The organism is Halomonas sp. AOP13-D3-9, assembly GCF_052379125.1.
Classification (GTDB): domain Bacteria; phylum Pseudomonadota; class Gammaproteobacteria; order Pseudomonadales; family Halomonadaceae; genus Vreelandella.
The window spans coordinates 1-56,518 of sequence record NZ_JBQSYH010000021.1; the positions used below are offsets into that span (position 1 = coordinate 1).

Below are 56,518 nucleotides of genomic sequence, written 5' to 3' on the forward strand. Positions count from 1 at the left end.
CCCTGTTAGCGCACCCAGTAAGCGTATTGAGGCATTGATGGCGGACTATCAAAAACCACTGATGGGAAGCTTAGCGGCTTTGGAAGTTGGTTTGGACGTAATGCGTGAAAAATGCAGCCTGTTTGACGCCTGGTTGCAGCAACTGGAAGCGTTGGATGTAAATAAAAACACTGGGTGAGTAATCTTATTTTAAGGAAATGTATGCCTAACCAGAAATCACCCATAATCAAGATCCACGCCACGCTAGTGGAAAAGATCAACTTTGCCTGCCATCAAAGTGCGTTTGCGGTACTGCGGGAGTTGCAGATTGAGAACCTGAATGAAGAGCGGGCTCTCTCTGATCTTACCGTGACGTTGGCGGCGTCTCCTGGGTTTGTGAAGCAGAAGACCTGGACGGTGGATCGGTTGGCAGCGGGTGGGCTGCTCGCATTGAAAGATCGGGATCTTGAGTTAGACGGTGGTTTCCTGTTTGGGCTAACGGAATCTACGCCAGGGCGTATTGGAAGGGTTGGGCTGGACGCTGTTTAGAGTGTGGTCAACCGACTGGTGGATAAATCGGGCTAAGGCGCTAGAGCTGTTAGATGCAGCGTTAACGCAGCAGCTGGAAAAGGCGCTAGCAAACGACTAAGCATTAAAAGATGACCTAATAAGCGCCTCGCAGCGCATTCCAATCATTGTTGAGCTTATGCTAACTTAGCATTAACAACCTGTGAGGTAGCTTTCCATGTCTATTGAAATCTGGTTTGCCTTTGCCCTTGCGTCCATAGCTTTGCTCGCCATCCCTGGGCCAACGATTTTGACCGTGGTCAGCTACTCTATCGCCCAAGGTAGGCGCGCCAATATTCCGCTTATCGCTGCGGTGGCATTGGGTGATTCAACGGCGCTGCTCTTTTCACTGCTTGGCCTGGGAGCAGTGTTAGCCACCTCGGCATTTTGGTTCACCGTGATCAAATGGATCGGTGGTTTATACCTGCTCTATATGGGCATCAAGCTGTTACGTGCCGGTATATCGTCGGTGCAGCCGGTAACACCGGCGGTATCAGGTTCGCGCTGGAAGCTTTTCACCAATACCTATCTCGTTACTGCGCTTAACCCGAAGGGCATTATCTTCTTCGTCGCCTTTTTGCCGCAGTTCGTCAGCCCGACATCCGATGCGGGGCAGCAACTGTGGATACTTGCGATCACGTTTGTGGCGTTGGCAACGCTCAATGCCACTCTCTACGCCGTGTTTGCAACGTCGGTGCGCAAAATGCTTGCATCGCGCCGAGCGCAGCGCCGCTTTAACTTTGTTGGCGGAACGTTGCTCTCTTCAGCGGGTGTCTGGGCGCTGCTTGCTAAGCGGCCTGCGTAAGCAAAGGCCGGTAAGTTTGGTTATGGCAATGCTGTTCGTATCTGGAGACAAATGTGACTGAGACCCTTCAAAAGCTGCTAATGGAACTTGAGCATTTTGGTCAACAAAACGATGCTGCCATTTCTGAACGCCCAAGACGAATGCTGAATATCACCCGCGATACGGGGGAGTTCCTATCGGTACTAGTTCAAGCAACCAAAGCCCAACGAGTGCTGGAAATTGGCACCTCGAATGGGTACTCCACCTTGTGGCTGGCCCAGGCAGTGCAGAGGATTGGAGGGCATGTTACCACCGTTGAGCTTTCCGAATTCAAGCTGGAGATGGCCGCGAGAAATTTTGCGCGCTCAGGACTCTCTGAGGTCATTACTCAACATCGAGGGGAGGCGGGTGGGCTTCTTGAAAGCCTGGACGATGCCTGTTTCGATCTGCTCTTTTTAGACTCAAAACGCTCTGATTATGTGCAGTGGTGGCCGAGTATGCAGCGGGTGTTACGCAAGGGCGGACTGCTTGTGGTGGATAACGCCACTTCCCACGCAGATGAAATGGCTGATTTTATGGCGCTGGTATCGGCAAGCCCCGATTTCACCACGTGTACTGTAACTGTTGGCAATGGCGAGTTTCTGGCAACGCGGTGCGGGTAACGCTTGCTTAGCGTTAAAGGCGCCCTAGCTGATCCAGAAAGCGGAAGGCGATTTTTTAATCAGTGTACCTAAACCGTCAGAATATAAATGGAAAAAACCATGATTAGAGATGCCGTAAAGGGTGATGCGGAAGCCATAGCGCACATTTATAACCACTACATCGAAAATGCCGCTATTTCATTTGAAGAAAAGCCAGTATTGGGTTCAGACATCCAAGGCCGGATTGAAAACGTTCAGGGGGCAGGTTTGCCTTGGTTGGTGGCAGTAGAAGAGGGTGCTGTGGTGGGCTATGCCTACGCGACAAAATGGAAAGAGAGAAGCGCTTATCGCTTTTCAGTCGAAGTCAGCGTTTACCTTTCCAATCAGGCGCACGGTAGGGGCTTGGGTGCAAAACTGTACGAATCACTCTTTTCCACGCTCAAAGAGGGCGGGATTCATGCGGTGATGGGCGGCATCACGCTTCCCAACCCTGCCAGCGTTGCACTGCACGAAAAAATGGGCATGAAAAAAGTGGCCCATTTTGAAAAGGTAGGGTTTAAGTTCGATCAGTGGCACGACGTTGGCTACTGGCAGCTAAGCTTGAATACCTGATTGTGACTCGATACACAAAAATTAAGGCTGATGTGAGTGGGTAAAGCATGGACAGTACTTGCCGCTTCTAGGCGTGTAGTCATTGGGTAAAGCGCAAACTCGCACTGTTTATGACGAGCTTCGAGGCAAGTATGACAATCACTGAAATTAAACGCCCACAAGAGCTGTCGCGTTTGCGTCGCCTTGCTCTGGCTGCGCAAGGTTTGCTGCAGAATAAGCCTTATGGACGTGGCTTAGTCGGGGCTCGTGAAGCGATTAACCACCTGGGTTATGTTCAGATAGACACCATATCTGTGGTAGAGCGAGCCCATCATCATGTTATTCACTCCCGAGTACCTGGGTTTGAGCCACACATGTTGAACCAGCTGTTGATCAATAAAGACATTTTTGAGTATTGGTCGCACGCGGCTGCATTTTTACCCATTACCGATTTTCGCTTTTCATTGCCCTACAAAAACGCTATCAAAAGCGGGCAAACGCATTGGTTTAGATCACCTGATAAAAAGCTCATGGGAGAGTTGTTGGCTCGCATACGTTCAGATGGCCCGCTGCGGTCTCGAGATGTAGGGGCTAGCACCATAAAACGTGCAGGTTGGTGGGACTGGAAGCCAGCCAAAAAGGCACTTGAACAGCTGTATATGCAAGGCGATCTGATGGTCAGCGACCGCGATGGCTTTCAAAAGACATATGATCTAACCGAGCGGGTATTGCCCTCCCACGTAAATTTAAAGATGCCCTCCATGGAGGAGTTTGCAGCGCACCTTGTAGACCAACAATTGCGCTGCCATGGCTTTGCTTCACTCAAAGGGCTGACTTATCTGCGCCGAAATGCAGGGTTACGCAAAGTTGTGAATGCCCTGGTAAATGAAAGATTCGCGCAGGGCGATTTAGAGAGAGTGAAAGTGAGCAGTGGCGATGTATTTATATTGGAAAGGGGCGCGCTCGAACGCCCCCTTCCTCGTTTGAAAGAGCGCATGTTGATTCTTTCGCCCTTCGACAACAGTGTCATTCAGCGGGAGCGGCTCAGGGCGCTATTTCAATACGACTATCAGTTGGAATGTTATGTGCCCGAAGCCAAGCGTCAGTATGGTTACTTTTGCCTGCCGCTACTGTATCGCGATGCGTTTGTTGGCCGGATGGATTGTAAAGTCCATCGCAAAACCAGCCACTTAGAGATCAAGAATTTATATTTCGAACCACACTCGTTTGATGAACATAGAGTCGTTACTGCTTTTGTGGAAGCCATTGTTCAGTTTTGTCATTTTCAAAAATCTGACTCTGTCTCTTTGAATGCAGTCCAACCTGAACACCTGACGCAACGGTTGCGCAGCGCGTTAAAACCCCTGGGGTGAAAGGATCTAGGCTGGGGTGGGGTATCTAAGCTATGCGTTGCTATTGGAAAAATTTTCCTCGGAGCCATGGCTTCAGGTACATGAATGTGTTGAATGACCGTTTCTAGCCGAATCAAAAACTTTCCTCCATATTAACAACGGGGCAGATGACGGCCTGCTGACGTAGATACGTTAGCTACTATATTAGCGATAACGCTTAAGCGAGAGGATTGCACCAATGACAGGGACTAATAAGCCATCAATGACAGCATTGTTGAGCGATAACCGTGTAAAGGTGGTCTTAGCCATCGCCGTTATTGCGGTGGTCTGGGCCATTGTGGCGCACACCATTGCAGGGTCGCGGGAAGACAGTATGGAAGCGCTCGAAGCGCAGCTGGCTGAAACTGAGCGAGAGCATCAACAGATTCAGGCGGAGATGTCTGAGGTTGAAGCCGCGGAGCTGGACTTGGCAACACTGCAGCAGCGCATGAGCAACCTTGAAGTTGAACAAGCCGAGGCGGAAGCCGCGCTTGCATCGACAAGAGCCGAGATTGCCAACACTGAAGAGGATTTGACCGCTTTACGGGGTGAGCGTGAAACCCGCCAAGAAGAAGTGGCTACCCTTAACGAACAAATAGACGAAAGAGAGAGCATCCTTGAGGAGCTGAATAAGACATACGCTGAGGTAGAAAAAGAGAAACAAGAGGCCGAAGCTGCCCGCGATGCTGCTCAACAGTCTCGTCAAGAAGCAGAAGACTCCCGCAGCGATGTTGAAGCAGACCTTGAAGCGCTCAACACCGAGATTGAAGAGGCCAATGCTCAACTTGCCGCAGTGCGTGAACAGGTAAGTGACTTAGAAAACACGCGTGAAGCACTCACCGTTGAAATCACCTCGCTCAGAGCGATGCGCGCTGAAGCGCAAACGCCTGAGTGATTTGCAGCCTTAACGCATAACCCCTTGCAGCGCAGCTATCTAAACGTATCTTCCCGCTACTTAAACGGGGGGCGTCGACGGTATCTACTTTTTTCGTAGATGACGGTTCGACGCCTTCCCTAAAGCTCTAGTAAGCTGCGACTTACTTTCAGTAGTCGGGAGAATCAATCACCATGACGCACGCGACCATTCTGCAGCAAGGCACTATCCACTGTTTTCCCGCGGGGCTACGCGATGAACGCGGCAAACTTGTGAATGCCGAGGTGTCGGCTGTGCTTTACGACGGCCAGCGGCTGATTTTAGCCAGCGATAAACCGGTGCCGGGGGAGGAGCGCTCGGCGGTGTTTGCCATGCCAATGACCGAAGAAGGGCCGGACGATAGCCAGTTGGAGTACTTCACCACCCCGCTGATTAAACAGGCCGTTAAGTACGAAGATCTTTCCCTCACGGCGGATGGCCGCCACGTGCTGGCGACTACCGGCTTTGATCGTATTGATAACGAAAGCCATGACCTTAACGATTATAATCACCTGCTGATTTGGCCGCTGGGCCACCCTGAACAAGTGCAAGTCGTTGATCCCGACCCCCGGGATGGCGTTGAAGGTTCGCTAGAGCTTCGCACCAAGCTGGATCAAGCGATTGGTTTCCCGTACTACAAAATTGAGGGGCTGGCCGCCATTCCCGGTGAACGCGGCGATGGCCTGCTACTGTTTGGTATTCGTGAGCAGGGGCAGTCCCATGATGATTTCAGCTATGTCAGCCGGATTGTCGGCGCGCATTACGAGATCAGTGAAAGTGGCAACCTGGTATTCATTGATGCAATGCGCGAGCACTACGCTTTCGACCCCGGCAGTCACCCTGCGGTGCGTTACGACTGCGGCCTGTCTAGCCTGGAGTATGACCCCTACCATGGCCGTCTTTACCTGCTCAATAGTTTTGAAGTAGAAGAAGCCGGTGATGAGCGTATTGGCGGGTACCTGTGGGAAGTGAGCTTGGGCGGTTTTCGGGAAGGGCGCGAGCCAACGCTGGTGACCACCCCCGCAGGCTTGCCGCTGGAGTTTGAGCACAAAGCCGAAGGCCTTGCCGTGCTGGATCATGACCGGCTTTTCGTCGCCTATGATAACGACCGGCACCTCGGGCTGGGTAGCGTTGATGAACGCGACGAGCGTCACGCCTGTGAAGCACCTTACACTCTACTGCACGTTTCTTAATCCAGGCGATACCCTTCGATGCAGCGGCGATTTCTGTTACCTCTTTTCCTCTTGGGGCTGCTGATCTCTTTGGTTGGCTGCGGGGAGACGCCTACCGGGCGCTCCCAACTGGCGTTAGTGCCGAACTCGCTAATGGCTGACATGGGGGAAGACGCCTTTAATCAGCTACGCAATAGCCAGCCGATCAATCGCGATACGCAGGCGAATCAATTGGTGCAGTGCGTGGCCGAACAAGTGGTGGCTGGCGCTGAGGCAAGCTACCCAGACATCGCTTTCCCTGCGCGCTGGGAAGTGGTGGTGTTTGAGGATGCTTCCCCCAATGCGTTTGCGCTGCCGGGTGGGCGCATCGGTGTGAATAGCGGCCTACTACGGGTGGCTGAAACCCCCGCCCAACTAGCGGCGGTGATTGGGCATGAGATGGGCCATGTGCTGGCGGATCATGGCAATGAGCGGCTTACTCAGCAGCTTGGCATTAAAGCCGTGTTATTGGTGGTGGGGCTATTAGGAGAAGGGGAGTTTGGTAACCAGCAGCTGATGCAGGCATTGGGTATCGGGGCCCAGTTGGGCATTAGCCTGCCTTTCAGTCGCACCCATGAGGAGGAAGCCGATCTGATGGGCCTTGAGATTATGGCCCGTGCGGGGTTTGATCCGCAGCAGAGCGTGGCCCTGTGGCAAAACATGGCGACCGTAGGCAGCGGCCAACCGCCAGAGTTTCTTTCTACCCATCCCGCCCACGAATCTCGCATTCGGGCATTACAACAAGGGGTGGAAGAGGCCACGGCCAGTTATCGCACGGTTACACCGGCAGAATGTTGAGTTTCCTGAACACCCCTCCAACGCTTGCTGTCGAAGCATAATCAAGCCTCGCTAGTAGGTACGCTCTGTTATGCCTTCCACGCTATTACTCCTCCTCGCCGACGTCATACTCATTCTCCACGTGCTGTTTGTGGCCTTTGTGGTGCTTGGCTTATTCGCAGTGTACGCAGGCTATTTTCTAAACTGGCAGTGGGTGCGTAATCGCGTTTTTCGCATCGTGCACCTATGCGCCATTGGCTATGTGGTGGGACAAGCCTGGTTAGGCGCGGTGTGCCCGTTGACTACGTGGGAAATGGCGCTGAGGGCAGAGGCGGGTACTGCCATCTATTCAGGCTCTTTTATTCAGTACTGGCTGCACAGCCTGCTCTATTTCACTTTGCCGGAGTGGGTGTTTGTGGTGGTGTACACGCTATTTGGTAGTTTGGTGTTGGCCAGTTGGTTGGTGGTGAAGCCTCGTCAGCGCGCTTCCTAATGATGGGCGTATACTAAACTTTGTTCAGTAAGCATGATTGAGAGCCCTTCCATGAGACACCTATACCTGATGCGGCACGCCAAGGCCAAACAGCTCAGTGGCGATATGGCTGATCACCAACGGCCATTGCGGAAGCGGGGAGAACGTCAGGCTGCGGCTATGGCGCATGTGCTGCAGCGCTGGCAAGCGTTGGACGGAGAGGTTTACGTCAGTCCCGCGGCTCGCACGCGAGCAACCTTCGACAAGATCGCAGCGCAACTGCCTGACTGTACCTTGATCCATCAGGATCACTTCGATGAAGCCCTTTACACCTTCGATGGTGAAGCGCTGCTGGCATGGTTGCAAACGCTACCCAACGAAGCCGAGAGGGTGCTGATAATCGGCCACAATCCGGCTCTGGTTGATCTTGCTTGCTGGCTCGATAAGAGGGCGCCACCTTCGCTGCCTACTGGTAGCGTACTGCATTTCACCCTACCTGATACGCCCTGGGCTGCCATGGAGCAGGGCTGTGCGGAGTTGGTGGGTGGCCTGCGTCCAGAAGAGGCGAGTCATGCCCTTTTTCAGCGCCGCGCCCCCAAGCTGCCCGACGACCAAGGCGACATGGCTAGCCGACTCCGAGCCATGCTTGAGCACCAGTATCAACTGATCAGGGCTTTAGAGCCTGGGGTAATCGCGGGCATTGATCCTGAATTCCTGCATCAGTACCGGGTTAACCTGCGCCGCAGCCGAGCACTGGGCGAATCCTTGCGCTCTATTATCAAGGTGCCTGGCCTGAAGAAGCGCCTTAAGCGGCTTAAGCATCGTGCCCAGGCCACCAGTGACCTCCGCGACCTGGATGTGTTTCTAGTGGATCTCGGCACCACCTCACCACCCCTTTCTTCCGACACTCTGGGGGGCCTTCAGCAATGGCTACAGGACCGCCAGTGGGCCCAGCATCAAGCCCTATGCAAGCAGTTAAGTACAACTGAGTACGCTGAGCAGTTGCGGGGCTGGCAGAGTTTTATCGCTTCCGATGATGTTAAGAAGGCGCTCGCCAAGCTCACGCCAAAGCGCATCACTGCGGTACTGGACAAACGTATTGCCCGCCATGATACCGATCTGACAATGCTCTCGTTAGACGCCCCTGATGACGCCTTTCATGAATTGCGTAAAGGCGTTAAACGCATCCGTTATCTGGTTGACCTCAATTCAGACACACCCAAGCCGTTCCTGTCTGAACTGAAGCACCGCCAGCGTCTGCTCGGTGACTTTCAAGATATGTGCACTCGCCAATCCTGGCTGGATGCCTTCAGCGCATGCCCCGATAACGACCCGCAGCATAAGCAGGCGTGTACAAAGTGGCGCGCTTCGTTAGAGCGGCCGAAGCAGGCACTGCGCGAGCAGGTACTGGCGCTGCAGCCTCTGATTAACGTTGCCAGGTAGTCTTGCCGATAGAAGATAGCCAATATATGATCTGTATATGTTTTATATTCACTTCATATATTGGGTGGTGTGATGGGTATCGTTAAGATCAATGACCAGCTGCATGAAGATATTCGCAGGGCGAGTACCGTCATGGTGCGTTCAATCAATGCCCAGGCAGAGTACTGGATCAAAATAGGCATGCTGGCTGAGGCCAATCCAGGTATGACCTTCTCGGACATTATGCGTGAGCAAATGAAGCAAGCCGATGTGGACGTAAGGAAGGTGGTCGGTGGGTGAGGTAACGCTGAAAAGCGAAGAGGAGCTGAGCGTAATGCGCGAAGCCGGGCGGCTACTCGCCTTGGTTTTTAGCCATCTTGATAAGCAAATAGTGCCCGGTATATCTACCATGGCTATTAACGATTGGGCCGAGCGCTATATTGTGGATGATTTGCAGGCTCGCCCGGCCAGTAAGGGGCAATACGATTACCAGTACGTGTTGAATGCATCAGTCAATCATGTGGTGTGCCACGGTATTCCGTCGGCAACACAAATGCTCAAATCAGGCGATATCGTCAATGTCGACATTACCCTCGAGAAGGGCGGATTTATCGCTGATTCAAGCAAGATGTACCTGATCGGCGATGTCACCCCCTATGCCCAGCGGCTGGTCGATAAAACCTACGAGGCCCTATGGCAAGGGATACAAGCAGTTAAGCCGGGTGCCACGTTAGGTGATGTGGGTTACGCCATTCAGCACTATGCCGAAACGTACGGCTACTCTGTTGTGCGTGAGTATTGCGGCCATGGTATTGGTCGGGAAATGCATGAAGAACCCCAAGTGCTACATTACGGAAAGAAAGGCAGAGGCTTGGTTTTGCAAGAAGGGATGGTGTTTACCATCGAGCCCATGATTAATCAGGGTAGGGCCAAGATAAAAACTAAGCGGGATGGTTGGACGGTGGTGACCAGCGACAAGAAATTGTCGGCTCAGTGGGAGCATACGGTTGCCGTCACCTCCTCTGGATTTGAAGTGCTCACACTTCGCGATGACGAGTGTCCGCCTACTGAGATTAACCAATAACGACCATGCTCCATCCTCCTTCGTTTAAGCGCCCTGTATGTTTAAGGATCGTAGCCTGAAATCGATCTGGCGAAGCACATCAGGTGCGTTAAGCTGAAATGGTGGATGTGGCATAGCTAGCCATGCTTTCTCTTGCATGGTGTCTATGATTCATCTATTCCATATCGCTTACCAGCTAAATGAAAAGGATGTCTACGATGGCGAAAAAACCGACAGGTAAAGGTAGAGGCAATACGCCAGCGGGTGAGTCACTCGCCACTGTTTCATGCGGCACCGAAAAATTGCTATTGGCAGCCTTAGAGCGGGGCGGCAGTTGCCTTGAAACCGGGCGCTTTCTGATTAGCTATCGTGAGGGGCGGGTAGAAGAGGGCATTAATTCGCTAAAAGCCCAGAAATTTCGCATCGCTGATGCGCGGGATTTCACCGATCAAGCCGTTAGCCTGGAAGATGCCGGAGATGCTGAGGCAATGGTATTTCCGGAGCTTGGAGTAGCGCTGGTAGGCGGCGATGCCCTACAGCAGCATGGCATGAGTGCGCTGGGTAAGGTAGCCGCGGATAGTCCCATCGAAATTATTGAGCCAGAGTATTTCGCCTTTTCTGAAAATTCTGAATATCTACGTGGTTTTTTGCGGGCAGCCAGCACCATCGCTCGTGATCTTGGCGTTGAGCTGGAGTTGGAAGAAGGTGAAGAGAACCTTGAAGAGGATGCCCTTCGGCCAACTTGGGGGCTAAAACGCTGTAAGGTGCCGCAAAGTAACTGGAGTGGCGCGGGTATAAAAGTCGCCGTGCTGGATACCGGGATGGACCTAGGCCATCCGGATTTCGAGGGTAGGGAGTTCGTTACCCGCTCATTCGTTGGGGAGCCGGTGCAGGATATCAACGGGCACGGTACTCACTGTATCGGCACGGCCTGTGGCCCCCAGGCGCCCGGTGAAAACACACAGCGTTACGGGATCGCTTATGAGGCGCAGGTCTTCGTCGGTAAGGTGCTGACCAACTCGGGCAGCAGTACCGGGGCGGGCGTGCTCGCTGGCCTGAATTGGGCCATCGCCAACCGGTGCGAAGTGATCTCAATGTCGCTTGGCAGCCAGAGCCCGGTGCAGGCCGCCTACACCCATGCTGGTGAAGCGGCGCTGCGTAATGGGTGCCTCGTTATCGCTGCGGCGGGCAATTCAGCAACCAATACAGGGGCACCTGCCAACTCGCCTACTGTGATGTCGGTGGCGTCCCTGGATCCGAATCTGAAGCCTTCAAGTTTTTCCAATCATGGCAAGATTGAGATTGCCGCGCCTGGGCGCGATATTTTCTCCTCATGGCCCCGGCCCTCTCGCCATAAAACGATCAGTGGCACCAGCATGGCGGCGCCACACGTGGCAGGCTGCGCGGCCCTGTGGGCACAATCAGATGCCGCATTGAGGGGAAGGAAACTCTGGGAGCAACTGGTGGCTTCGGTGCAAGAGCTGCCATCACCGGAATCCGGCGTGGGAGCAGGGTTGGTGCAAGCGCCCTAATGTTAGACGATGCGCTGGGCAGGCGCTCCTTTATGGTCGCCCAGTGCTCTTGCTATGGAGATATGCCAGATGCCAACGGTAGCGTTATGGTTGATTACTATTTCCAGCGATCAACCGATAAATGAAATGGCCACGCGCCTCAGCGCTGAAGGATTAACCATCCAGGAGGTGCTGGAGGAGATCGGCTGTATTACCGGCTCGGCTGACGATGCCACGGCGGAACGGCTGAAAAAGATCAAAGGCGTAGTGGATATAGCGCCTGATATGCAGATCGATATGGGGCCACCGGGCTCTGAGGAGACTTGGTAAGTTCAGTCAATATTTCAGGTTATTCGTCATCTAATGTGAATTTAATATTAACCGGCACATTTTGTGCCTCACGATTCAGACAGAAACCATCAAGCACAACTGTCGGTTGTGGAAGGCCGATTCCAGCGAGCGAAGGGTACCGAAGGTACTCCGGTGTTGTCAGGCTGGCAGCCTAAACGGTCGCGAGCTAAAGCTACCTCCCACAGGTCAACTGTCAGACTGTCAGAAATCATTCTATATCGAATGACGAAGAGCCATATTTCAATTGGCTTGATATAAATGTGGAATCTCGGGGCAGATAACGCCTGCTGTACTCATGAACGCCATTACCGATCCTGACCCTGCCGTCACTAAGCGCGCATTCGACGCGATGATGCAGATGAAAAAAATCAACATTGCTGAGATCGAAGCAGCAATTCGCGGTTGAGGGCGGTGTACTAAATCTTCATTTAAGCAAGCGAAATTTCGCGCAGTATTTTAACTTGGCGACTATGTGCACTGAAAAGCGCTGTGTTACAGTATGTAACTTTCCATTAGCCACGCCAATAAAGCCTGCTTTTCCTCGTTTCTCCAAGTGGGTGGTGTAAAGCTATCCAATTTCGAAATAGGTGACGATGAGAAAGCATGTGCTAGTACCTGCCGAATGGCAGGCCGATTATCTGCGTAATCAATATTCGCTTTCGCGTCGACTCGGATATTTGTTGTCTGTTGTAGTGCTGGTGCTGTTACCCGTTTTCACTATTCTGGATGCGACCCTGGTCAGCTACTCTAACGGGGCTTCAGTATGGAAACATGTTCTCCTGCGCTTGCCCTCAGCTATCCTAGCGGTTGTCTTTTTGGTGCTCAATCATAAGAAAGCGCAAGACTACTGGGCCTATCCGCTGCTGCTGACGTTGAATGTTTCAATAGTGGGCATGGTGGGGGCTATGCTCGCATTGCACTATTCGGAGCAGGGCGGGCATCTTCTCTACATCACTCAGGGGCTCACCTTGGCCATCATTGCTGTGGCTACAGCGACCGTCTACGGTGTTAGAGATCTGGTTTTGATATACGGCTTGCCGCTTATGGCAGTAATCGCTTTTATTGTTTTTTCAGGCAGCCCGTTTCCAGATAACCCCATTCATTTGATCTTCATTCCCGCGGCCATGGGTATAGGGGCGGTCATTGCCTTTATGCGTCACCAGGAACACCGGCGCACTTTTCTTGTTAGCCAGCAACTTGAACATAACGCTTTGACCGACGCGCTGACCGGCTTGCCCAACCGGCGCTCAATGCAAACACACTTGCAGGCAGAATGGAGCCGAGCTAAACGCGACGAACAGTGCTTTGCTGTGTTGATGGCCGACTTGGATCGCTTCAAGGCAGTTAATGACCAGTATGGCCATGAAGTGGGTGATGAAGTGCTCACCATTCTTGCTACTCGGTTCATCACTTCGCTTCGCGGTAGCGATCGAGTTGCCCGCTGGGGCGGAGAGGAATTTTTGCTACTGATTCCAAGCGCCACCGTGGAGAGCGCGATGGCCGTCGCCGAAAAGGTACGTCGAGCAGTTGCTGAGCCGACTTTTGCCACCTCAGCAGGCAACTTGGCGGTTACATTGAGCCTGGGTGTTGCGCTTCACCGCCAGACCGAGAGCATTGATGAAGTGATCAGCCGCGCCGACAAGGCGCTTTACCGTGCCAAGCTAGAAGGGCGCAACCGCGCGGTACTGGCAGATCGTTGATGGCATACCAGGTTTTCCAGATACCGAGTCAGCATTGATATATTTTAACCATCCGCTTGCGGTTTTTTATTATCGCCGCGATGGTAAAGTATTTTTCACTGACTAAAGCCTACTTAAAGGAAGAACCATAGTGCTCACTATCATCATCATCGTGGCGATCATCACCGTTATTGCCTTTTACGTCATCGGTATCTACAACCGACTTGTGTCGTTGAAAAATCGCTTTGAGAACGCCTTTGCGCAAATCGAAGTGCAACTTAAACGGCGGCATGACCTGATTCCTAACCTCGTCGAAACTGCCAAAGGGTATCTGAGCCATGAGCGGGAGACGCTGCAGTCGGTCATCGAGGCGCGTAATACTGCGGCCGCTGGGCTAAAGGCGGCCGCGGCAAACCCGGGCAGTGCCAAAGCGATGGCGGACCTGGGTGGCGCTGAGGGCGCGCTGACACAGGCGATGGGGCGGCTTAACGTGGTGATGGAAGCCTACCCGGATTTAAAAGCCTCAGAAAATATGCAGCAGTTGTCAGAAGAGCTAACCAGTACTGAAAACAAAGTGGCCTTTGCGCGACAGTCCTTTAATGATGCGGTGATGCACTACAACACTTATCGGCAGAGCTTCCCGCTAGTAGCAGTGGCGGGCATGTTCGGCCATGGGCAGGATGCCTCGTTGTTAGAGTTTGAAGACAGCGCCCAGATTCAAGAGGCGCCGACGGTGTCGTTCTAAGCTCAGGGAAAACGCGACATGGATTTCTTTACCGCGCAGGATAACGCTCGTCGTAAAACAGGGCGTCTGGTTATTTTGATGGTACTGGCAGTACTCGCCCTGATTACGGTTACCACGCTGGCCATTGCCATCGCGCTGCATTTAATGGGGGAGCAATCCGCTACACAAACCAATCTTTCTGCTCAGGGAATGTGGTCGGCACTCTCGATTGAACTTGTCATTGGCGTTGCTATTGCAGTGTTGGCCGTCGTGGTGCTGGGCGGGCTATTCAAACGCAGTCAGCTAAGGCGTGGTGGCCGGGTAGTGGCCGAAGCCCTGGGGGGACGAGAGATTAATCTTAATACCCGCGATGCTGATGAGCGGCGCATCCTCAATGTGGTTGAAGAGATGGCGATTGCCTCTGGCACGCCCGTGCCCTCCGTTTATGTGTTGGAGGAGGAGAGCATCAATGCCTTCGCTGCCGGTTATCAAACCAATGATGCCGTGATCGGGATTACCCGTGGCACGATTCGTCACCTGACGCGGGATGAGCTGCAGGGCGTTGTAGCTCATGAGTTTAGCCATATTCTACATGGTGACATGCGGTTGAATATGCGGCTGATCAGTATCCTGCATGGCATTCTCATTATTGGCTTATTGGGCGGGACGCTGCTGCGCAGTATGCGCTTTCGGCGGGTGGGCGGTGGAAAGCGCGACAACTCAGGTGCCGTCGTCTTGGCGCTGGGGGCGGTGCTCATGCTGATCGGCTACGCGGGTACCTTTTTTGGCAATTTGATCAAATCGGCGGTCAGTCGGCAGCGTGAATACCTGGCGGATGCCTCTGCGGTGCAATTTACCCGCAACCCTCAGGGGATTGGTAACGCGCTGGTTAAAATCGGCTCGCATACCCAGGGCTCTTACCTGCAAGCGACACAGGCCGCGGAATTCAGTCATCTGTTCTTCGGTCAAGGCGTGCGGCAGGGGTTTAGTCAAATGATGGCCACCCATCCGCCACTTAAAGATCGCATTAAGCGGGTAATGCCGGATTGGAATGGCCGTTTCGAAGCCACTTTGCCCACCCAGCAAACTGAGAGTGACGCACCAGAACCAGAATACAACGATGAGCGGTCTGGCGCGGATCCTACGCCTGGGCCAGGAACCGGATCGGGAGCAATGGCGGCTGTGTTAACCGGAGCCTCTGCACAAGCGGCCATTAACACCATGGGCCAGCCTAGTCAGCGCCACCTTGCCCAGGCTAGAGCAACCCTAGAGGCGCTGCCTGAGCGGATTAAAACCGCCGCCCATGAGCCCTATGCTGCTCGTGCTTTGGTCTATTCGCTGCTGCTCAGCCAGGATAATACAATGCGTCATCATCAGCTCAAGGCGTTGCATCAAGTTGCACTGCCAGATGTTTACCGAGCGCTGATGGAGTATGGCCCGGAAATGCTGAGGCTGGATGTATCATTACGCTTGCCACTGATTGATTTGGTGCTGCCGGCGTTACGGTCGCTCTCGATGGAGCAGGCCCAGCACTTTCGTCTCTGTATGGAACGACTAATCGAGGCGGATGGCCAGGTGACTCTGTTTGAGTGGACGCTATTTCAGCTGTTGTTGAGTAACTTAGGTCAGCAAGGCAGTGGGCCCGCGAACCTCAAGTTAAACGATCTACAGCGGGAGTGTCAGCTGCTACTGACGGTGCTGGCCACCGCGGGTCAAGATGACCCGGTTGAGATAAGCGCCGCGCTTAACGCCGCTGAAAGGGAACTGCCGTTCTCATTGAGGGCCACTGACGATATAAGGGATATGCGAGCGCTCAGCCTGGCCGTTGAGCGTTTGCGGCGCTTAAAGCCTCTGCATAAGCCTGCCTTGTTGCAAGCGATGGCGCGCTGTATTGAGCATAGCGGACGCATTCTGCCTGCCGAAGCCGAGCTGTTCCGTGCCATGGCCGATATTCTCGATTGCCCAATGCCACCACTGTTATCAGATGAGGCATAGGCAACAATTCGCAATACAGGGAACCTCAAACATGGATGAAACGGAATCTTTAAATCGAGCCATCCATGAGGAGGTTGCGCTATTTCCCTATGATCCGACTTGGCCAACACTCTTTGAGAAGGAGCGAGACAGGCTGCTGGCTTTATTTCCAGATCAGTTTTTGGCCATTGAGCACATCGGAAGTACCGCTGTTTACGGTCTCTCGGCCAAACCAATCATCGACATCCTGGCAGGCGTCGCGTCAATGCATCAGGCTGATGACTTACTGGAGCCGTTGCGCCGTGCCAAATATGCGACATCATTAGAGTACAACGCCTCCTTAAAAGGGCGGCGTTGGTTAATGCGATGGGCTCAGGGGCGTAGGACGCACCATCTGCATTTAATGGTGTATGGCAGTGAAGAGTGGCACCGTCGGCTGGCGTTTCGCAATAAGCTGCGTGCTGATACTAAACTGGCGCAACGGTACGAGAAAAAGAAGCGCCTGTGGGCAGTAGAGTTTTCTTCAGACCGAGAAGCCTACACGGCTGCAAAGGGGGGCTTTATTGTCGATGCGCTACTGATGGAGTCCGATTGACATTGCTGTGTAATGAATCTTAGGCCTTTGAGCATGCCACTTTTGACCGTTAAGTAATTAAGGAAAATAACAGTGTTCGACTACTCGCTATTACATTGGATGACATTTCTTACCGCGGCGGTTCTTCTGAACCTTTCGCCAGGGCCGGATATTGCCTACATATTGGGGCAAACATTACGCAGCGGCCGACGGCAGGGATTTGCCGCTATGTTCGGGATTTGGTCAGGAGCGGCGCTGCATGTAGTGATGGCCGCCGTTGGCCTTTCGGCAATTCTGGCGACATCCGCTCTGGCGTTTTCGATTGTTAAATGGGTCGGGGCGGCGTATTTGATATGGCTGGGTGTCAAAATGCTGCTGTCACGAGGCGATCAATTTATTGCAGCAGAAAAGCAGAGCCCCAAGCGCCTATCCTCGGTTTATTGGCAGGGTATGCTGGTGTCCGCGCTAAATCCCAAAGTGGCCGTATTCTTTCTAGCTTTCTTGCCACAATTTATCGTTGAGGGCGCTGGCCCGGCTCAGGCGCAACTTTTATTACATGGCAGCTTAATTATCGTGGTTGCCGCGGTAATAGAACCCCCTTTGGTACTGGCTGGAGCTAAGCTGGGTACTTTTCTGAAGAGCAAACCGCGCGTTGGTTTATGGATGGATAGAAGCTTAGGGGCACTGTTTGTGGCATTGGGTGCACGGCTGGCAGCGAGTGCTAGGTAGATACTTAAGGCACGGATTTCCCGAGTCAGCGATCTCCGTACCTTAGATGCTGGTTGTTCACATCACATAGCTTTAGGCTGGTTCGGGGATTGAAGCGTCCTGGCACGCCACCTGCAATTCATTAACCAGCGCTTCGACTTTATCTACTGCCTCGGCAACGGACGCGGCCAGTAGCTCACCGCCTACTTCCTGGCCTTCGATCGCAATGTAATGAAGGCGGGTAATACCCATAAATCCTAGTGCGGTGGCCAAGTGTGGTTCCAGATGGTTCATATGGGCCATTTCTTCGCCTGGCGCCATATTCACGCCGCCTCTAGCGGTAAGCACAACGGCATGCCTTTCTCGGTCTGTGAGTTTGGGTACGTAAGGGTCTATCGGATTGGAGTCGTCGAACTCCACCGTTAGGCCTGCTCGCACCACTTGATCAATCCATGCTTTAAGGGTGGCTGGCATGCCAAAGTTATATAGCGGCGTGCCGATCACCACAATATCAGCGGCAATTAACTCATCAACCAAGTGATCGCTTTCTGCTAGCGCCTCCTTCATCCAGGGTTCTAGCCGTTCTTCGGGGGTGAAGGCAGACGCAATCCAGTCGTGATTAATAATCGATGGCGGGTTTTGTCCTATGTCACGATAGGTAACCGTGTCTTGCGGTCGTCCTGATTGCCACTGGCTGACAAACTGATAGGTTAGATGGCGGCTATGTGAACCGTGGTTATCTGTTCCCGCAATTCCGGGTCGGGCACTAGCGTCTATGTGCAGAATATGTGTCATGATAGCCTCCTAATCTGAGTTGATCTCATCTATGATTAACAACAGGCTTAGCTTAGGCTGAGCCTTTGAGCCTAAACAAACGATCTTTTCTTGCAGCTATAGATGAGCAGAACTCATTCATGAGCCATCGCCGATTACCCTCTCTTTCGTCGCTTCGCGCTTTTGAAGCGGCTGCCCGGCATGAGAGCGCCAAGCAGGCTGCGCAGGAGCTGTCGGTGACTGCGACGGCCATCAGCCACCAAGTGCGCGGACTCGAAGAGGCGCTGGGTGTTTCGCTATTTTTGCGTAAGCCGCGTCAACTGGAGCTGACACCTCAGGGCCGGGAGCTGCAGCAGGTGTTGGAAACTGCCTTTGATAGCATCAGCAGTGTCGTCGAGCGGCTGAGCGCAGTGCCTATTCGCCAAACCGTTACGCTGTCTACAACACCAGCCGTGGCGGTCCGCTGGTTGCTGCCCTGGGTATGCCTGCTACGCGACTCGTATCCCGATATTGATCTGCGCATTCATGCGTCCCATGAGCCGGTTCCGCTGGATGGGGTAACGGCAGACATTGCCATTCGCTATGGCGATGGCCGTTGGCCGGGGTTGGTAGCGGAGAAACTTTTTGATAACACCTTTGTCCCGGCCTGTAGCCCGCGCCTAGGCCTGCGTGATATAGCAAAGCTGCCTCTGCACCCGTTGATTCATTTTCGCCCTCAGGGAGAAGTGTCTGCGCCACTGAATTGGAGCTTCTGGCAGAAACACGCAAAGGTGCCTGGGTTGGATGTTAGTGCCGGGCTGGTGTTTTCCGATGAGACCCACGCGATTTCTGCTGCCGTTGGAGAGCAGGGCGTAGCGCTGATGAGCCGTCAGTTGATTAGGGATGAATTAGAGGATGAGCGCTTGGTGCAACCGTTCGGCCCGGAATTGGTAGGCAAGCCGTTCTATCTGGTCTACCCGGAAAGTCGCCAGCACGATCCGACGATTCTGGCTATACGCGAGTGGGTAATGGCGGTGCCGGGTGGATTGTGTGCTCAAGCGCACTGACGTGTGGATATTATGGACTATCAGACTGGACGTACAGGAGCTAAACGGTGCCAGAAATCAAAGAGATCATAATCTCCGAGTTTTCGGATTTTAATGACCTGAGTGAATTCATCATTGTGGTGATCCGACTACTACTGGCGGCTGTTCTCGGTGGCCTGTTGGGGCTCGAGCGAGAGCAGCGAGGCAAGCCGGCCGGTATACGGACCCATATGCTGGTCTGCATGGGCGCTGCTTTATTCATTTTTATCCCCGAACAAGCGGGTATTTCTGATTCAGAGATGAGTCGTGTTATTCAAGGTGTCATTGCAGGCATCGGTTTTCTTTGTGCGGGCACTATCATTACTCGAAAAGATGAGCAGGCGACTTCAGGGCTCACCACGGCGGCCGGTATTTGGCTGACTGCCGCCATTGGGGTAGCGGTTGGTCTGGGGCGCGAGCAGACAGCCGTTTTGTGTACGTTGCTGGCCTGGGTGGTGCTTTATCTGGTGCCTTTCTTTTCGCGGCCCATCAGCAAGAAAAAAGCTTCCCACTCAGGGCATGATGAAGATAGTTCCGATGTTTAATGGCTTTGATGTAAGGGCGTTGTTATTTATTGGTAGTGCCCCATTTGGATTGAAAGTTACTCCTTGCGATATAGCACCATACCGGCGTGATACAGCACGCCATCTATAAATTCGCCGTCTGCAGTAAAGCCGGTGTCGTCCCAGTATTCGATATAGTTACCCGTCACCTGATAGCGCCCTTGGTAAGCGCTTTCACGCTCCCCGCGGGCCTCGTCGTAACGATTATTAGCTAAAAGTTCATGACGGATTCGTCCATCTTTAGTGACCCACATTCCAACATAAGGGTGGTCTGCCATAGTGAGATTTCCTTCACTTGTGTCGGTTTGAGCAGAGGTGGTCACTGGAAAAATAGTGATAATGCCAGCGACCACCAGTGCCCGTGTCCAATAAATGGGAGGTTTGGTTTCTTGCATGTGAAAGCTCGTGTGTTCAGGTGCACACCCGAATAGCTCGGGCGTGACGCATGGGGTGTTATTGGCTGGCTGTAGGCCGCACCACGATGTCGCTGGTATCGACGTCATCGGGCTGGTTGATGGCATGGGCTATGGCTGAAGCGATCGCCTCGGGCTTGAGGGCAATCTGGCGGAAAACGTCGATCGCTTTTGCGGTTTCAGCGTCGGTGATGGTATGGGCCAGTTCCGATTCCACCACACCTGGGTAGACACAGGTCACGCGTATATTGTCGGTTTCCTGGCGTAGGCCATCGGAAATAGCGCGAACCGCATATTTGGTGGCGCAATAAACGGCGGCGGTGGGCATAACGGTGAGGCCGCCGATGGAAGAAATATTGATCACCTGACCGCTCTTCTGGGCCTGCATCGTCGGCAGAATGGCAGCAATGCCATTGAGTACGCCGCGAATATTAACGTCGATCATGCGGTTCCACTCATCAACCTTGAGCGCCGCTAAAGGGGAGAGTGGCATCACGCCAGCGTTGTTGATGATCACATCAATGCGGCCATGGGTATTGATCGCGAAATCCGCAAATGCCTGCATGTCTTCAATATTGGTGACATCCAGCGCCTGAAAATCCACTGTGCCACCCTCTGCGCGCAGGGAGTGGGTCAATGCTTCCAGCCGGTCGGTGCGGCGCGCACCAATGATCAAGCGGTGCCCTTGGCCTGCCAGCCAGCGGGCAGTGGCTTCACCGATACCGCTGCTGGCACCGGTTAATAAAACAACTTTAGAAGATGGGGTTGATAACGTCGTCATTGGATAATCCTCTCGGTGGTTGACCTTGAGAAGATTAAGCTGCCATGGCGGGCATCAGTATAGGCGTTCCTATTGCATCATTGCCTAATCCTATTTGATTGTTAATAGCGTGCGCCGCGTTAAGCCACCCAGCATGTATATTACTCTTAAGAGATGCCCTGCGCGGCGAGTTAATTCCGGTGCGGCATGCATATACAGAGGTGGTTAACATGACATTGAAGAGCGATGCTGAGGTTTACCGTAAGATCGTCGAGTGCTTATACCAACTGGCACCCCACGAAGGCTATACCCAGTCGTTATTGGATGGCGTGCGCTTTATGCGCTCTAACCGACCACTGCAAAATACCTCGGTGCTTTACGAGCCGAGTATTGTCATTATCTGCCAGGGCCGAAAGCGTGGTTATTTGGGGAATGAGGTGTATATCTACGATGCACAGCATTACTTGGTGTTATCGGTGCCCCTGCCATTTACGTCGGAAACAGAAGCCAGCCCTGAAGAACCCATGCTGGGGATTGCGATCCGCCTGGATGCGGTAGTGATTACAGAGCTGGTGACGATGCTGGAAGCATCGGGTGGGCCGCCATTAGAGGCGCCGCGTGGAATGCTTTCTAGCCCGCTGGAAGCGTCGCTGGCCGATGCAACGTTACGGCTGCTGAGTGCGCTTGCCTCCCCAACGGATGCGCATATACTCGCCCCTTTTATCGTCAGGGAGATCTGCTACCGGGTATTGACGGGAGAGCAGGGGGGCAGTGTTCGAACAGCACTCTCCCACTATGGCCAATTTGGCAAAATCGCTAAGGCGCTCAACCGTATTCATGCCCACTATGCCGATTCGCTGGAAGTCGCCAGCCTGGCCAATGAAGCAGGCATGAGTGCGCCAGCCTTTCACGTTCACTTCAAGGCGGTGACCCAAACCTCGCCTATCCAATACATTAAATCCACCCGTTTGCACCATGCGCGGCTGCTAATGATACGTGACGGGGTAACGGCAGCCGCCGCCGCTAGCCGGGTCGGCTATGAGAGCCCCTCCCAGTTTAGCCGCGAATTTAAGCGTTTTTTTGGCCGTCCGCCAGCAGAGGAAGTGCGCACTATGAAAGCAAGCCTTGATTTACTGCCGCCGACTCACCTAGTTGATATCGCTGTGCCTCACTGACTTTGAGTCTAAAAATACCCCTCAATTGCTACTCATATACCCTTTACTGCGCTTGCCTGGCTTACTCGAGCGGGTTCCCGTACTTTTCCTTTTCGCATAGCTCTTTCTCGGCTTACCCGTGCGTTTCGGCGGGCTACCAGCCTCTCCCTGGGCGGTTTGCAGGCTCTGCCTTAATTTGGCGGCGTCGCTATGGGTGAGCAGCCCACGTAAGTCGTCCAGTAACGCTTGCTGAAACGCGCCGGGGTCGTCCTGCTGTTCGGAGATCGCCCGTAGCCGCTGCTCCCATAGCGCGGTGCGTTCTGGCGTGCTCACTGCGCTGGGCAGGGCGGCGATTAACGCGCAGCCGAGTTTGGTGGCGCGCAGGGCCTTTTGCTGGCGTACCAGGTAGCCGCGCTGTACCAGGGTTTCGATAATGCCTGCCCGGGTGGCTTCGGTGCCCAGGCCATCGGTGTCGCGCAGGGTGCGGCGAACGGTGGGGTCATCCACGTAGCGGCCGATATTCATCATCGCTTTGATCAGGCTGGCATCGGTGAAGGGCTCCGGCGGGCGGGTTTCTTTCTCTTCCACGCCTGCGCCCAGTGCTTGGCAGGCTTCACCTTGGGTCAGCGGCGGTAGCGGTGGCGTTGCATCGCGGGTGGTAAATAGCGGCTTCCAGCCGGGGTCGAGAATACTTTGCCCACGGGCGCGGAAGGCTTCATTAAGTAGCGTAAATTCTGCCTTTACTTCAAAGGTGCGCAGGGGCCGGTAGAACTGCGCCATGACGTTGCGCACGATCAACCTAAACACATGGCCTTCGGTATCGGAAAGCTGACCAAAATCGGCAGGTTTTCCGGTGGGGGCGATGGCGTGGTGGGCACCGACCTGCTTATCGTTCCAGGCCTTGGAGCGCAACGTAAAGTCTGCGCCATTGAGCCACTGTTGTAGCGTCTTATCATTTTGGCAGGCGCCGGTTAAGCTGCGCTGGGCTAGCTGAAGGTGCTCTTCGGGTAGGTAGCGGCAGTCTGAGCGTGGATAGGTAATCAACTTGTGGCGTTCGTACAGCCGCTGACAAATATCCAGCACCATCTGCGCGGAGAGCCCGTGGCGGCGGGCGGCATCTACCTGAAGGGCAGAGAGTGAGTAGGGCAGTGGCGGCGCCTGGCGTTTCTCCTGCTGGTCGAGCTTGGTGAGCTGCCCCGATGCGCCGGGCAACTGAGCCGCTAAAGCGTCGGCGGGGGTACGGTCAATTAAGCGGCCTTGGTCATCCAGTGGTGCGTGCTCTTTGGGTGCCCACCAGGCGCGCAATTGGCCTTGGGCAACCTTCAAATCCACCCATAGCGGATAAAACGGATGGGGCACAAAATCACGGATAGCGTTGTCGCGGCGCACGATTAAGCCGAGTACCGGTGTCTGAACGCGGCCAACAGAGAGCACGCCGTCGTGGCCTGCTTGGCGGCCGGTGAGTGTCCAGGCGCGGGTTAGGTTAATGCCATACAGCCAGTCGGCCCGGGAGCGGGCCTGGGCGGCCTGAAACAGCGGTTGATACTCAACGTTAGAGCGCAGTTTCGCCAGCGCCCGGCTTACCGCGGGCTTGTTAAGGTCGCTAATTAGCAGCCGCTGCACTGGGCCGCGATACTTCATATGTTCGATGACTTCCTGCACCAGCAACTGCCCTTCTCGGTCGGGGTCGCCTGCGTGCACTACATCCGTTGCTTGCTTTATCAGTTTACGAATTACCGCGAGCTGGCCGCGGGCTTTCGAGCGCGGCATCAGTTTCCACTGTTGCGGCACGATGGGTAGCCGATCCAGCCGCCACTGTTTGTCGGCGGGGTCATAGGCCTCTGGCGGTGCCTGCTCTAATAAGTGTCCCAGGCACCAGGTGACGGTAGTGTCACCACAGTTAATGGCGCCATCCTGGCGCTTGCTAGTGCCCGGCAACGCCTCGGCAATGGCTTGGGCGAGGCTGGGTTTTTCGGCAATTATCAGGCGCATAGCAGCGAAGCCTTCATCGTATCCATCGGTGGCCGCTATGGTAGCAGACGCTCTAAAGATTAGCTGGAGCGGCGCAGGATAATGATGCGGTAAGTGGTCAATGCTGTTAAGTTGTATAAATTGTGTATAAATAATTTGGTGTGGTGAAATTCAAGGGGATAGCCAATGCGTGAGCGAGGCAGGACACGACGATTAATGGGCTTGGGCGCGCGCACCGGCGGCGCGCTGCTGAAAACCCGTTTAGGCGGCCAAGCGGATTGGCGTGCCTTGGGCGAAGCACTGTTCGAGGGGCTTTCAGAGCTTAAAGGCCCGGCCATGAAGCTGGCGCAAATTATGTCCCAGTGGGATGACCTGCTGCCCCCGGATCTCGCTGAGGAGCTTGCCCGCCTGCAGCGTCAGGCCGAGCCGATGCCGTGGCCAAAAATTCGTGAAGCGCTGGTGCTGCAATACGCTGATATCGACTACTACTTCAGTGAAATCGAGGAGCGCCCGTTTGCCAGCGCCTCCATGGGGCAGGTGCACCGTGCCACCACCCATGAAGGTGAAACGGTGGTGCTTAAAGTGCAGTACCCAGGCTTGGCGGATGTGCTGGAGAGTGATTTGATCCAAGTGCGGCGCATTATGCGTTTAGGCCGCTGGTTTAAGGTCCCCCAGGCGCGCTTGGATGCGCTGTTTGAAGAGCTCGCCGAAAGCCTGCGTGGGGAGTTGGATTACCACGCCGAAGCGGATGCCCTCGCCCGCTACCGCGAGCGTTATAAAGATGATCCCCGACTGGTGATTCCTGAGGCGCTGCCGAAGCTCTCCGGGCCTTATGTGTTGGCAATGCGCTATGTTGACGGCACGCCGCTGCGAGAACTGGCAGACGCCGATGATGCGACGCGCCAAGGCATAGCCCAAACGTTAGCCGACTGGATCACCCAAGAGCTGTTTACTTACGGCGAACTGCACGCCGACCCTCACGCGGGTAACTTCGCCGCTGATGCTCAAGGGCGACTGGTGATTTATGATTTAGGGGCGGTTATTGCCGTGCCTGAGGCGCGTATAAACGCCATGATGCAACTGCTCGATGCCACCTTAAAGCATGATGCGATGGGAATGGACGAAGCGCTGATGAAAATGGGCGGGCGCCAGGGGCAGGGCGCGCCGCTGGCGCTGTATCGTGAGTCGGCGGAGTGTATCGCGCCGCTGTTCGAGCCGGGTGAGCAGGACTTTAGCGATGTGCGAGTGCACCGGCGATTACGTGAATTAACCCCTAAAGTGTGGGCAGCGATGGACCGCCTGCAGCCGCCTGCGGATACACTGCTGCTCTCCCGCGCGCTGAACGGCCATTACTGGAATCTGGTGCGCTTGGGCGCGCGGCTGGATATGTATGGGCGTACGCGTCCACTCTTGGAACGAGCCCATTAACGATCAACCGATTGCCGCTGCGGTAGCGCCCCACTGCATGCTAGACTATGTCGCTTTTCAATAGGGTCTTTTATAAGTGGAGACGGCAATGCTGGCGGTATGGGTCGATCAGCTGCTGGGATTCGCCTCCGGGGCACTCTCGGCAATCAGGCAACAAGAACACTATCCGGACTTCATGACCTGGGTGCGCGCCAAAGGTGCGGACGCCTTTGAGGGCGATGTGACCATGGCTCAGGCGCTAGCGCCGGTGCTGTGGTCGCAAACGCCGCTGGAGCGGCTCGATTTTGCCTGCGAGCCCCTCGCCACGCCAGGGCGTAACGAACCCTGCTGGTGCGACTCCGGGCGAAAATTTAAGCAGTGCTGCTACCAAGTCGAGTTTCCCACTGAAATTCCCGATCAGATGATGTGGATGCTCTCGCTGCGCGAATGGAAGGGCGCGACCCTGAAAGCCGCGCTGGATAGCCAGCAGGCACCGGCTCAAGCGCTGCTGGAAGCCGGGCTGATCGCCGCAGAAAGTGGCCAGACTGGGCGCGCTATGCAAATCCTCGAGTCGCTGTTCGATGGCAGCGACTGGTCGCGGCTGCCCGAGCAGGCCGAACCCGCCTTTGAAATCCTGCTGGATATTTACCAAGAGCGCGGCTTTAGCCGTAAACGCGCCGACCTGCTGGATGATGTGATGGAGCGCGGGCCGCTGTTTCTGCGCGGCGTGGCCCTTGAGCGGCTGTGTTTAATGCATCTGGATAACGATGATTTGGACAGTGCCCGTGGCGCCTTTGTAAAAGCCCAGCAGGCGCTGCCCGATTCGCCTACCTTGGCGTACATTGAAGCCATGCTGTTGCTGCATGAAGGCCATGAGCAGGAAGCCAAAGAGCGCGCCAACTTCTGGTATCGCCGCCTGGTTCGCCAGGGCGATCTGGACGAAGATCAGTTGGATTTTTTGGCCGCGCTAGCGGATAACCCCGGTGCAACGCTGGCTGATCAGTTGCTCAGTGCCGAAGAGGATCTGGCCACGCCGTTGGTGTCACTGCAGGCATTGCTGGCCGCGCTGCCCACCGCCCCCAAAATCGATATCAGCGCCGATGTTGAAGCCGGCCGATTGTTTTATAACACCAGTGCCCGGGAAGCGACGCTTTTTGCCGCCTGGCATGAGCAGTTCCAGGTGCTGGTGGATGAAGACGTAGCACTGGGCTTTCGCGATGATCCCTGGGGCAACGCCATTGAGTGGATGTCGGCGCTGTGTGCCCATCCCGAGTGGCTGGACGCGCCCCAGGTGGTGCAAGACTTAACGCTGGCCCTCACTAGCCGTTTTGGCAGCCTGCCGTGGATGGCCCCGAGCCTGCTGGAACCGCTGGCACTGCGCCTCTCACGCTGGTTGGAACAAGCCCGCGCCGAAGGCGACGGCAGCCTGTGCTGGGACGATGCCAACAACGCCATGTTGCTACGCACAGGGCTAGCGCTGGTGGTGGGTATGGAGCGCGGCGCCCGCCAGCACTCCCGAGAATTGGCCGAAGAGCTGCTGCTGATCGACCAGGAAGATAGCTTGGGCCTGCGCGAGCTGGTGCTGGATCAACTGCTGCGCGATGACCGCAACGAAGAAGCGTTGGCGTTAGCGGAAGAGAATGACGACGACGGCTCGCTGGTGCTTGGGCTACTAATGGGCAAAACCCTGGCGCTGTATCGATTAGAGCAGCGTGAAGCCGCTGAAACCGCGCTTGGCGATGTGCTTGGCCATAACCGCTATGCGCTGGAGCTGATTTGTGCCGAAAACCCCCGGCCCTCCATGCCCCACCCAGATGGCCAGGTTGACCCCGGAACCCGGGCGGAAGCGTGGCAGTACCGCACGCTGATGCGCGATCAGTGGCGCACGACGCCTGGGGCGTTGGACTGGCTGGAAGCACACCGCTAGTCTAAATCTTCACTCGGCTAATCCTTCAAGCCTGGCCTTCAAGCCTGTTTAGGCAGGCTTGGGGGTGGGCACTAATTGTTTGTCTCGGCTGATCCAGACTGCCAGTAAAATAGCCGGTAAGCCGAGCAGAGTGGCGATAACAAAAAAGCTTGGGTAGCCCTGGGCGTTAACGACCAGCCCGCCAAAGCCGCTTAAAAATTTCCCTGGTAGCGTCATTAATGACGAGAACAGTGCGTACTGCGTCGCGGTATAGGCCCGTGATGTGAGGCTGGAGAGAAAAGCGATAAACACGGCGCTGGCTAAGCCATTGGCAAGGTTGTCACCAATAATCGTCACCACCAGCATGGGTAGCTGATTGCCCACTAAGGCAAGCACGGCAAACAGTAAATTGGTGACCATCACTAACCCCGCACCGAAAATCAGCAGCGGCCCAATGCCGTAGCGCGCCACGCAAAGCCCGCCTAAAATTCCGCCGGTAATGCTCATGGCAATGCCAAATATATTGGTTACGCTGGCAATCTCGGCCAGTGAAAAGCCCAGGTCGATATACAGCGGGTTGGCCATGGAGGCCATGGCCAAATCGCTAATTCTGAATACCGCAATAAACACTAGAATCCACAGCGCTTTCACCCCATAGCGGCTAAAAAAGTCGGTAAACGGGCAGACCAGCGCGCCAATGCTCCAGGCTCCCAGGCGGCGTAGCACTTTAGGTTTGCCCCGGCTGGCGCGAATAAAGTCCCGCACCTTTGGCTCGTGGATAAGCTGGATGGAGAGCGAGGCGCGTTTGGGCTCCGGGCGTACTAACACGGTAAGCACGCCAATGCTCATTAGCGCTGCCATGCTGAGATACGCCGCATCCCAAGAGGCCGACGCCGCGATATACAGCGCACCGGCACCGGCGGCAAGTAAACCACCGCGATAGCCAATAATATAGGTCGAGGCCATAGCGGCCTGAACATCGTCATCGGCGGACTCAATGCGGTAGGCGTCAATGGCAATATCCTGGGTCGCCGAGCCAAAGGCCACCAGTAGTGCAAACAGGGCCACCCAACCGAGGTTACCCACCGGGCTCAAACCCGCGAGTCCCACTAGCCCCACAGCAATGGTCGCTTGAGCCAGTAGCATCCAGCCACGGCGTTGCCCAAAGGCGCGGGTCAAAATCGGTAGCGCCAGCCGATCCACCACCGGCGCCCAGAAAAATTTGATTGAGTAGAGCATGCCTATCCAGGCAAAAAAACCAATCGCCGCGACCTCAACGCCATCGCTGCGCAGCCAGGCAGAGAGCGTTGAAAATACCAGTAGAAAAGGTAAGCCAGCGGAAAACCCCAAAAACAGCATGGTAATAACGGGCGCACGACAATAAACAGCCAGCGCAGCAAACCAACTGCGCTGGGGGGTGGGGCTTAACATTAAACGCTACTCCTGGTGGAAAGACGCTGGCAATGGCCAAGTGGTAAACTGAGGGAGTGTTTCTATCACAAAGTACTAGCACAAAGTTTTATCACAAAACCGACAGCTTACCGGAGAGGAGTTTTCCATGTCGATTACGGCGCATCAGGTCGTTACCTTGCACTATGTCCTTAGCGACGTGCTCAATGATGGCAGCAAGCAGGTATTGGATGACTCCCATGCGCGCAATAAGCCGCTAGAGTATTTGCATGGCCACGACAATATCGTGCCTGGGCTAGAGAGTGCCTTAGCAGGCCAAACGGCTGGGGCCGAGTTAAGCGTTCAACTAATGCCTGCCGATGCCTACGGCGTGCGCAACGAAGATCTGGTGCAAGACGTCAGCCGTGGTTCGTTTGGTAACGCTGAGTTGGCGCCGGGCAGCCGCTTTCAAACCGAAGGCGAAGCCGGGCCGCAAATTGTCACCGTGCTGGAAGTCGATGGCGACCGTGTCACCGTTGATACCAACCATCCCCTGGCCGGGCGCACGCTAAACTATCAAGTGACCATTTTAGACGTGCGCGAAGCTACCCGTGCAGAATTAGCCAAAGGCCATCCGTTACCGCCGGGTACCGAGCACGCAAAAGTCGAAGACCGCAAGGTGCTATAGCGTAATAGCGCCCAAAATTGATCGGTATCAATTTCCTATTTAACCGCCTTTCTATGCCCCCTTTAACTTGACCTAGGTCAGCATTCTTCCGCCGTTGAGTGACTAGTATGAACGCATACATCACGGCGGGAGGAATCACCATGTATTGGGATGACACAATTGTCTTTGGCTTAGCCACCGTCGCTTTAGTAATCGCATTTATGGTGGGCTGGGTGGGCTTCGTGATTCGCGATCATCTACGTAAAGATGAGCGCAAGAAGTAGCTTTCCCAGCTCATGTAAACCTTGTCAGGGGAGGGGGCTTGCTAGCTTAGCTTCAATAGCGTAGTAAGCCTCCTGTTGCCAGCCCAATTTGGGCTGGCTTTTTTTTGCGTATTGATCGGATAAGTTGAAATTTCTTAGCCTGCGTTGTGGCGCAATAAAAGGTGTGCTCTGGTAGAGTTCTTGGCATAAGTTCTTTTCGACAGTTTTTTGCAAAGAACTTTACAAATTCCTTTGCAAGAATGCACACATCAGGAAACTATGCCATGAACGCAGTTGCCTTACACCGCAGCCCATGGGCTGGTGCACGTGACCGATTAGCGTGCGCGTTAATTGTCGTGGGCATAACACTCCTCCCCGCGACTGCCTTTGCCCAGGCATTAAATATAATTAACGGTGATGTCACTGAAAAGGTTGCCCTCAGCGATTTGCGCGCCATGTCCGACGAGACGTTTACGCTCTACGACCCCTACCAGGGGCGCGAAGTGGAGATGCAGGGAGTCGTTTTTCGTACCTTTCTGATTGAACAGTTTGGCGAAGTGCCGCCATCGCTCCACTTTACCGCCTGGGATGACTACGAAGTTACCCTAGCAGGCTGGGATGACCCCAGCTGGTACTTAATTACCGCTGAAGATGGCGACCCGCTCACTATCCGTTCGCGAGGCCCCGTACGACTGGTAGAGCGCGACTATAATAATCAGGGCAGTGGTGACCGCGACGTTGAAAACCTGCGTGATTTTAACGAATGGATCTGGATGATCCGAAGTATAGAGGCGAAGTGGTGACATCCCAAAACAAGCCAACTGAGCGACCCCGACCACTAGCGCGCCAGCATCGCTACGTTACGTGGTTGTCGCTAAGCTTAATGAGCTTTTTGGGGCTGATGGTACTGATTGTTTATGAGTCGCGCTGGGTCTACCCCGAAATACAGGCTTACTTTAGCCAAACGGGAAGTTTGACAGGCCAACAGTTGGCGACCCGGTCGCGTGTTTATCTGCAAAATGCTCAATCTGAGCTATTGGGCGATCAGCCTGAGAGACTTGATGCTGCAGCGATGAACATTGAGATCGCCTATGGCTTAGCCGATGTGCACATCTATCGACGTGAGTATGCCTGCGCCGAGACTAGTTTGATGGACTTAGATCGGTTAGTGGCTCAGTTAACGGCGCTGAACATCGATCGGTTCGCTGCGGTATCAGCATTGTTTGCACCTATTCAATGCCTGACCCACATTGAGATGGATCAGCTTGACCGGCGTGGCGCGGCGATTAATGATTTTTCAGAAAGTACGCGCCAGCATAGCCAGGTGCTGACTTACTCCAGCTTATTAATCTTTGTGATGGGGTTGGTGTTTTGGTGGCTTCACGAACGCCAGCTGCGGCGCACTGATCGTGCCACCCAAGAGACTTTTGAGTGGATGCAGCGCGCCATGCGCGATCCGCTCACCGGGATCGGTAATCGCAGCGCTTTGCATCAAGATGTTTTGGCAATGCAGCATCAGTCGCTGGGACTGATTTTGGTCGATATCGATTTTTTTAAACAATATAACGATGCTTACGGGCACCCCCAAGGCGATACCCTGCTGCGCCAACTGGCTACTTTGATTGGTGAGACGCTTAATGGCGAGGCCCAGCTCTACCGTTTGGGGGGCGATGAGTTTGCGGCGCTACTCCTCTGCCCGGATACTGAGACGCTAAAAAGCTACTGCCGACAATTGGTTGAAGGAGTGCGTGAGACTGACTTCGCACACCCCGCCCATCCAGATAAAAAAGGCGTCACCTTGAGCGTTGGCGGCAGCTGCTTTGTGGCTGATGAAACAACATTTCCCTACGCCTACGAAGCCGCGGACAAAGCGCTCTACCGGGTGAAAACGGCCGGCCGTGACGGCTGGCAGGTTACTGGAGACGCATAACGTCTGTGTACATGGGCGCAAGTCTTCCCAGCAGTTCATTACGCGCACCAAGGGCAATACCTTCCTCCTGCATGGCGGCATCGAGATGTTCCACTAAGCGATTAAAATGCACATCTGTCAGCCCCATATGTTGGTGAGCACGATCCATTGGCGGGCCTTCGTAGTGGCAGGGGCCGTCACTGACATCGCACAGCTGGCTGGCCAGCGATTCGGCAAACAGATCGATATTGGTGTTAGCAAAAAACACCACCACTTCGGAGTCATCCGCAATTCGGTATAACAGGTTCTCAACCACTGCATCAATCGTAGTTTCACCGCCCAGGCGCTCGTAGAGCGTCGTTTGCGTTGGCTGATGAACACAGCCAGCGAGTGTCAATGTGAGCGCGGCAAACGTAAGCGCTATTAAACAACCACGTGCACGAGTGTATTTGTTTTGATAGCTGCTATTTTGATAGCTGTTGCGTTGAAAGGTGCTGCGTTGATCAATCATAGCGCCCCGCTTAAAAAGCTGCCTGGAGTGAAAGATAGCCGCCGTGCTGAGAAGGTAGACCGGCAATGTCGCCTAAATCCAACCAGGCGCCCGTGAGTGATAAGTGCTTATTGAAGAAGTAGGCAGTGTAGAGACTTTGCCAATCGTCCTCTTTAGCCACGCTTAGGTTATCGGGTTTTTGGCGATACTCGGCGCCGACAATCCATTGCGGGGTAATAAAAACGCCCACGCTACCCTCGGCTACCCACGAGCGACTCCCCTGATCACTGCCAAAGCCGAGCAGGCCGCCCTGGTTGGCGTCGGTGTTGCGCAAGGTGGCGTTGAGCAGCACATTGCGCCCAGCAAAAGCACTAAACAGCAGCTTGCTGGCGCTAAGGTACACATCGGTACCGCGCGTTTCGTCGGCCCCCAGTGCAGTGGGAATGGTGCCATCCACCAGTCGTTTATGCTGTACGCCCGCACTCCAAATGCCCCAAGGGTGGTAGAGCACATCGCCGAATAAGCGCACCTTCGCGCCGTAAATATTCTGGCCTAGCTCGCCACCCAGGGTTTCTAAATCAAGGGTTTGACGAGCCACTGAGACTTCAACACGATCATAAATATTCACGCTGGCGCTGGTCACCGTTAGCCGGTAGTCGTCCACCCAGGCACGGGTGGCGGCAGCCGTTACGCCTATTTCCTGTTCGCTTGCGGTGCTGGCTAGCACGGCCCAAGGCGATAATCCGCCCCCTGCGGCCCCTTCAATAGCACTTACCCCACCCGTACCTACAATACGGCTACCGGCAAACGATGGCGCGGCTGCAAGCGCTAAACAGACTGCTAAGCACAGGGCTAATCGCAGAGCTAAGCAGGGCGCAAAGCAGCTGGAACGGGAGTGCCGAAAGTGTGAGTGGGGCAGTGAACACACCGATTGAAATATTATCATGGCTTTCTCTGGAGCATCTTTAGTAGGGAAGACATCGGGTGGGGTAACGACAGCGAAGTGAAATTATCCAACCAAACGGGGAGCTCGTCAGCGGGCATTGGTTTGGCAATCCAATAGCCTTGCAAGTAGTCGCAGCCGAGCTTGCTCAGCAGCTCGGCGCTGGCGCGATTCTCAACGCCTTCGGCCACTAAACGCAGCCCTAAGCTGTGGCCCATTTCGATGGTCGAGGTGACAATGGTTAAGTCATCTTTTTGTGAATCAATCGCTAACACAAAGGATTTGTCGATCTTGAGTTCATCGACGGGTAGGCGTTTGATTTGCGCCAGAGAGGAGTAGCCGGTGCCGTAATCATCAATGGCGATACGCAGCCCCAACTGGTTGAGCTCCGTCAAAGTGGCCATGGCCGCATCGACATCCTGCATAACAGCGCTTTCAGTGACCTCGATACTCAGTCGGGCAGGGGCAAGGCGGTAGCGTTCTAGTAGGTTAGCCAGATAAGTCGTTAATTGGCGATCCATCACATCGCTGGCGGAGAGGTTAACGGCTACCGATAAGTGGTAACCACTTTGCTGCCAAGTATGCAGCTGGGCGCAGACAGTGGCCAACATCCACTGACTGAGCATGCGGATGCTCCCTGAGCGCTCGGCCAGGCCAATAAATTCATCGGGTGGCACAAAGCCCAGCGACGGGTGGCGCCAACGCATCAACGCTTCACACTGATTAACGTGGCCGCTGTGTGTGTCTACTTTAGGCTGGTAGGCCATCCATAGCTCGCCGTTGCTTACCGCGTCCTGTAGGTCTCGAATCAAGGTGAGCTGGCGTAAATGGTGCTCATCCTGCCCCTCTAGGTAACGTTGATGGGGCTGGCGATGGCGACGCGCCATATCCAGTGCGATATCGGCCCGACGCAGCAGCAGTTGCGGGCTGTCGCCGTGGTCGGGGTAGTTGGTTTCACCCGCCGAGAGTGACGGTGTGATGGGGGATTTATCAAGATCGATAGGCTGGTGCAGCGTGGTGAAAAGGCGTGCCCGCCAGGCAAAGTCAGTTTGCGACTGCTTCACCAGGAGCAATAGTTCATCACCATCAAGCCGGTAGGCTGTGCTATCGGCGTCTAAGTGCTGTAGGCGCTTGGCCAGGGTGATCAGCATATGATCTCCCAGCGCGTAGCCGAAGGTGTCGTTAATATCGCGGAAGTTATTAATCGCCAGGCGCAGCAGGGTAAACGGTTCGCCGCGTTGGATTAAAAGACTGATATCCTCCTGGACACTGATGCGGTTGGGCAGGTCGGTGAGTAAGTCGTGGCGGGACTGATGATGCAGCGTGGCCTCACGCTGAGCGATGCCCTCCTGCATAGCGAACAGTGTCGACGCCAATACCCCGGTTTCGCTGCGCTCAGTACCGATCGGTAACTCGGTGAAACGCTCTCCGCGTCCAATTCGCTGTGCCGCCTTCGCCAGTTCCATTAGCGGTTTGCTCATGCTCCGCGCACTCCACATGGCAATCAGCACGGTAAACAGTAGGATCAGGGCAATGATGCCCAGCAGCTGCCACTGCAATGAACGGTAAGCGCCGAGTAGCTCGTTGCGGGAGAGTTGCAGCAGCGCATAGGTGTGATTAGCGTCGTCAGAATAGAGCTGGCTCGCGTAGGCCAGATACTCCGCATCCGGCGTCATCTGGCTGTGTAGGGCATACTCGCCTTCGATAAGCTCACTACCACGCCCGCTGATTAACTGCTGGGCTAACTGCTCATCGTGAGTGCTTACCAGGTAGCTGATCTCACGGTTAGCGAGGAAGTTAACCACGCTAATCTCCAACCCGGTTAACGCATTAATCTCTTCCGTCACCGCCTGATTGATTAAAAAACCCATGCCAACCCAGCCAATCAGGTTGGGGGCACGAACAGGCAGCAGGGCAAACTCATAAGGTTGCCCCTCGGCGATGACGACGCTAGCTGCCTCACCCTCTTGGCGAGCCCGCTCGAACAGTTGCGGGAAAGGCATTGGGCTGTTTGGTGCGTGATGGCTGCTGGCTAAAATATGTCCATCGAGACCGCTGAGCAACACGATATCGGCCTTGGCACGTTCGCCGTGGTTTGCCAGCACGGAGTAGAGGGTCTCGGTATCCTGAGTGGAAACAGCGCTTTTAAAACCGAAGTCATCGGCGAGGATTGCAACGTTATTGGCTAGCTGCTCACCTCGGGCATCCAGCAGTTGTGCCAGTACATTGGCGCCCACTTCTAAACGTTGGGAGCCTTTCGCAATGACGTCGTTTTGGGTCGCGCGAAGAAACGCCACGCCGGTGGTGAGCTGCGAGACAATCACCACGGTCAGTAGCACGAGCATCAGGCGCGTTCTAAAGCGCATAGCAACCTCACTAAGTGGCGGAGCGCCATGTCCCGAACGTTGGTAGGGGATTAAGTGGCATCTTTAAATCGCTGCTGAAGGGGCGAGAGTGTTGGCGCTGGGGGGGGCAACGCGTTGAGTTCCAAACTGACTTCCAACTGGTCGGCATCCGTAATTATGCCTTCCCACCAGACTTGCTGACTGTCATCGAGTTGCGGGTGCCAAACGCGCACGCGATGCTCGCCAGATGGCAGCGTAGGCAGGGCCAGCGAGCCTTCAGCATTGGTTGTCGCCGCATAGGGGGCGTCGCTGACAACAATAAAAGCCTGCATATGGTCGTGGATATTGCACCCCAGAACGACAATGCCGGGTTGATCAAATTGAACTGGCGGCGGCGTTTCTTGCAGGTAGAGATTTAAATCAAAGGTTTTAGCGGATGAAAAAGAGTAGACGTGGTGACGGGTTGTATCCTGATTGGGAAAGGCGACATAGCTGTCGGTCGGAACGGTGAGCACCTTGGGATGAAAAGCGGCATCACGCTGATAGATATTCTCTTCCTGAGGTGGATTGCCTGCCGACGAGTCGTAGTAAACCTCAACGACGGCGTCCTCAAGCGGCTGGCCGTCAGCACTGCGAACCGTTATTTGCGCGGCGTCAGCGGTGGAGCCAAGTAGGGGGATTGTTGCCACTGTCAATAGCGGGGCGGCGTATAGTCTGATAACGCTCATCAATGGGCGACGTTGTTGTATTGGCATTGAGACGGGCATTCCTCATTAAGCTGGCACGTAGTTAGCTGGCAGATAGTTAGCTGGCAGGTAGTTAGCTGGCAGGTAGTTAGCTGGCACAGTGTTGGACTTAATAGTGGATGGATTAGCCAAGAAAGTCATGCGTTTGGCTTAACGGTAAGCCAACAGTTTAACGTAGGGTGGGGTGGCGCCAGGTATCTCGCCAAGCACGCATGATCCGCTCCGGGTACCAGGTTTGCCCCAAGCTACCGTTGTAGCGCGCCAGTGCCCGGGTAAAGTCGCCATTCTCAATGGCCAGGTAGTGGGCCAAAATCGTACAGCCATAGCGCAGATTGCGCTGCGGGTAGGTCAAGTCGTCAATCGGCAGCCCTAGCTCGCTGACCCAGAAAGGCATGATTTGCATCAAGCCTACGGCGCCTGCCGAGGAAACAGCATCCGCTTTGAAGGCGCTCTCCACCTGTATCAACGCTAATACCAAGTCTGGCGGTAAGCCTGCCAGCCTGGCTTCTTGATAGATGCGTGTTAGCAGCGTCTGACGCTGCGCAGCATCCTCCATAAAACGCGCCAGTGGCGTGTCCATACGCTCTCGCCACTGACGCGCTACCCACTGTTGGTGGGCCGTTTGATGCTGCTGATTAGCGGCTTCAAGGGTAGGGCGCAGGGTTTGGGGTAGCGGCTGAGCCGCAATAGGGCTTGTCGCTACAAACCCAGCGCCGCTCAGCAAAACCCCGCTAAGCGTTACTACCTTAGCTAGCTTTCTCACGCAAAAAGTCGATAATTTGATCCGCAGGCACCATGGTGGCTTCGCTATCTCGGCGACCTTTATATTCCAGTTCGCCGTTGTCCAGGCCGCGGTCGCCGATCACCAGGCGGTGAGGAACGCCCATTAGTTCTAAGTCGGCAAACTTAACCCCAGGTCGGGTGTCGCGGTCATCCAGCAAGACGTCTAAGCCTGCGGCAGTGAGCGCTTGGTAAAGACGTTCAGACTCTTCGCGTACACGCTGGGATTTGTGCGCATTCATTGGCACCAGCGCCACCTGGAAGGGGGCAATGGCGTTGGGCCAGATAATGCCGGATTGATCGTGATTCTGTTCAATGGCGGCGGCGACCACGCGGGTTACGCCAATGCCGTAACAGCCCATCCACGGGTGGCTGGTTTTGCCGTTGTCGCCCAGTACGTTGGCGTCCATGGCCTGGGAGTACTTTTGGCCAAGCTGGAAAACGTGACCCACTTCAATCCCGCGCTTGATCGAGAGGGTGCCTTGGCCATCGGGAGAGGGGTCGCCTTCCACTACATTGCGCAGGTCGGCCACTTGAGGCAGAGCCACATCGCGCTCCCAGTTAATGCCGAAGTAGTGCTTGTGATCCACATTGGCACCCGCGCCGAAGTCGCTCATCAGCGCTACGCTACGGTCGATAATCACCGGCATTTTCAAGCCTACCGGGCCAAGTGAGCCGGGGCCAGCGCCAACCACAGCGCGAATCTCTTCTTCACTGGCCATGGTGAGCGGCGCGGCGACCTGGGGTAGGTTTTCGGCTTTTACCTCGTTTAACTCATGATCACCACGAACCAGTAGTGCGATCAAGCCGCCTTCAGCCGCGTGAACCATTAAGGTTTTAATGGTTTTCTCAATCGGTAGCTCGAACTGCTCAACCAATGCTGCGATGGTTTTGGCATCGGGGGTGTCAACGAGGTGCATCTCTTCGCTTGGCTCAGCGCGGGCTGCCTGGCTGCCAAGCGGTGCTGGCAGAGCTTCGGCTTTTTCCATATTGGCCGCGTAGTCGGAAGAGGTGGAGAACACGATATCGTCTTCGCCGGAATCCGCGAGCACGTGGAATTCGTGGGAGCCAGTACCCCCGATGGAGCCGTTGTCGGCGATGACCGGACGGAAGTCGAGGCCAAGGCGCGTGAAAATGCGCGTGTAGGCGTCGTACATATCCTGATAGGTCTGCTTCAGCGAGGCTTCATCCAAGTGGAAGGAGTAAGCGTCCTTCATGATGAACTCGCGTGAGCGCATTACCCCAAAGCGCGGACGAATCTCGTCGCGGAATTTGGTTTGGATCTGGTAGAAATTGACGGGCAGCTGCTTGTAGCTGGCGATCTCTTTACGAACCAGGTCGGTGATGACCTCTTCGTGGGTCGGGCCGACGCAGTAGTCGCGATCGTGGCGATCTTTGAGGCGTAACAGCTCGGGACCGTATTGCTCCCAACGGCCAGACTCCTGCCACAGCTCGGCGGGCTGCACGGCGGGCATGAGTACCTCTTGAGCACCTGCGCGGTTCATCTCTTCACGCACAATGGCTTCCACTTTGCGCAGCGTGCGCAGGCCCAGTGGCAACCAGGTGTAAAGCCCCGAGGTTAAACGGCGAATCATCCCGGCGCGAAGCATTAGCTGGTGGCTAATGACTTCGGCGTCAGCCGGGGTTTCTTTTAGAGTGGCAATCAGTAATTGGCTGGCGCGCATGGGCGTGAGCATTCCTTGGTTCTTGAGAAAAGTTCTTGAGAATTAGTTCTTGAAAAAGTGCTTAAAAGCGTTGAATGCAGGCATTGTACGGCCTAGCGGTTAAAGCGGCAAAATAGTCCTTATCGCCAAATCATCTATGCTTTGAAATGGCTGTGCTAAACTTATCGAGTTTTATGGCGCGATAGTCGGTAAAAAAACCAAGCGCAATACGCTATATCGACGACTATCGTTACTTTTTTGTTTGAGGGAACCTTCATGCATCAAGCAGTTCGTCGCTGGTTGACTGGCGCCGTGGTTGGCGCTTCCATCGTGTCATTGAGTGGTTGTGGTACGCTTTTTCATCCTGAGCGTAAGGGCCAATTAAGCGGTGATATTGATCCGGTGATTGCTATCGCCAATGGGGTGGGTTTGCTGTTCTTTATCGTACCCGGAGTGATTGCCTACGCCGTGGATTTCTCTAATGGCACCATCTACCTGCCGGGCCGCAACAGCGCCTCAGTGGATGTTCACCACTTAGACGACGCTATGGATGTCGCTTCTCTGGAAAAACTGCTGTCTGAAACAGCCGGTCAGCCGGTGAGTTTAGAGAGCGAACTGGTGATGATGGAAGAAGTGGGCAGCCTGGATGAAGCGCTCGCCATGGTGCGGATGTCAGGCGTACTGGATGAAGAGAAGCTTTCAGCGATGTAAGACTACGCTGCGAAAGCATAAACCCCAGCCCGGCGTTATGCCCGGCTGGGTTTTTTTATGCACATCTGTGGCGCTGCAATTTAAGCGTACTGGGCAGGGTTGGGAACGCTAGGAAAACGCGGGGGGTGCGCTTCCATGTAGGCATGGCAGGCACGCAAAACGCGCACATCATCATATTTGCCGCCCGCGAGCTGGAAGCCCACCGGTAAACCGTTGTCGGTAAAGCCACAGGGCACCGACGCGGCGGGTTGCTGGCTCAGGTTAAAGGGATAGCTAAAGGGCGCCCACTCTTCCCAGTCGCGCATATCGCTGCTTGGCGGAACTTCTTGGTTTATTTCAAACGGCTGTATCGCCACCGAGGGCGTCATCAGCAGATGGTACTCTTGGTTAAAGTGCTCAAGGCGCTGGGTTAATTCCGCGCGATCTGCCAAGGCACGAAACAGTTCAACGGCTTTCCAGGGTTCGGCTTTACGGGCATTGGCTATCATGCCTGAATCTAGCAGCGTACGCTGGTGGTCATCCATTTGTGACCACTGTTCTAAAGAGGCGGTAAACCATAGCTTGCGAAAGGTATCCAGCGGTGAGGAAAAACCGGGATGCACGTCGACCACTTCAGCTCCTAATGCCTCCAACCGATTGGCCGCTTCGCGCACGCGTTCGGCAATTTGCGGGTCTACCTTCGCGTAGCCAAGATCAGTTGAGTAGCCAATCCGCAGCCCGGTTAAGCCTTTATCTAAATCGACACCCCAGTCTTCAGGCTGTCCGCGGGTGGCGTAAGGGTCCCGGTAATCATAGCGGCCCATCACGTTTAACATACTCACCGCATCTCGAACGGTGCGCGTTAATGGCCCCAGGTGCGATAGGCTGGGCTCTTTAGCTGGCGGCCATTGGGGCGTCCAGCCAAAGGTAGGCTTAAAGCCAAAAACCCCGGTGAATGCAGCGGGAATCCGGATAGAACCGCCTGAGTCGCCGCCCTGGTGCAGCACCCCCATATTGAGCGCCGCGGCCGCGGCGGCCCCGCCGGAAGAGCCTCCGGGGGTTAAACGCGTATCCCAGGGGTTGGTCGTGGCGCCAAAAACACGGTTATCCGTTACTGCTTTCCAGCCAAATTCGGGCGTGTTGGTTTTGCCTAGCAGGATGGCGCCCGCTTCACGCAGCATGCGTGCGGGTGGGGCGTCGGTGTCGCATAGCGCTTCAGAAGAAGTCAGCGAGCCCTCTCGGCAGGGCATGCCCGCCACCTGGGTCAGGTCTTTAAGCGATACCGGCACCCCATCAATAGGGCTAAGTGGTTTGCCTTGTCCCCAGCGCCGCGCCGAGGCTTTTGCCGCTGATTCTGCACCTTCAGCATCGACATACACATAGGCGTTAACGTCTGGGTTGAAGCGCTCAATCCGATCAAGGGCGGCGCGGGTGACTTCTAGCGGGGAGGCCTCTCGGCTTTCAAACAAGTGAGCTAGGGTCTGGGCATCTAAACTGCCGAGATCGGTATCGCTCATTGCACGCTCCTTACGTAGGCTGGGGCTTGGGTAAAGGAGTTTAAGCGTAGGCAAGCATTACCGGGCGTGCAAAAAAACGCTGAACGCTGGGTACATTATTTAGCTATCGCTCAGGATGCTTGAGCGCGCAGCCAAGCGATTTCATCAGTCCAGATCTCCGGTTCAATAGTCTCCAGGATCATCGGAATGCCGTTAATTCGTGGCTCCTGCATGATAGCGGTAAAAGCGGGCAGGCCAATGTTGCCTTTACCCAGGCTGTGGTGGCGATCCACGCGGCTGGCAAGATCGCTTTTGGCATCGTTTAAATGCATGCCACGCAGATACTCAAAGCCGACAACGCTAGCTAATTCATCGAGCGTTGCTTGGGTGGCCTGTGTCGTGCGCAAATCATAACCCGCCGCAAAGGCGTGGCAGGTATCAATACACACTCCAACGCGAGTTTTATCGTCTACATGGGCAATGATTTCGGCTAAATGCTCGAAGCGCCACCCCAGATTAGTACCCTGCCCAGCAGTATTTTCAATCACCGCCGTGACGCCCTGGGTATGCGCTAGTGCTTCATTAACGGATTCCGCAATACGCTTTAAACAGTCGCTTTCGCTGATTTTATTTAAGTGGCTGCCGGGGTGAAAATTAAGCAGCGTCAGCCCCAATTGCTCGCAGCGCTGCATCTCATCCAGAAAGGCATCCCGGGATTTGCGTAGACCTTCCTGCTCCGGGTGGCCAAGATTAATCAGATAGCTGTCATGGGGCAGAATCTGTTCGGGGGCGAAGCTATGTTCGGCGCAGGCATCGCGAAAGGCTTGGATCGCTTCATCGGTGAGCGGCTTGCCTTGCCACTGGCGCTGATTTTTAGTGAATAGCGCAAAGGCGTCTGCACCGATGGCTACCGCCCGGTGTACGGCTTGGTCTGCGCCGCCAGCGGCGCTCACATGGGCTCCTAGGTACTTCACGGTCGACTCCTTGTCAGTGTTTGAGCTTATCAGTGACTAGCTAAAAAGCGCTTAAACGCGGCGGGTTCATCGGTGATGACACTGCCGATACCCCACGCCCAGCGGCTATGAAAGGCGCTGGGGTCATTGGCGGTATAGCACAATATTTGATAGCCATCGCGCTGCATGGCGTCGGCTTGGGCACGTTTTAAGCGTGGCCAGTGAGGGTGCACGCTGAACGCCTCAATGGCCTCACACTGCTCACGCCAGCTTTTCGGCACGCTACCGAACAGCACGCCCAGGGCCAACCGCTCTGTGCTGGCGAACTGGCGGCAATGGGTAAGGGCGCTGGCATTGAAAGAGGAAATAATCAAACGCTCGGGGGGGAGCGTATCCAGCATTTCCGGCAGCGCGCGTTCAACCAGCGCGATGGGATCGCGGCCTTTGTTGACCTTTATTTCCATATTCACGCCCATTTCCAGCTCGTTGAGCAGTGCCAGCATTTGCGCCAAGCTGGGCATTTTCTCACCCGCAAATCGGTCGTCAAACCAACTTCCTGCATCCAGGGTTTGCGCCTTGGCCCAATCCATGGAGGCCAGCCCGCCGCGGCCGTTTGAGCAACGTGCGACATCGCTGTCGTGCCAAATTACCGGGGTGCCGTCACCCAGTAGTTGTACATCCAGCTCGACCCATGTGGCCCCCGCTTGGTGGGCTGCGCGCACCGCTGCTAGGGTGTTTTCTGGGGCGGCGGCGGAGTAGCCGCGGTGGGCAATGAGTGTGGGTACTTGAATGGCGGGATGCGTCATGACAAATCTCTAAGCCTTAGACGATAAAAGAGCGCTAATACTAGCATGAGTGCATGACAGCGGGATTTCATCGCCTTCGTGGCTTGATCTTTAAGCCCTGATCCTTAAAACCTAGCCCTTAAATTCTGCTCATTAAAAGATAGAGGTAAAAAAACGCTAGCGTGCTAGCTTGATTTAAACGCCGCGACACGCTTGTATAACGACACCTGTTGCCATGTGAACCATGAACAAACTCAATAATTGATAAGGAAATACTCATGTCTAAGCGAATCCAATTTGCCAGTACCGGCGGTTCTGAGGTGCTTGAACTGGTCGACGTTACTCCCGCTGAACCCGGCCAGGGAGAAGTGCGTATTGCCAATAAGGCTGTCGGCCTTAATTTTATCGATATCTATTTTCGCACCGGGCTTTATCCAGCGCCCTCTATGCCGTCTGGGCTAGGCACCGAGGGGGCCGGTGTTGTCGATGCGGTTGGCGAAGGTGTCACACATCTAAACGTGGGTGACCGCGTGGCCTATGCCCAAGGCCCTTTGGGCGCCTATGCCGAACTGCATACGTTGCCTGGGGCTAAAGTGGTCAAACTCCCCGATTTCGTTGATTTCGACACCGCAGCGGCGAGTATGCTGAAAGGCCTAACCGTGCAGTATCTACTGCGCCAAACCTATGAACTAAAAGGGGGCGAGACCATTCTGTTTCACGCCGCGGCTGGTGGGGTGGGGTCGATTGCCTGCCAGTGGGCGAAGTCGCTGGGTGTTAAGCTGATCGGTACCGTTAGCTCCCAGGAGAAAGCGGATCTAGCCATGGCCAACGGCGCCTGGGCGACGATCAACTACAGCGAAGAGAGTGTGGTTGAGCGTGTACGCGAGCTCACCAACGGCGATATGTGCGATGTAGTGTATGACTCGGTGGGTAAAGACACTTGGGAAATGTCGCTGGACTGCTTAAAACCCCGTGGGCTGATGGTCAGCTTTGGCAACGCCTCTGGCCCGGTGGATGGCGTTAATATCGGTATTCTCAACCAGAAGGGCGCGCTCTACGTGACTCGCCCCAGCCTTAACGGTTACGCCGACACCCGCGAGCGGTTGGAGATGATGTGCGAAGAGTTCTTCGCCATGCTTGAAAGTGGCAAAGTTAACATCGATATTGCCAATCGGTACTCGCTGGCAGAAGCCGGAAAAGCTCAAGATGCGCTGCAAAGCCGTAAAACCACAGGGTCTACTATTTTGTTGCCGTAGTGAGTTGGTTTTTTGACGATATTTGTTTGCGCGTAGCATCAACCTCAGCCTGAAACGGTTTTCCGGCCAAGCAAGATCCTCGAAGTTGCTGTTTATCGAAACCCACGTCGTTTCTACATGCGCTTATTTAGCAGCTCGGCATGGCCGGGCTGTGTGGGTTTTTGTTTATCGAGCTACCCATTTGCAGGGGCTATACGTGTGTATAGTAAACGTCTAATGTGCAGATGACATGGCCATGCTATAAGCGTGGCGTGCACCAATCGTAGGCTGCCCCTATCAAGCGGTGGCAAGGGAGTAGGAAAAGGATGTCGGCTGAGGACTTAAGTGTTGAAAGTTCAGGTGCACAGGGCTCTGGGGTTGAGAATTCAGGCATTGAAAACGTAAGCCTTGAAGCGTTAGATCTTGGTTGGTTAACGCTCGCGCCGAGCACGCTGGTGTTTATGGTGCTTGGGCTCACGCTCGCGGCGTTTATATGGGGTCGCTTTCGTTACGACTTAGTAGCGCTGGCGGCGTTGCTGGGTTCGGTCATGCTAGGGCTTGTACCCGCCGAAAGTGCGTTCACGGGTTTTGGTCATCCGGCGGTGATTACCGTGGCTGCCGTGCTGGTGCTTAGCCGTGGCTTTGAGCGCTCGGGGGTCGTCGATATCATCGCCAACCAAGTGCTTAAAGTGGGAGAGAACCTGTTGCTCCAACTCTTGGTGCTGGTAGGTACCATTGTTTTGCTGTCGGGCATTATGAATAACGTGGGCGCCCTGGCACTGCTGCTACCGGTAGCTATGCGGCTTGCCCGTGAACACAACACCTCGCCTTCCTTACTGCTTATGCCCCTGGCGTTCGGCTCTTTACTCGGCGGCCTGACAACGTTAATTGGCACCCCGCCCAATATCATTATTTCCAGTTATCGCCGAGAGGTGACGGACGAAGCATTTAGTATGTTTAGCTTCTCGCCTGTTGGCATTGTGGTAGCACTGGCGGGGCTGGCCTTTATTGTTCTGGTGGGTTGGCGATTGACGCCCAAGCGTAGCGGCCAGGCCTCTACCGATGAAATGTTTGATACCGCTAACTATCTGGTTGAGTTGAAAGTGGGCGAAGAGTCAAAAGCCAAAGGCTTAACGCTACAGCAGTTGCGCGACGAGCTGGACGAAACCATCCCTGTGTTAGCGGTGGTGCGCGATGATAATCGCCGGGCGGGTTATAACTTCCACGGCGCCTTGGAAGATGGCGATATTCTGCTATTAGAAGCAGGGCCTGATGAACTCCAAATGCTGGAAGACAAAGTGGGGCTTAGCGCGATTGCTGAGCTGGATGAAGAGGCCGAAGCAGATTCAGAAGTGGAAGACGCTGAGCATCCAGCCAGTGACAAAGAGGCAGATAAGGCTAAAAAGAAAGACGCTACACAGGATCAACAGCGCGTGGATACCGAAGGCCTGCAGTTGATCGAGGCCGTGGTGCGCAATGACTCTATGATGATTAACCGCAGCGTGCGAGAGCTACGATTAAACCATCAGTTTGGGCTGCATTTGGTGGCCGTTGCACGGGATGGCGGGCGCCTGAAGCAGCGGTTGCGGGATATCCGCTTTAAGAACGGCGACGTTTTGCTATTGCAGGGCAGTGAAAATGAAATCTCTGACAGCTTGGCCTCGCTGGGCTGCTTACCCCTGGCTAGCCGCGAGTTGCACTTGGGGCAGCCGCGCAAGCTTGCCGTGTCGATTGCCATTTTTGCTTTGGCGATTATGGCCATGCTGTTTGACCTACTCCCGGCCGCAGTGGCCATGAGCACTGCAGCACTGATTTCGCTGCTGATTGGCGTGTTACCGTTACGCGAAGGGTATCAAGCCATTGATGGCCCCGTTATCGTACTGCTAGCGGCGATGATACCCGTGGGCGAAGCATTGGAGACCAGCGGCGGTGCTGATTTGATTGCCAACGCGCTGCTGAGTTTTGGCAGTGACTGGCCGGTGGTCGTTACCATGATCGGGCTGTTTTTACTCTCTATGCTGCTCTCTAACGTGGTCAACAATGCGGCGGCGGCGCTGCTGATGGCGCCTATTGCGGTGAGTTTAGCCAATGGCTTCGATGTCTCACTCGACCCGTTCTTGATGGTGGTTGCCGTCAGCGCTTCCTGTGCGTTTTTAACCCCTATCGGGCACCAATCCAATACGCTGGTGCTAGGGCCGGGCGGCTACCGTTTCGGTGATTATTGGAAACTGGGCCTGCCGCTTTCATTGGTTGTGCTGGTGGTTGCGATCCCGCTGATTTTAGTGGTGTGGCCGCTTTAGGCATTTTGATGGGCGTTATCACGCTCGAACTATCGGCTTGGCGCCTGTGGAATTGTTTGAAGAAAGCTATAAGATTTCGAAAATTTTGCTAGATTATGTTCAGATATCAATAATAATCGAACAGGCCGGGCTCATGAATCAACAATTTCGTCAGGATGCCATTGTCGAGCTGGTTCGCCAGCACGGTTACATGAGTATCGAACAGCTCACTGAGCATTTTGCCGTTACACCGCAAACTATTCGTCGCGATTTAAATACCCTGGCCGATGAAGGCCGGGTTCGGCGTGTCCATGGCGGGGTAGGCATTGAGTCAAGCACGGTGAATACCGCTTACAGCACGCGTAAGACGCTGCATCTGGAAGAGAAAGAGCGCATTGCCCGTTGTTTAGCCCAGCACATCCCTAATCACTCCTCACTGTTTATTAATATCGGCACCAGTAATGAAGTGATTGCTCAAGCGTTGTTAGAGCACCAGGGCCTTGAGATTATTACCAACAACCTTAATGTTGCTGCCATTCTGCAGCATAAAGAGGATTTCACCGTGATTATTGCCGGTGGCCAGGTGCGCTCCCGGGACGGCGGCATTATTGGTGAAGCCACTATCGACTTTATCAATCAATTCAAAGTGGACTACGGCATTATCGGCATCAGTGGTATCGATGAGGATGGCTCGCTGCTGGAGTTTGACTACCAGGAAGTACGCGTTGCACAGGCGATTATTGCTAATTCGCGGCGCATTTATTTGGCGGCGGACTACTCTAAATTTCACCGTAACCCGGTCGTGCGGCAAGGTAATCTGGAGCAGCTGGATGCGTTGTTTACTGACCGCAAACCACCGGAAGCGATCCAGCGGTTGCTCAATCAACACGATGTTGCGCTTTACATCGCCTAGCCTGAGCGTCGCTCGCTGACTTTTCAGACACTCCTTCTATAGTCTCTGTAGCCGTTTCATCCTTGAGCATTTTGCATGGCTGGAGTAGCCTTAGATGATAATAAAGCGAAAGTAAGTATACAAAATCGAAAGACAATACAACAAAGCGAACTCGATATGTCCTCTTTTATACTCGCCATTGATCAAGGCACTACCAGTTCCCGCGCTATTCTGTTCGACCGCCAAGGCCAGGTGGCCGCCGTTGCCCAGCAGGAATTCAAGCAGCACTTTCCCCATGACGGTTGGATTGAGCACGACCCTGAAGATATTTGGGAAACCGTGGTGGCGACCTGCCGGGACGTAATGAGCACCGCTGAGGTTTCCGCCGACCAAATAGCCGGTATCGGCATTACCAATCAGCGGGAAACCACCATTTTATGGGATCGGAAAACCGATAAGCCACTCTATAATGCCATCGTTTGGCAGGATCGTCGCACCTCAGATTTGTGTCAGTCGTTGCGCGATAAAGGTCACACCGATGTCGTTCAAGCGAAAACGGGGCTTTTAATTGACCCCTATTTTTCGGCAACGAAACTCGCCTGGATGCTAGACAATGTAGAGGGCGCTCGCGAGCGCGCTGAGCAGGGCGAACTGGCCTTTGGAACGGTGGATAGCTTTCTAATCTGGCGGCTGACGGGTGGCCAGCAGCACGTTACCGATGCCACCAACGCTTCGCGCACGGCACTGTTTAATATCCATACCCAAGAGTGGGATGAGGAGCTGCTGGGGTTATTTAATATACCCGCCAATCTTATGCCTGAAGTGAAAGACTCCAGTGATGATTTTGGCACTACCGAGGCGCACTGGCTGGGCGCCGCGCTGCCCATTGCGGGAGTGGCGGGTGACCAGCAGGCGGCTTTGGTGGGGCAGGCGTGCTTTCAGCCCGGGATGGGTAAAAGTACCTATGGCACCGGCTGTTTTATGATTGTGAATACCGGTGAAACGCCGTCGCTATCGCGTAATCGCCTGCTGACTACCATTGGCTACCGGCTAAATGGTAAGCCGACCTACGCCATGGAGGGCAGTATTTTTGTGGCTGGGGCGACGGTGCAGTGGTTGCGCGATGGCCTGAACCTGTTTGCAGACGCCTCGGAAACCGAAGCCTTGGCCCAACAGACCCGTAGCGGCCACAGTGTTTATTTGGTGCCCGCTTTTACCGGCTTAGGTGCTCCCCACTGGGACCCGAAAGCACGTGGCGCAATTTTTGGTTTAACCCGTGATACCGGCATTGCTGAAATAGTCGCTGCGGGCCTGCAAGCGGTGTGCTATCAAACCCGCGATTTACAGCACTGTATGAACGACGATATGGAGGCCCCCCCGGGCACTTTGCGCGTCGACGGTGGCATGGTGAAGAACAGCTGGGTGATGCAGTTTCTGGCCGATATGCTGGGTGTCCAGGTGGATCGCCCCACGATTTTGGAGACCACCGCGCTGGGCGCTGCTTACCTAGCCGGGCTGCGTTTAGGTTGGTATCAGACGCTGGAAGAGATCGAGCAGCTGTGGCGCTGTGAGAAAAGCTTTATGCCGACGATGGAGGAGGCCACCCGGGAGCAGCTTTATCAAGGCTGGTTGGATGCCGTTTCGCGCGTTCGCTCTACTCCTTAGCCACCCTACTTAAGCACACTATCGCTTTGCGCTAGCTATTTCTTATAATGCGGCGGCCAATTAAACAATTGGCCGCCTTTCTTCGCTTTAAGCGCCCCTCATGAAAGTCTTTAACACACATAACCGCTATGAAGCGGTTATGTAGTCGAGTTACAACCACCCCTGCGGCCAATGACGCATTGTGGGCATCGCTTCCGTGAACCATAGTAGAGCCATGGATCAGGAGGGCGCTTCGTTACCCCGAATCACTGAACTGATCCCTGCTACAGAACCATAGCGCTTCAGTATTACCCAAGCGCTAAAGGCGAAGGTCTTGCAACGCTTGTGACCGTTTCGCAGTTACCGAACTGGGCACTTACCCGGCCCAGCATGAGTAGCAACGTCACCATACGTCGTTAATTAAGATGGCTGCATTTAAACCGATAGGCGGTTAGGCAGCGGATGACCATACCATGAGGTATTACTAATGAACTGCATCGAATTGAGCCAACAAGCCGACAGCATCGCCAGCTCCTTCAGCAAGCAAGATCTCGCCAGACTCGTTGTGGCGTTGAAGGGCAATCGTGAATCACTGCAGCATGCCGTTGAGGTTATCGACACCGTGGACAGCCGCGCAGGCTGCACAGTGGAAGAAGCCTGGGATGAAGTGCTCTCAGGGGATTCTCAACTGCGCATAGAAGATGAAGAGTAGGGCACGACTTACTGATCGATTGTTTGATGAGCTTGTTTGATTATAGTGATTAATAAATAAGTCATCGTCAGCCCCCTCATTTAGGTGAGGGGGCTTTTTTTAACCTTAAAGCACTGACGCTGAAGCAGGCGGTAGCGCCGTATCGCGGTTTTGTTCAAAGTACTGATTAAATCGCGTTTCAGCATCGTCGCCAAAGAGTACTCGGCACGCTTCTTTTAAGCCGGTGGAGTGGCGTAACTGCTCGTGCGGTACCACCAGTGAGACCTTGGCACGACGGCGCAGGAAATCCTCAAGCTGGGTAATCATCTCGTGGTCGCGGGCATGCTCAATCTCGCAGCGGATATACTCAGTGCCTTCAATCAGGATTTCGCCCTGAGCAGGATCCTGACGAATTTTCTCAAGCATCTGGATGGCTTGATCGGCGTAGCGCCGCCACAGCCGAGTGGAGAGCAGCTCCGATGAGGTAGAGGCGGTCATTGCATCCAGGTTCATGCGCTTGGCTTGATCCATAAACTGCTGCTTTACGGGCTTGGGGGGTTCCCCATACCACATAAAATCATGGTCTGACAGAGAAACCCCCAGGCGGCTAATTTCTTCGGCAATCTCATCGCCAACGTTCAAGCAGTCGGTCAGCTTACCCCCAAAGATGCTGATATGGGCGCTTTCGGTATTGGTATCGACCACATGCTTGCGCGAGAGTTGAAGAAAGTCGCGGTCACTGCCTTGGTTATCTTTGATGGCTAACGGCCGGACGCCGCAGCGCGTTGAGATAATGTCATCCTGGGTAAGCGGTTTAGCCAAGGTTAGGCGCTTATTGATATTTTCCAGCACAAAGGCGATATCGTCAGCGGTAACGTCCACCTCAGGGTGCTCCATATGGGTGTCGGTAGTGCCGATACAGGTGCGGTTGCCCATGGGAATAACAAAAAACAGCCTGCCATCGTCGGCGAAAAATGCCAGCACCCGCTGGGAATCCGTTAGCTGCGGTACGATAAGGTGGATGCCCTTGGAATAGAGGTGATGGTGAGTGGTCTTTTGGCCGGTTAGCTCGTTATGCTGATCGACCCAGGGGCCAGCGGCGTTGATCAGCACCTTGGCACGTATATCAAAGGTGCTGCCATCCATGACGTTGCGGGCTTTGGTTACCCATAGGTCGCCTTCGCGCTCGGCGCCGAGTGACTCGACGTAGTTGGCGGTAATAGCGCCATAGTTAAGCGCATGACGCACAAAGTTAAAGACAAACCGAGCGTCATTATCGTGGAGGTAGGCGTCGGAGTACTCGAAACCGCCAACGGAATCCGCTATATCAATAATCGGCTCTTGCTGCTTAATTTTGCTCGGTGAGAGCAGGCGTGGCAGTTGGGTAAAGCCGTTGCCCATTAGCCAGTAGAGCCAGGTGCCCGCCCACAGATAGCGAGGTGAGTGGCGGAAACCTTTGGAAATAGTGGTAAGGAAACGAATCTCCTGCACCGTGGAAGGATAACTCTTAATCAAGTGATTGCGGCTTTTGCACAGTTTGCGAACCAGCGCAAAATCCTTGCTTTCCATATACTTAATGCCTCCCCATACTAGGTTGGAGGAGTGCATGCTGGTGCTGCCAGCGAAGTCGCCGCGGTCAATCAACGCGACTTTTGCGCCTTTGCCTGCCAGCGCCGCAGCGGTGGCTGCGCCGTTAATACCGCCCCCAATAATCAGGGCATCAAAGGTCTCGGTAGGTAATTTTTCAATGTTTCGATTTCGCAGTTTCATAGCGGATCCAATTAACCAATAAATAGCCCTGTTGCAGTGGGTGTTTTCTCTTGTGCTATGGCCTGCCGCCAATGAAACCCTTGGCAGGGCGGGCGGTTGCCCGCCCTGCAAGCGTTACGCGTGGTGATTATTGGCGCGTACCGGCTTCCATCCAGGCTTCCATCATTTCATCGTAAGGAACGGTGGTGCCCTGCGGCATTTCATTATCCAGCTTGGGTTTGGGTGAGCCTTCTTGATCCAACCAGACTTGCGGATCCTGCTCTTCGTTGAGTACGGGCGCATAACTGTCGAAGACGTTGGCCCGAGCCAGGCGGTGCATGGTGCTGTCCAAATCCGCCGCCAGTTTGTCCAAACCTTCCTGAGGCGTAACTTCACCACTCATGACGGGGGCCAGGTTTTGCCACCACAGCGGCGCCATACGCGGATAGTCGGGTACGTTGGTACCGGTAGGTGTCCAGTTCGACTCGTTGGGGCTGCGGTAGAACTCCACCAGACCGCCCAGTTTGGGGGCCATTTCGGTCATCTGCTCAGAGAAGATGTCAGATTCACGAATTGGCGTTAGACCGTGCATGAGTTTTTCCAGTGAGGTGGTTTTCGCCACGGTGAACTGGGCAAATAGCCATGCGGCAGTGCGGCGATCTTCCGGCGTTGAGTCAAAGAACGTCCATGCACCCACGTCTTGGTAACCAACTTTCATACCTTCTTCCCAGTAAGGGCCGGTGGGGGAAGGTGCCATGCGCCACAGCGGATTGCCCTCGTCATCGGTCACTGCAACCGCAGGGTCAGTCATGTCGGCGGTAAAGGCGGTATACCAGAAGATCTGCTGGGCGATGTGCCCTTGCGCAGGCACCGGCCCCGCTTCACCAAAGGTCATGCCTTGCGCTTCGGGTGGAGCAAAGTCGCGGAGCCAGTCCACCGCTTTTTGCATCGCAAATACCGAGGCCGGTGAGTTAGTCGCACCGCCGCGGCTAACGCTGGCGCCTACCGGCTGGCTATCTTCATTGACGCGAATACCCCAGTCATCCACCGGGTTACCAGAAGGGACGCCGGGGCTGCCCATGCCCGCCATGGAGAGCCAGGAGTCGTGGAAGCGCCAGCCTAACGACGGGTCGCGGCGGCCATAGTCCATGTGGCCGTAGATCTTGGTACCATCTATTTCACCGACGTGTTCGGAAAAGAACTCGGCGATGTCTTGATAGGCCGTCCAGTTAGTGGGCACCCCTAAGTCGTAACCGTAAATCTCCCGGAACTGCTCCTGCAGGTCTTCGCGCTGGAACCAGTCATAGCGGAACCAGTAGAGGTTGGCGAACTGTTGAGTGGGCAGTTGAAAGAGGCTGCCGTCTGGCCCAGTGCCGTACTGCAGGCCAATAAAGTCATCTAGATCCAAGGTGGGCAACGTATAGTCGGCCCACTCGTTCTCCATCGCTTCAGACAGGTTGATGGTGGTGCCGTAGCGGATATGCGTGCCGATGGAGTCGGTATCATTGACGAAACCGTCATAGATGCTGTTGCCCGACTGCATCTGGTTCTGCATGGTATCCACAACATCGCCTTCGCCGATGATGTTGTGGGTCAGGTTGATGCCAGTAAGCTCGCTGAAGGCTTCCGCTAACACTTCGCTTTCATAAACGTGAGTGGTGAGACCTTCGGCCACGGTTTGAATATCCATGCCGCGGAAAGGCTCGGCAGCGTTGGCAAACCACATCAGCTCTTCGATCTGCTCTTCACGGCTTAGCGTTGAGTTTTGGAAGTGCTCGTCGACCAAGCGTTCAGCGATGGCGCGGGTATCCTCTTCCTGCGCTGACAGCGTACCCGATGCCAGCAGCAAGCTGGCGGCGAGGGTGGTTAGCTTGAATTTAGTCAGTGTGGATTTATTGTAGTGCTTTTGCATGTTGACCTCGTTTTGTTGTGTTCTTCCTTGATGGCTTGGCCGTCCTTGATACCGATTAAACGCTGGTGGCATTTCCCAAGGGCTATCCCCAGCGCATTAAAACCAGCAGCCATACGGCTGATACTGCTAGTGCTATCCAAATGGAGAGTGAGGTGAAGCCAATCACACCCAGGTGGATAAAGGCCGCTGAGAGCAGGCCGATAAACAGCCGGTCTCCGCGGGTAGTGGCAATGGGTAAAAACCCTTTGCGCTCGATCGTGGGCGACAAGATCTCCCACACCGTCATACCTGCCAGCATGGCAGCGATTGATGAAAAGAATATGGCGGTGGGCATGGTCCATACCATCCAAGACATAGTGTGCTCTCCTCAGGTACGGCCCAGGGCAAAGCCCTTGGCGATGTGGTTACGAACGAAGTAGACCACCAGAATGCCGGGAATAATGGTCAGTACCCCCGCAGCGGCCAGAGTGCCCCAGTCAATCCCGGAGGCTGTGGACGTACGCGTCATGATCATGCCGATAGGCTGGGCGTCGGTGGCGGTCAGCGTGCGGGCCAGCAGCAGTTCCACCCAGGAGAACATGAACAGGAAGAACAGCGTGACGCCAATGCCGGAGCGGATCATGGGGATAAAGATTTTGACGAAAAAGCGCGGAAAGCTATAGCCGTCGATATAGGCGGTTTCGTCGATCTCCTTAGGTACGCTGCTCATAAAACCTTCCAAGATCCAGATAGCCAGTGGGATGTTGAATAGGCAATGAGCCAGCGCGACAGCAATATGGGTGTCAAACAGACCTACTGAGTAGTAGAGCTGGAAGTAGGGCAGCAGGAACACCGCGGGCGGTGCCATTAGGTTGGTCAACAGCCAGAAAAATAGATGCTTGTCGCCAATAAAGGTGTAGCGGCTAAAGGCGTAGGCGGCGGGTAGCGCGACGCAAATGGTGATGAGCATATTCATCGCCACGTAGAGCATCGAGTTGACATAGCCCATGTACCAGCTTGAGTTGGTGAAAATGCCGATGTAGTTATCAAAGGTAAGTTTCTGGGGCCATAGCGTCATCGAGCCGAGAATTTCGCTATTGGTCTGTAGCGACATATTGATCAGCCAGTAAATGGGCAGAATCATCAGTGCCAGATACAGGCCAAGCAAGATACGCGAGCGCCAGTGTGCACGGGCGGTGCGGTTACGCCGCTTGGCCGGTGACACCTTGCTAAAAATGGTGTTGTACTTTTCACCGCGCTGGGTGTTTTCGAGTTGATAGCTCATGTTAAGCACCTCCATGCGGCGGTTTGTCTTTCTGCATATTCATAATGGTGGTGTAGAACACCCAACTCACCAGCAGAATCACCAGGAAGTAGATAAGCGAGAACGCTGCAGAAGGGCCTAAGTCCTGTTGTCCGACCGCCATGGTGGTCAAAGACTGGCTTAAGAAAGTGGTGGCGCTGCCCGGCCCGCCGCCTGTTAGTACAAAGGGTTCGGCGTAGATCATAAAGGAGTGCATAAAGCGCAACAGTACGGCGATAACCAGTACGTTGGTAAGCTTAGGCAGCTGAATATAGCGGAACACGGCCCATTTCGAGGCCCGGTCGATACGCGCTGCCTGATAGTAAGCTTCGGGAATAGAGCGCAGGCCGCTATAGCACAGCATTGCCACCAGCGGCGTCCAGTGCCATACGTCCATTAAAATGATGGTTACCCAGGCATCGCCCGCATTGCGGGTAATATTGTATTCGACGCCTAACTCGCGCAGGCCCCAACCCATTAAGCCGATATCGCCACGGGTAAATATCTGCCAAATACTGCCCACCACGTTCCAAGGGATGAGTAGTGGGAGGGTAATCAGAATCAGTACTGCCGAGGCCTGCCAGCCGCGTTTGGGCATAATCAGCGCGATGCCGATCCCGAGCGGAATCTGGATAGCGAGAATAATCAGCGAGAACGAAATTTGGCGCAGAAACGCTGCCTGCAGGGCGTCGTCGTTGAGCATGCTTTGAAACCACTCGGTGCCGGTAAAAAAGCGTGCGTTGGGGCCGAGCACGTCCTGCACTGAGTAGTTGACCACGGTCATCAGCGGAATGATGGCGGAGAACGCCACCAATACCAGCATGGGTAGCACCAGTAGCCAGGCTCTGTTATTGGGTACTTTGTTATTCATGACCAGCCTCCGCCAGGTATTCATCGATATAGAGCGCTACGTGGGCAGCATCGAAGTGCGCAAACGCCGCCTCACTCACCGGTGAGTGCCCCTCAGGCAGTCGGGCTTTAAAGGTTTGCTCGTTGAGCTTGAAGGTCAGCAGGGAGTAGGTGCCCAGGTCTTGCACGCTAATTACTTGAATCGGCACGCTATTGGCTGAAGAGCTTGAAGAAATCGCAATAAACTCGGGGCGAATGCCTAGCTTGATATTGGCTGAGCCCGCGTTGGCGACGGCGTGCTTCATGTGCTCGCTAACCGGTAGCGGCTGTGCGCCGAACATTATCTGATCTTCGCGGTGTTCGACGGCCATAAAATTCATGCCGGGACTGCCAATAAAGTAACCCACAAAAGTATGCGCCGGGCGCTCAAACAGCTCTCGCGGGGTGCCGAACTGCACCACCTGGCCTTCATACATCACGGCAATTTTATCCGCGAAGGTAGAGGCCTCTAGCTGATCGTGAGTCACGTAGATCATGGTGATATTGAAGCGCTCGTGAATCTCTTTGAGCTTGCGGCGTAGCTTCCACTTAAGCTGCGGGTCGATAACGGTTAGCGGTTCATCAAACAAAATGGCCGTGACGTCATCGCGCACCAAACCACGGCCCATGGAGACTTTCTGCTTCTCATCGGCGGTCAGGTTTTTGGCTTTGCGATCTAACAGCGGGGTTAGCTCAAGAATATCGGCGACTTCGAGCACCTTGGGCTTCACCCGGTACTCGGGGGTGTTCATATTGCGCAGGGGGAAGGCGAGATTGTCGAACACCGTCATGGTGTCGTAGATCACCGGGAACTGAAACACCTGGGCAATATTGCGCTCTTCCGGCGGCAGCTCGTTCACTCGCTGATCGTCGAAAAGTACCTCACCCTCCGACGGCTCCAGCAGGCCAGAGATAATGTTCAGCAGGGTCGATTTACCACAGCCCGAGGGGCCCAGCAGCGCATAGGCGCCACCCTGATGCCATACGTGATCCATCTGACGGATGGCGTAATCCGACGCACCCTTGGGCGTTTTCTCGTAGGAGTGCGCCAAGCCTTTTAAGGTGATCTCAGCCATGGGCAGCTCCTCCCTGACGCGCAGGAATATGTACCGTATGGCCCTGCTTGTCGAAAGCGTAAAGTTGGTGGGTAGGGAAGTACACTTTCAAGGGCTGATTTACACTGAACTGGTGAATGCCCGCTAAGTGCAGAACGAGAGGAAAGCGTTCGTGATGAACATGCAGGAAGGTTTCTGAACCGCTGATTTCTGCTACATCTACATGCACATCCAGCGCCAGGTCATCGGTCTGCTGGGGTTGCAGAGTCAGGTGCGACGCCCGCACGCCAAAGTCGTAATCCCCGGGTTTAAGGCGCTTTAGGTCATCATCGCAGGGGAAATGCAGCGATTGGTCGAAGGTGATTTCGTTTTCGGTAAGCTGGCCGGGGACAATATTGATCGGCGGCTCGGAGAACATTTCGGCGCT

The 56,518-nt window shown here is 54.7% G+C and carries 57 protein-coding genes (1 of these 57 cut by a window edge); 36 read left to right on the forward strand and 21 right to left on the reverse strand.

Going from position 1 to position 56,518, the window contains the following annotated elements; genetic code table 11:
- The 21 genes from ACT3UM_RS20180 to ACT3UM_RS20280 form a co-directional block, all read left to right on the forward strand.
- Positions 1-178 (forward strand): DUF4276 family protein (locus ACT3UM_RS20180; RefSeq protein ID WP_498901951.1); only part of this gene is annotated, 178 nt, incomplete at its 5' end.
- A 23-nt stretch (positions 179-201) separates the two neighbouring features.
- Entirely contained in the window at positions 202-528 is a 327-nt protein-coding gene (locus ACT3UM_RS20185) for a hypothetical protein (RefSeq protein WP_498901854.1), read from the forward strand.
- A gap of 1 nt (position 529) precedes the next feature.
- Positions 530-628, forward strand: a complete 99-nt coding sequence (locus ACT3UM_RS20190) for a hypothetical protein (protein ID WP_498901855.1) — start codon at positions 530-532, stop codon at positions 626-628.
- Positions 629-724: 96 nt separating this feature from the next.
- Complete coding sequence (locus ACT3UM_RS20195) at positions 725-1,351, forward strand: LysE family translocator (RefSeq protein ID WP_498901857.1); 627 nt, start codon at positions 725-727, stop codon at positions 1,349-1,351.
- Between the two features lie 53 nt (positions 1,352-1,404).
- A complete protein-coding gene (locus ACT3UM_RS20200) occupies positions 1,405-1,992 on the forward strand; it encodes an O-methyltransferase (protein WP_498901859.1) in 588 nt (195 codons plus the stop codon).
- Between the two features lie 87 nt (positions 1,993-2,079).
- Positions 2,080-2,583, forward strand: coding sequence for an arsinothricin resistance N-acetyltransferase ArsN1 family B (locus ACT3UM_RS20205; RefSeq protein ID WP_498901862.1), 504 nt, complete (start codon positions 2,080-2,082; stop codon positions 2,581-2,583).
- Positions 2,584-2,714: 131 nt separating this feature from the next.
- A complete protein-coding gene (locus ACT3UM_RS20210; RefSeq protein ID WP_498901864.1) occupies positions 2,715-3,935 on the forward strand; it encodes a winged helix-turn-helix domain-containing protein in 1,221 nt (406 codons plus the stop codon).
- A 217-nt stretch (positions 3,936-4,152) separates the two neighbouring features.
- On the forward strand, positions 4,153-4,848 hold the full coding sequence (locus tag ACT3UM_RS20215; RefSeq protein ID WP_498901866.1) for a hypothetical protein: 696 nt from the start codon (positions 4,153-4,155) through the stop codon (positions 4,846-4,848).
- Between the two features lie 173 nt (positions 4,849-5,021).
- A complete protein-coding gene (locus ACT3UM_RS20220) occupies positions 5,022-6,059 on the forward strand; it encodes a hypothetical protein (protein ID WP_498901868.1) in 1,038 nt (345 codons plus the stop codon).
- A gap of 18 nt (positions 6,060-6,077) precedes the next feature.
- Positions 6,078-6,875 carry a M48 family metallopeptidase gene (locus ACT3UM_RS20225; protein ID WP_498901870.1) on the forward strand — a complete coding sequence of 266 codons (798 nt, stop codon included), beginning with the start codon at positions 6,078-6,080 and terminating at the stop codon, positions 6,873-6,875.
- Positions 6,876-6,945: 70 nt separating this feature from the next.
- Complete coding sequence (locus ACT3UM_RS20230; RefSeq protein ID WP_498901872.1) at positions 6,946-7,347, forward strand: DUF2784 domain-containing protein; 402 nt, start codon at positions 6,946-6,948, stop codon at positions 7,345-7,347.
- A gap of 51 nt (positions 7,348-7,398) precedes the next feature.
- Complete coding sequence (locus tag ACT3UM_RS20235) at positions 7,399-8,769, forward strand: CHAD domain-containing protein (protein ID WP_498901874.1); 1,371 nt, start codon at positions 7,399-7,401, stop codon at positions 8,767-8,769.
- A gap of 72 nt (positions 8,770-8,841) precedes the next feature.
- A complete protein-coding gene (locus ACT3UM_RS20240; protein WP_498901876.1) occupies positions 8,842-9,048 on the forward strand; it encodes a ParD-like family protein in 207 nt (68 codons plus the stop codon).
- Entirely contained in the window at positions 9,041-9,832 is a 792-nt protein-coding gene (map, locus tag ACT3UM_RS20245; RefSeq protein ID WP_498901878.1) for a type I methionyl aminopeptidase, read from the forward strand. The genes ACT3UM_RS20240 and map overlap by 8 nt, the downstream gene beginning before the upstream one ends.
- Positions 9,833-10,029: 197 nt before the next feature.
- Positions 10,030-11,343 (forward strand): S8 family serine peptidase, encoded by a 1,314-nt coding sequence (locus tag ACT3UM_RS20250; protein WP_498901879.1) that lies wholly within the window; start codon positions 10,030-10,032, stop codon positions 11,341-11,343.
- A gap of 69 nt (positions 11,344-11,412) precedes the next feature.
- Entirely contained in the window at positions 11,413-11,652 is a 240-nt protein-coding gene (locus tag ACT3UM_RS20255; RefSeq protein WP_035578737.1) for a hypothetical protein, read from the forward strand.
- A gap of 626 nt (positions 11,653-12,278) precedes the next feature.
- Positions 12,279-13,373 (forward strand): GGDEF domain-containing protein, encoded by a 1,095-nt coding sequence (locus tag ACT3UM_RS20260; RefSeq protein WP_498901880.1) that lies wholly within the window; start codon positions 12,279-12,281, stop codon positions 13,371-13,373.
- A gap of 127 nt (positions 13,374-13,500) precedes the next feature.
- Positions 13,501-14,097 carry a LemA family protein gene (locus ACT3UM_RS20265; protein WP_498901952.1) on the forward strand — a complete coding sequence of 199 codons (597 nt, stop codon included), beginning with the start codon at positions 13,501-13,503 and terminating at the stop codon, positions 14,095-14,097.
- An 18-nt stretch (positions 14,098-14,115) separates the two neighbouring features.
- The gene (locus tag ACT3UM_RS20270; protein WP_498901881.1) at positions 14,116-16,071 is read left to right on the forward strand and encodes a M48 family metallopeptidase; all 1,956 of its coding nucleotides are present in this window, start codon (positions 14,116-14,118) and stop codon (positions 16,069-16,071) included.
- A 31-nt stretch (positions 16,072-16,102) separates the two neighbouring features.
- Positions 16,103-16,645, forward strand: coding sequence for a GrpB family protein (locus ACT3UM_RS20275; protein WP_498901882.1), 543 nt, complete (start codon positions 16,103-16,105; stop codon positions 16,643-16,645).
- Between the two features lie 72 nt (positions 16,646-16,717).
- On the forward strand, positions 16,718-17,353 hold the full coding sequence (locus ACT3UM_RS20280; RefSeq protein WP_498901883.1) for a LysE family translocator: 636 nt from the start codon (positions 16,718-16,720) through the stop codon (positions 17,351-17,353).
- Positions 17,354-17,425: 72 nt separating this feature from the next.
- On the opposite strand, the gene ACT3UM_RS20285 is transcribed toward ACT3UM_RS20280, so the two are convergent.
- On the reverse strand, positions 17,426-18,127 hold the full coding sequence (locus ACT3UM_RS20285) for an FMN-dependent NADH-azoreductase (RefSeq protein WP_498901884.1): 702 nt from the start codon (positions 18,125-18,127) through the stop codon (positions 17,426-17,428).
- A gap of 119 nt (positions 18,128-18,246) precedes the next feature.
- On the opposite strand from ACT3UM_RS20285, the gene ACT3UM_RS20290 reads away from it, so the two are divergent.
- Together ACT3UM_RS20290 and ACT3UM_RS20295 are read left to right on the forward strand one after the other, a co-directional pair.
- Positions 18,247-19,152, forward strand: coding sequence for a LysR substrate-binding domain-containing protein (locus ACT3UM_RS20290; protein ID WP_498901885.1), 906 nt, complete (start codon positions 18,247-18,249; stop codon positions 19,150-19,152).
- A gap of 47 nt (positions 19,153-19,199) precedes the next feature.
- Entirely contained in the window at positions 19,200-19,715 is a 516-nt protein-coding gene (locus tag ACT3UM_RS20295; RefSeq protein ID WP_498901886.1) for an MgtC/SapB family protein, read from the forward strand.
- Between the two features lie 56 nt (positions 19,716-19,771).
- Here ACT3UM_RS20295 and ACT3UM_RS20300 read toward each other — a convergent pair whose 3' ends face one another.
- Together ACT3UM_RS20300 and ACT3UM_RS20305 are read right to left on the reverse strand one after the other, a co-directional pair.
- The gene (locus ACT3UM_RS20300) at positions 19,772-20,128 is read right to left on the reverse strand and encodes an Atu4866 domain-containing protein (RefSeq protein WP_498901887.1); all 357 of its coding nucleotides are present in this window, start codon (positions 20,126-20,128) and stop codon (positions 19,772-19,774) included.
- A gap of 58 nt (positions 20,129-20,186) precedes the next feature.
- Positions 20,187-20,927 (reverse strand): SDR family oxidoreductase, encoded by a 741-nt coding sequence (locus tag ACT3UM_RS20305; protein WP_498901888.1) that lies wholly within the window; start codon positions 20,925-20,927, stop codon positions 20,187-20,189.
- A 209-nt stretch (positions 20,928-21,136) separates the two neighbouring features.
- On the opposite strand from ACT3UM_RS20305, the gene ACT3UM_RS20310 reads away from it, so the two are divergent.
- Positions 21,137-22,081: an AraC family transcriptional regulator gene (locus tag ACT3UM_RS20310; RefSeq protein WP_498901889.1), complete on the forward strand. Its 945-nt coding sequence runs from the start codon at positions 21,137-21,139 to the stop codon at positions 22,079-22,081.
- Positions 22,082-22,102: 21 nt separating this feature from the next.
- On the opposite strand, the gene ACT3UM_RS20315 is transcribed toward ACT3UM_RS20310, so the two are convergent.
- Complete coding sequence (locus ACT3UM_RS20315) at positions 22,103-24,052, reverse strand: DNA topoisomerase III (RefSeq protein ID WP_498901890.1); 1,950 nt, start codon at positions 24,050-24,052, stop codon at positions 22,103-22,105.
- 165 nt (positions 24,053-24,217) lie between these two features.
- Here ACT3UM_RS20315 and ACT3UM_RS20320 point away from each other — a divergent pair, with 165 nt between their 5' ends.
- Both ACT3UM_RS20320 and ACT3UM_RS20325 read left to right on the forward strand, forming a co-directional pair.
- Positions 24,218-25,459: an ABC1 kinase family protein gene (locus ACT3UM_RS20320; RefSeq protein ID WP_498901891.1), complete on the forward strand. Its 1,242-nt coding sequence runs from the start codon at positions 24,218-24,220 to the stop codon at positions 25,457-25,459.
- Between the two features lie 88 nt (positions 25,460-25,547).
- The gene (locus tag ACT3UM_RS20325; protein ID WP_498901892.1) at positions 25,548-27,365 is read left to right on the forward strand and encodes an SEC-C metal-binding domain-containing protein; all 1,818 of its coding nucleotides are present in this window, start codon (positions 25,548-25,550) and stop codon (positions 27,363-27,365) included.
- Between the two features lie 48 nt (positions 27,366-27,413).
- Here ACT3UM_RS20325 and ACT3UM_RS20330 read toward each other — a convergent pair whose 3' ends face one another.
- Positions 27,414-28,775: an AmpG family muropeptide MFS transporter gene (locus ACT3UM_RS20330; RefSeq protein ID WP_498901893.1), complete on the reverse strand. Its 1,362-nt coding sequence runs from the start codon at positions 28,773-28,775 to the stop codon at positions 27,414-27,416.
- Positions 28,776-28,902: 127 nt separating this feature from the next.
- Here ACT3UM_RS20330 and ACT3UM_RS20335 point away from each other — a divergent pair, with 127 nt between their 5' ends.
- From ACT3UM_RS20335 to ACT3UM_RS20350, 4 genes are all read left to right on the forward strand, one after another.
- The gene (locus tag ACT3UM_RS20335) at positions 28,903-29,421 is read left to right on the forward strand and encodes an FKBP-type peptidyl-prolyl cis-trans isomerase (RefSeq protein WP_498901894.1); all 519 of its coding nucleotides are present in this window, start codon (positions 28,903-28,905) and stop codon (positions 29,419-29,421) included.
- 107 nt (positions 29,422-29,528) lie between these two features.
- On the forward strand, positions 29,529-29,684 hold the full coding sequence (ccoM, locus tag ACT3UM_RS20340) for a cytochrome c oxidase subunit CcoM (RefSeq protein ID WP_498901895.1): 156 nt from the start codon (positions 29,529-29,531) through the stop codon (positions 29,682-29,684).
- A 263-nt stretch (positions 29,685-29,947) separates the two neighbouring features.
- Positions 29,948-30,466 carry a hypothetical protein gene (locus ACT3UM_RS20345; protein ID WP_498901896.1) on the forward strand — a complete coding sequence of 173 codons (519 nt, stop codon included), beginning with the start codon at positions 29,948-29,950 and terminating at the stop codon, positions 30,464-30,466.
- Positions 30,467-30,546: 80 nt separating this feature from the next.
- Positions 30,547-31,593 carry a GGDEF domain-containing protein gene (locus ACT3UM_RS20350; protein ID WP_498901953.1) on the forward strand — a complete coding sequence of 349 codons (1,047 nt, stop codon included), beginning with the start codon at positions 30,547-30,549 and terminating at the stop codon, positions 31,591-31,593.
- Here ACT3UM_RS20350 and ACT3UM_RS20355 read toward each other — a convergent pair.
- The 6 genes from ACT3UM_RS20355 to ACT3UM_RS20380 all read right to left on the reverse strand — a co-directional run bounded on the left by ACT3UM_RS20355 (position 31,577) and on the right by ACT3UM_RS20380 (position 38,561).
- The gene (locus tag ACT3UM_RS20355; RefSeq protein WP_498901897.1) at positions 31,577-32,083 is read right to left on the reverse strand and encodes a group I truncated hemoglobin; all 507 of its coding nucleotides are present in this window, start codon (positions 32,081-32,083) and stop codon (positions 31,577-31,579) included. The two genes, ACT3UM_RS20350 and ACT3UM_RS20355, sit on opposite strands and share 17 nt — an antisense overlap.
- A 10-nt stretch (positions 32,084-32,093) precedes the next feature.
- Positions 32,094-33,008: a DUF3034 family protein gene (locus ACT3UM_RS20360; RefSeq protein WP_498901898.1), complete on the reverse strand. Its 915-nt coding sequence runs from the start codon at positions 33,006-33,008 to the stop codon at positions 32,094-32,096.
- Positions 33,005-35,371, reverse strand: a complete 2,367-nt coding sequence (locus tag ACT3UM_RS20365; RefSeq protein WP_498901899.1) for a bifunctional diguanylate cyclase/phosphodiesterase — start codon at positions 35,369-35,371, stop codon at positions 33,005-33,007. The genes ACT3UM_RS20360 and ACT3UM_RS20365 overlap by 4 nt, the downstream gene beginning before the upstream one ends.
- Positions 35,372-35,421: 50 nt before the next feature.
- A complete protein-coding gene (locus tag ACT3UM_RS20370; protein ID WP_498901900.1) occupies positions 35,422-36,105 on the reverse strand; it encodes a cupredoxin domain-containing protein in 684 nt (227 codons plus the stop codon).
- 160 nt (positions 36,106-36,265) lie between these two features.
- Positions 36,266-36,859 (reverse strand): transglycosylase SLT domain-containing protein, encoded by a 594-nt coding sequence (locus tag ACT3UM_RS20375; RefSeq protein ID WP_498901901.1) that lies wholly within the window; start codon positions 36,857-36,859, stop codon positions 36,266-36,268.
- Positions 36,843-38,561 carry a proline--tRNA ligase gene (locus ACT3UM_RS20380; protein WP_498901954.1) on the reverse strand — a complete coding sequence of 573 codons (1,719 nt, stop codon included), beginning with the start codon at positions 38,559-38,561 and terminating at the stop codon, positions 36,843-36,845. Before ACT3UM_RS20380 ends, ACT3UM_RS20375 begins: the two co-directional genes overlap by 17 nt.
- Positions 38,562-38,816: 255 nt before the next feature.
- Between ACT3UM_RS20380 and ACT3UM_RS20385 the strand changes: the two genes are divergently transcribed.
- On the forward strand, positions 38,817-39,251 hold the full coding sequence (locus ACT3UM_RS20385) for a hypothetical protein (protein ID WP_498901902.1): 435 nt from the start codon (positions 38,817-38,819) through the stop codon (positions 39,249-39,251).
- A gap of 80 nt (positions 39,252-39,331) precedes the next feature.
- On the opposite strand, the gene ACT3UM_RS20390 is transcribed toward ACT3UM_RS20385, so the two are convergent.
- The 3 genes from ACT3UM_RS20390 to ACT3UM_RS20400 all read right to left on the reverse strand — a co-directional run bounded on the left by ACT3UM_RS20390 (position 39,332) and on the right by ACT3UM_RS20400 (position 42,485).
- Positions 39,332-40,747, reverse strand: coding sequence for an amidase (locus ACT3UM_RS20390; RefSeq protein WP_498901903.1), 1,416 nt, complete (start codon positions 40,745-40,747; stop codon positions 39,332-39,334).
- 110 nt (positions 40,748-40,857) lie between these two features.
- Positions 40,858-41,700 (reverse strand): deoxyribonuclease IV, encoded by an 843-nt coding sequence (gene nfo, locus ACT3UM_RS20395; protein ID WP_498901904.1) that lies wholly within the window; start codon positions 41,698-41,700, stop codon positions 40,858-40,860.
- A 29-nt stretch (positions 41,701-41,729) separates the two neighbouring features.
- Positions 41,730-42,485, reverse strand: coding sequence for a glycerophosphodiester phosphodiesterase family protein (locus ACT3UM_RS20400; RefSeq protein WP_498901905.1), 756 nt, complete (start codon positions 42,483-42,485; stop codon positions 41,730-41,732).
- A 257-nt stretch (positions 42,486-42,742) separates the two neighbouring features.
- On the opposite strand from ACT3UM_RS20400, the gene ACT3UM_RS20405 reads away from it, so the two are divergent.
- The 5 genes from ACT3UM_RS20405 to ACT3UM_RS20425 all read left to right on the forward strand — a co-directional run bounded on the left by ACT3UM_RS20405 (position 42,743) and on the right by ACT3UM_RS20425 (position 49,226).
- Positions 42,743-43,720, forward strand: a complete 978-nt coding sequence (locus tag ACT3UM_RS20405) for an NADPH:quinone reductase (RefSeq protein WP_498901906.1) — start codon at positions 42,743-42,745, stop codon at positions 43,718-43,720.
- A gap of 305 nt (positions 43,721-44,025) precedes the next feature.
- Positions 44,026-45,999 (forward strand): SLC13 family permease, encoded by a 1,974-nt coding sequence (locus tag ACT3UM_RS20410; protein ID WP_498901907.1) that lies wholly within the window; start codon positions 44,026-44,028, stop codon positions 45,997-45,999.
- A gap of 133 nt (positions 46,000-46,132) precedes the next feature.
- On the forward strand, positions 46,133-46,891 hold the full coding sequence (locus ACT3UM_RS20415) for a DeoR/GlpR family transcriptional regulator (RefSeq protein ID WP_035578823.1): 759 nt from the start codon (positions 46,133-46,135) through the stop codon (positions 46,889-46,891).
- Between the two features lie 156 nt (positions 46,892-47,047).
- Positions 47,048-48,535 carry a glycerol kinase GlpK gene (glpK, locus tag ACT3UM_RS20420; protein ID WP_498901908.1) on the forward strand — a complete coding sequence of 496 codons (1,488 nt, stop codon included), beginning with the start codon at positions 47,048-47,050 and terminating at the stop codon, positions 48,533-48,535.
- Positions 48,536-49,001: 466 nt separating this feature from the next.
- On the forward strand, positions 49,002-49,226 hold the full coding sequence (locus tag ACT3UM_RS20425; protein ID WP_035578829.1) for a hypothetical protein: 225 nt from the start codon (positions 49,002-49,004) through the stop codon (positions 49,224-49,226).
- Positions 49,227-49,331: 105 nt separating this feature from the next.
- Here the strand turns inward: ACT3UM_RS20425 and ACT3UM_RS20430 are convergent, their stop codons facing one another.
- The 7 genes from ACT3UM_RS20430 to ACT3UM_RS20460 all read right to left on the reverse strand — a co-directional run.
- Entirely contained in the window at positions 49,332-50,975 is a 1,644-nt protein-coding gene (locus ACT3UM_RS20430) for a glycerol-3-phosphate dehydrogenase/oxidase (RefSeq protein WP_498901909.1), read from the reverse strand.
- A 127-nt stretch (positions 50,976-51,102) separates the two neighbouring features.
- A complete protein-coding gene (locus tag ACT3UM_RS20435; protein WP_498901910.1) occupies positions 51,103-52,866 on the reverse strand; it encodes an ABC transporter substrate-binding protein in 1,764 nt (587 codons plus the stop codon).
- An 82-nt stretch (positions 52,867-52,948) separates the two neighbouring features.
- Complete coding sequence (locus ACT3UM_RS20440) at positions 52,949-53,221, reverse strand: DUF2160 domain-containing protein (protein ID WP_445533398.1); 273 nt, start codon at positions 53,219-53,221, stop codon at positions 52,949-52,951.
- 12 nt (positions 53,222-53,233) lie between these two features.
- A complete protein-coding gene (locus ACT3UM_RS20445; protein WP_498901911.1) occupies positions 53,234-54,130 on the reverse strand; it encodes a carbohydrate ABC transporter permease in 897 nt (298 codons plus the stop codon).
- Between the two features lies 1 nt (position 54,131).
- Positions 54,132-55,019 (reverse strand): carbohydrate ABC transporter permease, encoded by an 888-nt coding sequence (locus tag ACT3UM_RS20450; RefSeq protein WP_035578844.1) that lies wholly within the window; start codon positions 55,017-55,019, stop codon positions 54,132-54,134.
- Positions 55,012-56,112 carry an ABC transporter ATP-binding protein gene (locus ACT3UM_RS20455; RefSeq protein WP_498901912.1) on the reverse strand — a complete coding sequence of 367 codons (1,101 nt, stop codon included), beginning with the start codon at positions 56,110-56,112 and terminating at the stop codon, positions 55,012-55,014. The genes ACT3UM_RS20450 and ACT3UM_RS20455 overlap by 8 nt, the downstream gene beginning before the upstream one ends.
- Positions 56,105-56,518: the final stretch of an ABC transporter ATP-binding protein gene (locus ACT3UM_RS20460; RefSeq protein WP_498901913.1), read on the reverse strand. Its footprint extends 684 nt past the window's final position; the window shows 414 of its 1,098 coding nt (coding positions 685-1,098); its start codon lies beyond the right edge, outside the window — the gene reads right to left on this strand; the stop codon is at positions 56,105-56,107. The genes ACT3UM_RS20455 and ACT3UM_RS20460 overlap by 8 nt, the downstream gene beginning before the upstream one ends.

Excerpts from the sequence above, each read along its gene's own strand:
- ACT3UM_RS20185 (WP_498901854.1), top strand. The coding sequence starts at position 202 with ATGCCTAACCAGAAATCACCCATAATCAAGATCCACGCCACGCTAGTG.
- ACT3UM_RS20195 (WP_498901857.1), top strand. The coding sequence starts at position 725 with ATGTCTATTGAAATCTGGTTTGCCTTTGCCCTTGCGTCCATAGCTTTG.
- ACT3UM_RS20205 (WP_498901862.1), top strand. The coding sequence starts at position 2,080 with ATGGAAAAAACCATGATTAGAGATGCCGTAAAGGGTGATGCGGAAGCC.
- ACT3UM_RS20210 (WP_498901864.1), top strand. The coding sequence starts at position 2,715 with ATGACAATCACTGAAATTAAACGCCCACAAGAGCTGTCGCGTTTGCGT.
- ACT3UM_RS20215 (WP_498901866.1), top strand. The coding sequence starts at position 4,153 with ATGACAGGGACTAATAAGCCATCAATGACAGCATTGTTGAGCGATAAC.
- ACT3UM_RS20220 (WP_498901868.1), top strand. The coding sequence starts at position 5,022 with ATGACGCACGCGACCATTCTGCAGCAAGGCACTATCCACTGTTTTCCC.
- ACT3UM_RS20225 (WP_498901870.1), top strand. The coding sequence starts at position 6,078 with ATGCAGCGGCGATTTCTGTTACCTCTTTTCCTCTTGGGGCTGCTGATC.
- ACT3UM_RS20230 (WP_498901872.1), top strand. The coding sequence starts at position 6,946 with ATGCCTTCCACGCTATTACTCCTCCTCGCCGACGTCATACTCATTCTC.
- ACT3UM_RS20235 (WP_498901874.1), top strand. The coding sequence starts at position 7,399 with ATGAGACACCTATACCTGATGCGGCACGCCAAGGCCAAACAGCTCAGT.
- ACT3UM_RS20240 (WP_498901876.1), top strand. The coding sequence starts at position 8,842 with ATGGGTATCGTTAAGATCAATGACCAGCTGCATGAAGATATTCGCAGG.
- ACT3UM_RS20250 (WP_498901879.1), top strand. The coding sequence starts at position 10,030 with ATGGCGAAAAAACCGACAGGTAAAGGTAGAGGCAATACGCCAGCGGGT.
- ACT3UM_RS20255 (WP_035578737.1), top strand. The coding sequence starts at position 11,413 with ATGCCAACGGTAGCGTTATGGTTGATTACTATTTCCAGCGATCAACCG.
- ACT3UM_RS20270 (WP_498901881.1), top strand. The coding sequence starts at position 14,116 with ATGGATTTCTTTACCGCGCAGGATAACGCTCGTCGTAAAACAGGGCGT.
- ACT3UM_RS20275 (WP_498901882.1), top strand. The coding sequence starts at position 16,103 with ATGGATGAAACGGAATCTTTAAATCGAGCCATCCATGAGGAGGTTGCG.
- ACT3UM_RS20285 (WP_498901884.1), bottom strand. The coding sequence starts at position 18,127 with ATGACACATATTCTGCACATAGACGCTAGTGCCCGACCCGGAATTGCG.
- ACT3UM_RS20290 (WP_498901885.1), top strand. The coding sequence starts at position 18,247 with ATGAGCCATCGCCGATTACCCTCTCTTTCGTCGCTTCGCGCTTTTGAA.
- ACT3UM_RS20300 (WP_498901887.1), bottom strand. The coding sequence starts at position 20,128 with ATGCAAGAAACCAAACCTCCCATTTATTGGACACGGGCACTGGTGGTC.
- ACT3UM_RS20305 (WP_498901888.1), bottom strand. The coding sequence starts at position 20,927 with ATGACGACGTTATCAACCCCATCTTCTAAAGTTGTTTTATTAACCGGT.
- ACT3UM_RS20310 (WP_498901889.1), top strand. The coding sequence starts at position 21,137 with ATGACATTGAAGAGCGATGCTGAGGTTTACCGTAAGATCGTCGAGTGC.
- ACT3UM_RS20315 (WP_498901890.1), bottom strand. The coding sequence starts at position 24,052 with ATGCGCCTGATAATTGCCGAAAAACCCAGCCTCGCCCAAGCCATTGCC.
- ACT3UM_RS20320 (WP_498901891.1), top strand. The coding sequence starts at position 24,218 with ATGCGTGAGCGAGGCAGGACACGACGATTAATGGGCTTGGGCGCGCGC.
- ACT3UM_RS20325 (WP_498901892.1), top strand. The coding sequence starts at position 25,548 with ATGCTGGCGGTATGGGTCGATCAGCTGCTGGGATTCGCCTCCGGGGCA.
- ACT3UM_RS20330 (WP_498901893.1), bottom strand. The coding sequence starts at position 28,775 with ATGTTAAGCCCCACCCCCCAGCGCAGTTGGTTTGCTGCGCTGGCTGTT.
- ACT3UM_RS20335 (WP_498901894.1), top strand. The coding sequence starts at position 28,903 with ATGTCGATTACGGCGCATCAGGTCGTTACCTTGCACTATGTCCTTAGC.
- ccoM (WP_498901895.1), top strand. The coding sequence starts at position 29,529 with ATGAACGCATACATCACGGCGGGAGGAATCACCATGTATTGGGATGAC.
- ACT3UM_RS20345 (WP_498901896.1), top strand. The coding sequence starts at position 29,948 with ATGAACGCAGTTGCCTTACACCGCAGCCCATGGGCTGGTGCACGTGAC.
- ACT3UM_RS20350 (WP_498901953.1), top strand. The coding sequence starts at position 30,547 with ATGAGCTTTTTGGGGCTGATGGTACTGATTGTTTATGAGTCGCGCTGG.
- ACT3UM_RS20355 (WP_498901897.1), bottom strand. The coding sequence starts at position 32,083 with ATGATTGATCAACGCAGCACCTTTCAACGCAACAGCTATCAAAATAGC.
- ACT3UM_RS20360 (WP_498901898.1), bottom strand. The coding sequence starts at position 33,008 with ATGATAATATTTCAATCGGTGTGTTCACTGCCCCACTCACACTTTCGG.
- ACT3UM_RS20365 (WP_498901899.1), bottom strand. The coding sequence starts at position 35,371 with ATGCGCTTTAGAACGCGCCTGATGCTCGTGCTACTGACCGTGGTGATT.
- ACT3UM_RS20370 (WP_498901900.1), bottom strand. The coding sequence starts at position 36,105 with ATGCCAATACAACAACGTCGCCCATTGATGAGCGTTATCAGACTATAC.
- ACT3UM_RS20380 (WP_498901954.1), bottom strand. The coding sequence starts at position 38,561 with ATGCGCGCCAGCCAATTACTGATTGCCACTCTAAAAGAAACCCCGGCT.
- ACT3UM_RS20385 (WP_498901902.1), top strand. The coding sequence starts at position 38,817 with ATGCATCAAGCAGTTCGTCGCTGGTTGACTGGCGCCGTGGTTGGCGCT.
- ACT3UM_RS20390 (WP_498901903.1), bottom strand. The coding sequence starts at position 40,747 with ATGAGCGATACCGATCTCGGCAGTTTAGATGCCCAGACCCTAGCTCAC.
- ACT3UM_RS20400 (WP_498901905.1), bottom strand. The coding sequence starts at position 42,485 with ATGACGCATCCCGCCATTCAAGTACCCACACTCATTGCCCACCGCGGC.
- ACT3UM_RS20405 (WP_498901906.1), top strand. The coding sequence starts at position 42,743 with ATGTCTAAGCGAATCCAATTTGCCAGTACCGGCGGTTCTGAGGTGCTT.
- ACT3UM_RS20410 (WP_498901907.1), top strand. The coding sequence starts at position 44,026 with ATGTCGGCTGAGGACTTAAGTGTTGAAAGTTCAGGTGCACAGGGCTCT.
- ACT3UM_RS20415 (WP_035578823.1), top strand. The coding sequence starts at position 46,133 with ATGAATCAACAATTTCGTCAGGATGCCATTGTCGAGCTGGTTCGCCAG.
- glpK (WP_498901908.1), top strand. The coding sequence starts at position 47,048 with ATGTCCTCTTTTATACTCGCCATTGATCAAGGCACTACCAGTTCCCGC.
- ACT3UM_RS20425 (WP_035578829.1), top strand. The coding sequence starts at position 49,002 with ATGAACTGCATCGAATTGAGCCAACAAGCCGACAGCATCGCCAGCTCC.
- ACT3UM_RS20430 (WP_498901909.1), bottom strand. The coding sequence starts at position 50,975 with ATGAAACTGCGAAATCGAAACATTGAAAAATTACCTACCGAGACCTTT.
- ACT3UM_RS20435 (WP_498901910.1), bottom strand. The coding sequence starts at position 52,866 with ATGCAAAAGCACTACAATAAATCCACACTGACTAAATTCAAGCTAACC.
- ACT3UM_RS20440 (WP_445533398.1), bottom strand. The coding sequence starts at position 53,221 with ATGTCTTGGATGGTATGGACCATGCCCACCGCCATATTCTTTTCATCA.
- ACT3UM_RS20445 (WP_498901911.1), bottom strand. The coding sequence starts at position 54,130 with ATGAGCTATCAACTCGAAAACACCCAGCGCGGTGAAAAGTACAACACC.
- ACT3UM_RS20450 (WP_035578844.1), bottom strand. The coding sequence starts at position 55,019 with ATGAATAACAAAGTACCCAATAACAGAGCCTGGCTACTGGTGCTACCC.
- ACT3UM_RS20455 (WP_498901912.1), bottom strand. The coding sequence starts at position 56,112 with ATGGCTGAGATCACCTTAAAAGGCTTGGCGCACTCCTACGAGAAAACG.